The organism is Bradyrhizobium sp. 1, from assembly GCF_023073315.1.
Classification (GTDB): Bacteria; Pseudomonadota; Alphaproteobacteria; order Rhizobiales; family Xanthobacteraceae; genus Bradyrhizobium.
Genome location: NZ_JADPJH010000002.1, coordinates 411,195 through 465,587, shown reverse-complemented (window position 1 = coordinate 465,587; position 54,393 = coordinate 411,195). Strand labels below are relative to the sequence as shown.

The 54,393-nt window shown below is 64.0% G+C and carries 58 protein-coding genes and 1 pseudogene (2 of these 59 running past the window's edge); 24 read left to right on the top strand and 35 right to left on the bottom strand.

From position 1 onward, the window contains the following. Nucleotides 1–1,804 carry the 3' portion of an aldehyde oxidoreductase molybdenum-binding subunit PaoC gene (paoC, locus tag IVB29_RS02080; protein WP_247501722.1) on the top strand. The gene continues 401 nt to the left of window position 1, outside the view, so 1,804 of the gene's 2,205 nt are visible here — the last part of the coding sequence; its start codon lies beyond the left edge, outside the window; its stop codon occupies nucleotides 1,802–1,804. A 17-nt stretch (nucleotides 1,805–1,821) separates the two neighbouring features. On the opposite strand, the gene IVB29_RS02075 is transcribed toward paoC, so the two are convergent. Together IVB29_RS02075 and IVB29_RS02070 are read right to left on the bottom strand one after the other, a co-directional pair. Further along, complete coding sequence (locus tag IVB29_RS02075) at nucleotides 1,822–2,925, bottom strand: DUF2336 domain-containing protein (RefSeq protein ID WP_247501721.1); 1,104 nt, start codon at nucleotides 2,923–2,925, stop codon at nucleotides 1,822–1,824. Nucleotides 2,926–2,988: 63 nt separating this feature from the next. Next, entirely contained in the window at nucleotides 2,989–4,146 is a 1,158-nt protein-coding gene (locus IVB29_RS02070; protein ID WP_247501720.1) for a GGDEF domain-containing protein, read from the bottom strand. A gap of 438 nt (nucleotides 4,147–4,584) precedes the next feature. Between IVB29_RS02070 and IVB29_RS02065 the strand changes: the two genes are divergently transcribed. The 4 genes from IVB29_RS02065 (at nucleotide 4,585) to IVB29_RS02050 (ending at nucleotide 8,763) form a co-directional block, all read left to right on the top strand. Beyond that, on the top strand, nucleotides 4,585–5,154 hold the full coding sequence (locus tag IVB29_RS02065) for a sigma-70 family RNA polymerase sigma factor (RefSeq protein ID WP_164987884.1): 570 nt from the start codon (nucleotides 4,585–4,587) through the stop codon (nucleotides 5,152–5,154). Beyond that, complete coding sequence (locus tag IVB29_RS02060; RefSeq protein WP_247501719.1) at nucleotides 5,151–5,846, top strand: hypothetical protein; 696 nt, start codon at nucleotides 5,151–5,153, stop codon at nucleotides 5,844–5,846. Before IVB29_RS02065 ends, IVB29_RS02060 begins: the two co-directional genes overlap by 4 nt. Before the next feature lie 15 nt (nucleotides 5,847–5,861). Further along, nucleotides 5,862–7,547: a S8 family serine peptidase gene (locus IVB29_RS02055; RefSeq protein ID WP_247501718.1), complete on the top strand. Its 1,686-nt coding sequence runs from the start codon at nucleotides 5,862–5,864 to the stop codon at nucleotides 7,545–7,547. A 484-nt stretch (nucleotides 7,548–8,031) separates the two neighbouring features. Next, nucleotides 8,032–8,763 (top strand): TIGR03809 family protein, encoded by a 732-nt coding sequence (locus tag IVB29_RS02050; RefSeq protein WP_247501717.1) that lies wholly within the window; start codon nucleotides 8,032–8,034, stop codon nucleotides 8,761–8,763. 30 nt (nucleotides 8,764–8,793) lie between these two features. Here the strand turns inward: IVB29_RS02050 and IVB29_RS02045 are convergent, their stop codons facing one another. The 13 genes from IVB29_RS02045 to IVB29_RS01985 form a co-directional block, all read right to left on the bottom strand. Beyond that, nucleotides 8,794–10,164, bottom strand: a complete 1,371-nt coding sequence (locus IVB29_RS02045; protein ID WP_247501716.1) for a TIGR03808 family TAT-translocated repetitive protein — start codon at nucleotides 10,162–10,164, stop codon at nucleotides 8,794–8,796. Between the two features lie 196 nt (nucleotides 10,165–10,360). After that, complete coding sequence (locus tag IVB29_RS02040) at nucleotides 10,361–11,008, bottom strand: pyroglutamyl-peptidase I (protein WP_247501715.1); 648 nt, start codon at nucleotides 11,006–11,008, stop codon at nucleotides 10,361–10,363. Then, nucleotides 11,005–11,994, bottom strand: a complete 990-nt coding sequence (gene meaB, locus IVB29_RS02035; protein ID WP_247501714.1) for a methylmalonyl Co-A mutase-associated GTPase MeaB — start codon at nucleotides 11,992–11,994, stop codon at nucleotides 11,005–11,007. The genes IVB29_RS02040 and meaB overlap by 4 nt, the downstream gene beginning before the upstream one ends. Nucleotides 11,995–12,083: 89 nt before the next feature. Then, nucleotides 12,084–13,070: a tripartite tricarboxylate transporter substrate binding protein gene (locus tag IVB29_RS02030; protein WP_247501713.1), complete on the bottom strand. Its 987-nt coding sequence runs from the start codon at nucleotides 13,068–13,070 to the stop codon at nucleotides 12,084–12,086. Nucleotides 13,071–13,191: 121 nt separating this feature from the next. Continuing rightward, on the bottom strand, nucleotides 13,192–13,968 hold the full coding sequence (locus IVB29_RS02025; RefSeq protein WP_247501785.1) for an RsiV family protein: 777 nt from the start codon (nucleotides 13,966–13,968) through the stop codon (nucleotides 13,192–13,194). 55 nt (nucleotides 13,969–14,023) lie between these two features. Next, nucleotides 14,024–16,180, bottom strand: a complete 2,157-nt coding sequence (gene scpA, locus IVB29_RS02020) for a methylmalonyl-CoA mutase (protein WP_247501784.1) — start codon at nucleotides 16,178–16,180, stop codon at nucleotides 14,024–14,026. 23 nt (nucleotides 16,181–16,203) lie between these two features. Beyond that, nucleotides 16,204–16,668, bottom strand: coding sequence for a GFA family protein (locus tag IVB29_RS02015; RefSeq protein ID WP_247501712.1), 465 nt, complete (start codon nucleotides 16,666–16,668; stop codon nucleotides 16,204–16,206). Next, the gene (locus IVB29_RS02010; protein ID WP_247501711.1) at nucleotides 16,665–18,536 is read right to left on the bottom strand and encodes a methylmalonyl-CoA mutase family protein; all 1,872 of its coding nucleotides are present in this window, start codon (nucleotides 18,534–18,536) and stop codon (nucleotides 16,665–16,667) included. Before IVB29_RS02010 ends, IVB29_RS02015 begins: the two co-directional genes overlap by 4 nt. A gap of 81 nt (nucleotides 18,537–18,617) precedes the next feature. Then, entirely contained in the window at nucleotides 18,618–19,109 is a 492-nt protein-coding gene (folK, locus tag IVB29_RS02005) for a 2-amino-4-hydroxy-6-hydroxymethyldihydropteridine diphosphokinase (protein ID WP_247501710.1), read from the bottom strand. A 1-nt stretch (nucleotide 19,110) separates the two neighbouring features. Further along, entirely contained in the window at nucleotides 19,111–19,479 is a 369-nt protein-coding gene (folB, locus tag IVB29_RS02000; RefSeq protein WP_247501709.1) for a dihydroneopterin aldolase, read from the bottom strand. Further along, nucleotides 19,476–20,348 (bottom strand): dihydropteroate synthase, encoded by an 873-nt coding sequence (gene folP / locus IVB29_RS01995; RefSeq protein ID WP_247501708.1) that lies wholly within the window; start codon nucleotides 20,346–20,348, stop codon nucleotides 19,476–19,478. Before folP ends, folB begins: the two co-directional genes overlap by 4 nt. A gap of 270 nt (nucleotides 20,349–20,618) precedes the next feature. Beyond that, a complete protein-coding gene (locus IVB29_RS01990; protein ID WP_247501707.1) occupies nucleotides 20,619–21,026 on the bottom strand; it encodes a DUF4332 domain-containing protein in 408 nt (135 codons plus the stop codon). Nucleotides 21,027–21,050: 24 nt separating this feature from the next. Then, nucleotides 21,051–21,416 (bottom strand): DUF2267 domain-containing protein, encoded by a 366-nt coding sequence (locus tag IVB29_RS01985; RefSeq protein WP_247501706.1) that lies wholly within the window; start codon nucleotides 21,414–21,416, stop codon nucleotides 21,051–21,053. Nucleotides 21,417–21,763: 347 nt separating this feature from the next. Between IVB29_RS01985 and IVB29_RS01980 the strand changes: the two genes are divergently transcribed. The 3 genes from IVB29_RS01980 (at nucleotide 21,764) to IVB29_RS01970 (ending at nucleotide 26,274) form a co-directional block, all read left to right on the top strand. Further along, the gene (locus IVB29_RS01980; RefSeq protein WP_247501705.1) at nucleotides 21,764–23,383 is read left to right on the top strand and encodes a helicase HerA-like domain-containing protein; all 1,620 of its coding nucleotides are present in this window, start codon (nucleotides 21,764–21,766) and stop codon (nucleotides 23,381–23,383) included. 131 nt (nucleotides 23,384–23,514) lie between these two features. Next, a complete protein-coding gene (locus IVB29_RS01975) occupies nucleotides 23,515–24,843 on the top strand; it encodes a glycosyltransferase family 87 protein (protein ID WP_247501704.1) in 1,329 nt (442 codons plus the stop codon). A gap of 24 nt (nucleotides 24,844–24,867) precedes the next feature. Next, entirely contained in the window at nucleotides 24,868–26,274 is a 1,407-nt protein-coding gene (locus tag IVB29_RS01970; protein WP_247501703.1) for a M20/M25/M40 family metallo-hydrolase, read from the top strand. A gap of 229 nt (nucleotides 26,275–26,503) precedes the next feature. Here IVB29_RS01970 and IVB29_RS01965 read toward each other — a convergent pair whose 3' ends face one another. Next, on the bottom strand, nucleotides 26,504–27,283 hold the full coding sequence (locus IVB29_RS01965) for a class II aldolase/adducin family protein (protein WP_247501702.1): 780 nt from the start codon (nucleotides 27,281–27,283) through the stop codon (nucleotides 26,504–26,506). Between the two features lie 195 nt (nucleotides 27,284–27,478). Beyond that, on the bottom strand, nucleotides 27,479–29,128 hold the full coding sequence (locus tag IVB29_RS01960; protein ID WP_247501701.1) for a glycosyltransferase family 39 protein: 1,650 nt from the start codon (nucleotides 29,126–29,128) through the stop codon (nucleotides 27,479–27,481). A 312-nt stretch (nucleotides 29,129–29,440) separates the two neighbouring features. On the opposite strand from IVB29_RS01960, the gene IVB29_RS01955 reads away from it, so the two are divergent. Continuing rightward, complete coding sequence (locus tag IVB29_RS01955) at nucleotides 29,441–30,295, top strand: DUF308 domain-containing protein (RefSeq protein ID WP_247501700.1); 855 nt, start codon at nucleotides 29,441–29,443, stop codon at nucleotides 30,293–30,295. Nucleotides 30,296–30,463: 168 nt separating this feature from the next. Beyond that, entirely contained in the window at nucleotides 30,464–30,880 is a 417-nt protein-coding gene (locus IVB29_RS01950; RefSeq protein ID WP_247501699.1) for a MucR family transcriptional regulator, read from the top strand. A gap of 9 nt (nucleotides 30,881–30,889) precedes the next feature. Here IVB29_RS01950 and IVB29_RS01945 read toward each other — a convergent pair whose 3' ends face one another. Together IVB29_RS01945 and IVB29_RS01940 are read right to left on the bottom strand one after the other, a co-directional pair. After that, complete coding sequence (locus tag IVB29_RS01945) at nucleotides 30,890–31,318, bottom strand: SufE family protein (protein ID WP_247501698.1); 429 nt, start codon at nucleotides 31,316–31,318, stop codon at nucleotides 30,890–30,892. 68 nt (nucleotides 31,319–31,386) lie between these two features. Beyond that, a complete protein-coding gene (locus tag IVB29_RS01940) occupies nucleotides 31,387–31,806 on the bottom strand; it encodes a DUF5330 domain-containing protein (protein ID WP_247501697.1) in 420 nt (139 codons plus the stop codon). A gap of 408 nt (nucleotides 31,807–32,214) precedes the next feature. Here IVB29_RS01940 and IVB29_RS01935 point away from each other — a divergent pair, with 408 nt between their 5' ends. The 3 genes from IVB29_RS01935 to IVB29_RS01925 are packed head-to-tail and all read left to right on the top strand — an operon-like array spanning nucleotide 32,215 to nucleotide 35,194. After that, nucleotides 32,215–34,095 carry a PAS domain-containing sensor histidine kinase gene (locus IVB29_RS01935; protein WP_247501696.1) on the top strand — a complete coding sequence of 627 codons (1,881 nt, stop codon included), beginning with the start codon at nucleotides 32,215–32,217 and terminating at the stop codon, nucleotides 34,093–34,095. Then, the gene (locus IVB29_RS01930; protein ID WP_247501695.1) at nucleotides 34,088–34,792 is read left to right on the top strand and encodes a peptidoglycan-binding domain-containing protein; all 705 of its coding nucleotides are present in this window, start codon (nucleotides 34,088–34,090) and stop codon (nucleotides 34,790–34,792) included. The genes IVB29_RS01935 and IVB29_RS01930 overlap by 8 nt, the downstream gene beginning before the upstream one ends. Nucleotides 34,793–34,849: 57 nt before the next feature. Continuing rightward, nucleotides 34,850–35,194 carry a DUF1491 family protein gene (locus tag IVB29_RS01925; RefSeq protein WP_247501694.1) on the top strand — a complete coding sequence of 115 codons (345 nt, stop codon included), beginning with the start codon at nucleotides 34,850–34,852 and terminating at the stop codon, nucleotides 35,192–35,194. Nucleotides 35,195–35,314: 120 nt separating this feature from the next. Here IVB29_RS01925 and IVB29_RS01920 read toward each other — a convergent pair whose 3' ends face one another. Next, nucleotides 35,315–36,295: a DUF2336 domain-containing protein gene (locus IVB29_RS01920; protein ID WP_247501693.1), complete on the bottom strand. Its 981-nt coding sequence runs from the start codon at nucleotides 36,293–36,295 to the stop codon at nucleotides 35,315–35,317. A 252-nt stretch (nucleotides 36,296–36,547) separates the two neighbouring features. Here IVB29_RS01920 and IVB29_RS01915 point away from each other — a divergent pair, with 252 nt between their 5' ends. Beyond that, a complete protein-coding gene (locus IVB29_RS01915; protein WP_247501692.1) occupies nucleotides 36,548–36,736 on the top strand; it encodes a hypothetical protein in 189 nt (62 codons plus the stop codon). Nucleotides 36,737–36,751: 15 nt separating this feature from the next. After that, nucleotides 36,752–37,513, top strand: a complete 762-nt coding sequence (locus tag IVB29_RS01910; RefSeq protein WP_247501691.1) for a hypothetical protein — start codon at nucleotides 36,752–36,754, stop codon at nucleotides 37,511–37,513. Between the two features lie 22 nt (nucleotides 37,514–37,535). On the opposite strand, the gene IVB29_RS38375 is transcribed toward IVB29_RS01910, so the two are convergent. The 9 genes from IVB29_RS38375 to IVB29_RS01875 all read right to left on the bottom strand — a co-directional run bounded on the left by IVB29_RS38375 (nucleotide 37,536) and on the right by IVB29_RS01875 (nucleotide 41,548). Beyond that, nucleotides 37,536–37,670 carry a hypothetical protein gene (locus IVB29_RS38375; protein ID WP_256466867.1) on the bottom strand — a complete coding sequence of 45 codons (135 nt, stop codon included), beginning with the start codon at nucleotides 37,668–37,670 and terminating at the stop codon, nucleotides 37,536–37,538. Nucleotide 37,671: 1 nt separating this feature from the next. Beyond that, the gene (locus IVB29_RS01905; RefSeq protein ID WP_247501690.1) at nucleotides 37,672–37,914 is read right to left on the bottom strand and encodes a hypothetical protein; all 243 of its coding nucleotides are present in this window, start codon (nucleotides 37,912–37,914) and stop codon (nucleotides 37,672–37,674) included. Between the two features lie 21 nt (nucleotides 37,915–37,935). Beyond that, nucleotides 37,936–38,091, bottom strand: coding sequence for a hypothetical protein (locus IVB29_RS01900; protein ID WP_247501689.1), 156 nt, complete (start codon nucleotides 38,089–38,091; stop codon nucleotides 37,936–37,938). 253 nt (nucleotides 38,092–38,344) lie between these two features. Beyond that, nucleotides 38,345–38,530 carry a hypothetical protein gene (locus IVB29_RS01895; RefSeq protein ID WP_247501688.1) on the bottom strand — a complete coding sequence of 62 codons (186 nt, stop codon included), beginning with the start codon at nucleotides 38,528–38,530 and terminating at the stop codon, nucleotides 38,345–38,347. A gap of 240 nt (nucleotides 38,531–38,770) precedes the next feature. Continuing rightward, nucleotides 38,771–39,925 carry a helix-turn-helix transcriptional regulator gene (locus tag IVB29_RS01890; protein ID WP_247501687.1) on the bottom strand — a complete coding sequence of 385 codons (1,155 nt, stop codon included), beginning with the start codon at nucleotides 39,923–39,925 and terminating at the stop codon, nucleotides 38,771–38,773. Nucleotides 39,926–40,236: 311 nt separating this feature from the next. Further along, a complete protein-coding gene (locus IVB29_RS38365; protein WP_256466866.1) occupies nucleotides 40,237–40,371 on the bottom strand; it encodes a hypothetical protein in 135 nt (44 codons plus the stop codon). A 32-nt stretch (nucleotides 40,372–40,403) separates the two neighbouring features. Next, entirely contained in the window at nucleotides 40,404–40,700 is a 297-nt protein-coding gene (locus IVB29_RS01885; protein ID WP_247501686.1) for an amino acid synthesis family protein, read from the bottom strand. Next, complete coding sequence (locus IVB29_RS01880) at nucleotides 40,609–41,049, bottom strand: GFA family protein (RefSeq protein ID WP_247501685.1); 441 nt, start codon at nucleotides 41,047–41,049, stop codon at nucleotides 40,609–40,611. The genes IVB29_RS01885 and IVB29_RS01880 overlap by 92 nt, the downstream gene beginning before the upstream one ends. Before the next feature lie 136 nt (nucleotides 41,050–41,185). Then, nucleotides 41,186–41,548: a response regulator gene (locus IVB29_RS01875; RefSeq protein ID WP_247501684.1), complete on the bottom strand. Its 363-nt coding sequence runs from the start codon at nucleotides 41,546–41,548 to the stop codon at nucleotides 41,186–41,188. 122 nt (nucleotides 41,549–41,670) lie between these two features. On the opposite strand from IVB29_RS01875, the gene IVB29_RS01870 reads away from it, so the two are divergent. Next, nucleotides 41,671–42,930, top strand: coding sequence for a GAF domain-containing sensor histidine kinase (locus IVB29_RS01870; RefSeq protein ID WP_247501683.1), 1,260 nt, complete (start codon nucleotides 41,671–41,673; stop codon nucleotides 42,928–42,930). Nucleotides 42,931–43,011: 81 nt separating this feature from the next. Here IVB29_RS01870 and IVB29_RS01865 read toward each other — a convergent pair whose 3' ends face one another. Beyond that, on the bottom strand, nucleotides 43,012–43,974 hold the full coding sequence (locus IVB29_RS01865) for an AraC family transcriptional regulator (RefSeq protein WP_247501682.1): 963 nt from the start codon (nucleotides 43,972–43,974) through the stop codon (nucleotides 43,012–43,014). A gap of 215 nt (nucleotides 43,975–44,189) precedes the next feature. Between IVB29_RS01865 and IVB29_RS01860 the strand changes: the two genes are divergently transcribed. From IVB29_RS01860 to IVB29_RS01850, 3 genes are all read left to right on the top strand, one after another. After that, nucleotides 44,190–44,960, top strand: a complete 771-nt coding sequence (locus tag IVB29_RS01860) for an alpha/beta hydrolase (protein ID WP_247501681.1) — start codon at nucleotides 44,190–44,192, stop codon at nucleotides 44,958–44,960. A 193-nt stretch (nucleotides 44,961–45,153) separates the two neighbouring features. Continuing rightward, complete coding sequence (locus IVB29_RS01855) at nucleotides 45,154–46,029, top strand: alpha/beta hydrolase (protein ID WP_247501680.1); 876 nt, start codon at nucleotides 45,154–45,156, stop codon at nucleotides 46,027–46,029. A gap of 57 nt (nucleotides 46,030–46,086) precedes the next feature. Next, nucleotides 46,087–46,581: a DUF302 domain-containing protein gene (locus tag IVB29_RS01850; RefSeq protein WP_247501679.1), complete on the top strand. Its 495-nt coding sequence runs from the start codon at nucleotides 46,087–46,089 to the stop codon at nucleotides 46,579–46,581. A gap of 139 nt (nucleotides 46,582–46,720) precedes the next feature. On the opposite strand, the gene IVB29_RS01845 is transcribed toward IVB29_RS01850, so the two are convergent. The 5 genes and pseudogenes from IVB29_RS01845 to IVB29_RS01825 form a co-directional block, all read right to left on the bottom strand. Beyond that, nucleotides 46,721–47,800: a Cj0069 family protein gene (locus tag IVB29_RS01845; protein ID WP_247501678.1), complete on the bottom strand. Its 1,080-nt coding sequence runs from the start codon at nucleotides 47,798–47,800 to the stop codon at nucleotides 46,721–46,723. Nucleotides 47,801–47,963: 163 nt separating this feature from the next. Then, nucleotides 47,964–48,365 (bottom strand): arsenate reductase (glutaredoxin), encoded by a 402-nt coding sequence (gene arsC, locus IVB29_RS01840; RefSeq protein WP_247501677.1) that lies wholly within the window; start codon nucleotides 48,363–48,365, stop codon nucleotides 47,964–47,966. Next, nucleotides 48,362–49,063 (bottom strand): MIP/aquaporin family protein, encoded by a 702-nt coding sequence (locus IVB29_RS01835; RefSeq protein ID WP_247501676.1) that lies wholly within the window; start codon nucleotides 49,061–49,063, stop codon nucleotides 48,362–48,364. The genes arsC and IVB29_RS01835 overlap by 4 nt, the downstream gene beginning before the upstream one ends. Beyond that, nucleotides 49,063–49,592 (bottom strand): annotated as a pseudogene (locus tag IVB29_RS01830) (arsenate reductase ArsC). Before IVB29_RS01830 ends, IVB29_RS01835 begins: the two are co-directional and overlap by 1 nt. Then, entirely contained in the window at nucleotides 49,573–49,947 is a 375-nt protein-coding gene (locus IVB29_RS01825; RefSeq protein WP_247501783.1) for a metalloregulator ArsR/SmtB family transcription factor, read from the bottom strand. Before IVB29_RS01825 ends, IVB29_RS01830 begins: the two are co-directional and overlap by 20 nt. A 99-nt stretch (nucleotides 49,948–50,046) precedes the next feature. Here IVB29_RS01825 and IVB29_RS01820 point away from each other — a divergent pair, with 99 nt between their 5' ends. The 5 genes from IVB29_RS01820 to IVB29_RS01800 all read left to right on the top strand — a co-directional run. Next, nucleotides 50,047–50,247, top strand: coding sequence for a GDCCVxC domain-containing (seleno)protein (locus IVB29_RS01820; protein ID WP_247501675.1), 201 nt, complete (start codon nucleotides 50,047–50,049; stop codon nucleotides 50,245–50,247). Nucleotides 50,248–50,327: 80 nt separating this feature from the next. Further along, entirely contained in the window at nucleotides 50,328–50,645 is a 318-nt protein-coding gene (locus tag IVB29_RS01815) for a helix-turn-helix domain-containing protein (RefSeq protein WP_247501674.1), read from the top strand. Nucleotides 50,646–50,694: 49 nt separating this feature from the next. Then, on the top strand, nucleotides 50,695–52,062 hold the full coding sequence (locus tag IVB29_RS01810) for an FAD-dependent oxidoreductase (RefSeq protein WP_247501673.1): 1,368 nt from the start codon (nucleotides 50,695–50,697) through the stop codon (nucleotides 52,060–52,062). Next, nucleotides 52,059–53,279, top strand: a complete 1,221-nt coding sequence (locus IVB29_RS01805; RefSeq protein WP_247501672.1) for an MFS transporter — start codon at nucleotides 52,059–52,061, stop codon at nucleotides 53,277–53,279. Before IVB29_RS01810 ends, IVB29_RS01805 begins: the two co-directional genes overlap by 4 nt. A gap of 28 nt (nucleotides 53,280–53,307) precedes the next feature. After that, a protein-coding gene (locus IVB29_RS01800) for an MFS transporter (RefSeq protein ID WP_247501671.1) crosses the window boundary here: on the top strand, nucleotides 53,308–54,393 show its 5' portion. 93 nt of this gene lie beyond the right edge of the window; the window shows 1,086 of its 1,179 coding nt (coding positions 1–1,086); it begins with the start codon at nucleotides 53,308–53,310; its stop codon lies beyond the right edge, outside the window.

Below are 54,393 nucleotides of genomic sequence, written 5' to 3'. Positions count from 1 at the left end.
CACTGCGGCGAAGGGTTCGTTCGACCTTTCAGCCGGACGGGACGGGGCCGCCAAGCCTCCCGGACGCGGCGACAATCAGGCGGACACGACTGTCGGCGATTTTCCCGGCGCGTTCGCGTCTGCGCCGGTGCAGCTCGATGCGACCTACACCACGCCGGACCAGGCCCATGCGATGATGGAGCCGCACGCGTCGATGGCTTCGTGGGAAGGGGACAAGCTCACGCTCTGGACCTCCAACCAGATGATTGCCTGGACCACCGGGGACGTTGCGAAGACGCTAGGCCTGCCCAAGGAAAACGTTCGCCTGATTTCGCCCTTCATCGGCGGCGGCTTTGGCGGCAAACTATTCCTTCGCGCCGATGCTGTCCTCGCAGCGCTCGGCGCCCGTGCCGCCAACCGTCCGGTCAAGGTCGCCATGCAGCGGCCCCTGATGTTCAACAATACGACGCATCGTCCGGCGACGATCCAGCGCATTCGTATCGGTGCTGGCAGGGACGGCAAGATCACGGCGATCGGACACGAGAGCTGGTCGGGCAATTTGCCGGAGGGCAGGCCGGAGACGGCGGTCAACCAGACCCGTCTGCTCTACGCCGGCGAGAACCGGATGACGGCGCTGCGTCTTGCCATGTTGGATTTGCCCGAGGGCAACGCCATGCGCGCGCCCGGCGAGGCGCCGGGCATGATGGCGCTGGAGATCGCCATGGACGAGATGGCGGAGCGGCTGGGTCTCGACCCCATCGAATTCCGTGCCCGCAACGACACCCAGGTCGATCCCGAACACCCGAACCGTCCGTTCTCGCAGCGGCAACTCGTCGAATGCATGCGGATCGGCGCGGAGCGTTTCGGCTGGAGCAAGCGAAATGCCGAGCCAGGCAAGCAGCGCGACGGCCGTTGGCTCGTGGGCATGGGCGTGGCTGCCGCGTTCCGCAACAATCTGCTGATGAAATCGGGCGCGCGCGTTCGCCTCGACGGGCAGGGGCGCGTGACCGTCGAGACCGACATGACCGACATCGGAACCGGCAGCTATACCATCATCGCCCAGACCGCGGCGGAGATGATGGGCGTGCCGCTGGACAAGGTCGTCGTGCGTCTCGGCGATTCCAGCTTCCCGGTATCCGCAGGCTCCGGCGGGCAGTTCGGCGCGAACAATTCAACCTCGGGCGTCTATGCCGCCTGCGTGAAGCTGCGCGAGGCCGTGGCGCAGAAGCTCGGCTTCAACTCCGCTGAAATAGCCTTCACGGATGGCCAAGTGTCATCGGGCAACCGAAGCGTTCCGCTTGGGCAGGCGGCGTCGGGCGGTGAGCTGTCGGCAGAAGATTCGATCGAGTACGGCGATCTCGCCAAGACCCACCAGCAATCCACGTTCGGCGCGCATTTCGTCGAACTCGGCGTCGACGTGGCGACGGCGGAGATCCGTGTCCGCCGCATGCTGGCCGTCTGTGCCGCGGGCCGCATCCTCAATCCGAAGACGGCACGCAGCCAAGTCATTGGCGCCATGACCATGGGCGTCGGGGCGGCGCTGATGGAAGAGCTGGCGGTGGACAAGCGCAACGGCTTCTTCGTCAATCACGATCTCGCCGGCTACGAGGTTCCGGTGCATGCCGACATCCCGCACCAGGACACGATCTTTCTGGATGAGACGGACCCGATGTCGTCGCCGATGAAGGCAAAGGGAATCGCCGAACTCGGGATATGCGGCGTCGCTGCGGCGCTGGCCAACGCCATCTACAACGCGACCGGCATACGGGTCAGGGACTATCCGATCACGCTCGACAAGCTGCTGGATCACATGCCTGACGCCTGAGGCCGTTCGCGGCGGTCTCAGGCCGCCGGCGTTGCGCCCTGCTGCATGCGGTGGAAGCGCAGCACCTGCTGTGCGGTCGATGAGCGCAGCGCCTCGTAGGTCTCGCGCAGCGTCGGCACGTCGGTCTGCGGGCCGCCTGAGAGCTTTTCGCGCATGGCGATGATCGCGCGCACGCTCGACCATTGCATGCCCGCGACCTTGGCGAGGATCATCACGCCCTCGGTGCGGCTCTCGATCATCATGTTTTCGGCGGTCTCGACCGCGACGCCTGCCAGCGCCGCGAGCCCCGCATTGGTCTCGTCGAACTTGCCGTGTTCGGCGAAGGTGGTGACCTGGAATTCGTTAAGGCGGCCGTCCTCGTGCAGCGATCTCACCAGCGCGCGCGCCATCTCGGTCTGCCGGGTCATGGCAGCGGCGCGGACCCGCTGGGCCACTTCCTGGACCACGCTCGACACTTCGTCTGCGAGTTCCGGATGTGCGGCCTCCAGCTTCCTGCGCACGCTCAAGGAGGCCTTCGCGACCAGCTTCAAATAGTGATGGCGCGGCAAATCGGGCCGCAGGCCGATGCAGGCGGCAAGATCATCGTCGCGTTCGGCGCGCGTGACGAGGTCGGTGAGGCGTCCCTCGGAGAGCCGCGCACCCGGATTGCTGACGGTCGATTGCACCACGTCCTCGTCGCCGCGCGTCACCAGCACGTCGGTCAGCGCTTCCGACAGCACCCGCCGCAGCGAGATCGCCTTCAGATGCGCCTGGCCGCGCGTGCGCGCGATCTCGATCAGGGTCGTCTCGTCCAGCCGCTCCGATTTCGACAGTACGGGACCGGCGACCTCGATCACCTCGTCGAGCGCGAGCGTGCGGATGATCTTTGGCGGTGCGGCCGCGATCGGCGCGAGGCGGTCGGCCAGCAGTGCCCGGGCCGATGTCTCGATCTGCTCGACCAGGCACTGGAACACGTCGTCGAACACGCGGACGTGCTCGTCTGAATAGTCCACCAAATTGCCCACGAAGAGATCGGTGACGCGGCGCAGCGTCTCGACCCGGCGCGAAACGGTCCCGTGCGAGAGCGCAGCCTGCAATTCCTCCAGCAGGTTTTCGGATGGTTTGGCGGATTTCGATCTCATGGCCCTGTCCTGGAGCGTTCGGTCCGGCGGCAGATTCTCACGCACCGGGAGAAAATGGATTGGTCAGCTTGTTGCAACTCGGTTGCGCCCTTGCGCCTTGGCGGAATAGAGCGCGCAGTCGGCGCGCGCGAGAAATGTATCGGCAGTATCGGCGTGGCGGAGCGTCACGACCCCCGCGGAAATCGTCACCCGCATGCCCGGGGAAAATGCGCTCCAGTCGAGATCGGCGACGATGCCGCGCAGCCGCTCCATCATGCGCGAGGCGGCATCGCCTGCGGTGTCCGGCAGCAGCAGCAGAAATTCCTCGCCGCCGTAGCGGCCAAAACAGTCGGACGGGCGAATGTTGGCGAAGATGGTGATGGCAAAGGTGCGCAGCACCTCGTCGCCGACGGGATGGCCGTGGGCGTCGTTGATGCGCTTGAACCAGTCGAGATCGATCAGCGCGATCGCGCAAGGCGCGGACGTCTGCCGCGACTTTTCCATCTCTGCGTCGAGAAGACGCATGATGCAGCGGCGATTGTAGGATCCGGTCAGCTCGTCGAGCTCGGCCAGCTCCTCGATGCGCCGATAGGCATCCTTCAGCTCGATGCTGCGCCGGTACAGGACCTTGCGCAGCGTGGCGCCGAACAGGCCGAGGAAGGCGCACTGGCCGATCACCAGCACGAAGCAGAGCATCGAGGCGGTCCGCTGCAGCTTCGTGGCAACTGGCATGCCGATCGGCAGGTCGGAGCCGAGGAAGACCGCAGCAAGGCAAGCGGTCGCGATCGTCCAGGTGAACATCGCCTGCGCCGACGTCATGCGCAGCGTGCCGAAGGCGAAGATCAGGAACAGCACGCTGATGAAGGCGACGCCGATCGCCGGCACCGACACCAGGAACACGAACTGCAGCGCCATATGCGCCGAGATCTGGAAGACGGTGAGATAGTGATCGGTATGCCGGTCGCCGACGCCGGCCTCCGACATCACGACGAAGATGCCGATGATGGACAGGCCGCCGATCCAGAACAGCGACGGAACGTGCATCGCAACGGTGCCGTCATAGCCGTAGAGCAGCAGGACGAAGGCGCCGAGCGAGTAGCTCGCGACCTGGCCGACATACATCTGCCGGCGCTGCCGGGTCCGGCGCGCTCGTACCTCGGGCGCAGCCGCATCAGGCATGAGAACGAGATCCGCGACCTCAGCGGCATTCCTCTCCGGTAAGGACGTCGCGGCCGTGCTCATTGTCCCGCCAATGGTGGAGCTCAGCCTAAAAATCTACGTGGCAAGCCTTTAGGTTTGGTATCCTTTGAAACCGAATCCAAACGGTGCAGCGCAGTACAGGGTCAAGGCGGCCGGCAGGTGCAATCTGCCGGCAATTAGGCATCGCGGGCGATGCGGTCGAGCCAAAACAGGGCTTGGAGAGACATATGTCGTGCAGGGCTGCTATGGTTCCATGCATGTCAGGCCGCCTGCACTGGGGCGGCGTTGCGCAGGAAAGTGCTTCATTACTATGTTACCGTTCTTGAGCGAAGCGGCCAGCCGCCGCGGGTGGAAAAAGGAAAGTTCGCGTATGTGGGGTAGATCACACAAGCCCCCGTATGACCGCGGTAGGTTGAAGAATTTCGCTCCGCCCGTCGAACCGTCCGCCGCGCCGCCCCGACCAACTTTGCGAGACGGGCATTGAGCGTGACACAGGCGGCTACGGACGAGGTCCTCATCGCCAGGATCGCTCAGGGTGACCGGCTCGCCATGCAGGTGCTGTACGGGCGGCACCATGTCAGGGTTTACAGGTTCGGGCTGAGGCTCGTGCGGGACGAGCAGGCGGCGGAAGACCTCATCAGCGAGGTGTTTCTCGACGTCTGGCGTCAAGCCGGCAAATTCGAAGGCCGATCCGCTGTTTCCACCTGGCTGCTGGCAATCACCCGATTCAAGGCCCTCTCGGCGCTCCGGCGCAGGAAGGATTTTGAGTTGGACGACGACGCCGCGAACGCGATTGAGGATTCGTCCGACAATCCGGAAACGGTGGTGCAGAAGAAGGATACCAGTGAAGCGTTGCGGGAGTGTCTGACGGGCCTCTCGCCGGACCACCGGGAAATCGTCGATCTCGTCTACTACCACGAGAAATCCGTGGAAGAAGTGGCCGAAATCGTTGGCATTCCGGAGAACACTGTGAAGACGCGCTTGTTCTACGCGCGCAAGAAATTGGCCGAACTGCTGAAGGCAGCCGGCATTGAGCGAGGCTGGCCATGATGGCATTGAGCAAGAAGATGCTGGAGCAAGAGCCCAGTGAAATTGAACTGCTGCTGCCCTGGCATGCCGCCGGCACGCTGAGCGCGCGCGACGCCCACCGCGTCGAGGAAGCGCTGGCGAATGATCCGGCGCTCGCGAAGCAATATGCCGCGATCCGCGGCGAGTACGAAGAGACCATCCATCTGAACGAGAGCTTAGGGGCGCCGTCGGCCCGTGCGATGCAGAAGCTGTTCGCCGCGATCGACGCCGAACCGGCGCGTGCAGCCGCTTCGCTGCCGCTCTCGGCCCGCATCGCGACCTTTTTCTCGGGCCTGTCGCCGCGCACGCTGGCCTGGTCGGCGAGCCTGGGTGCCATCGCGCTGCTGCTGCAGGCCGGCATCATCGGCGCTGTGCTGATGAAGACCCAGACCGCGACCTTCCAGACCGCCTCGCTCTCGACCGGCGCCCCGATCACGCGCGAACTCGGTGCATCCGCAGCATCGGCACGTGCGCTGGTGCGTTTCACGCCCGAGGCGCGGGTTGCCGACATCACCGCGTTGCTCGACAGCTACCAGGCGTCGATCATCGGCGATGCCAAGGGCGGCATGTTCCGCCTTCAGTTCGACAAGGCGATGAGCCAGGACGAACTCGCCGCGCTGCTCAGCAGGATGTCGCGCGAGAAGTTCGTCAACCTCGCCGTCGCGGCGCCGTAAGGCGCCTCTAAACCGATGACGCGCAAGTCCGAGAGCAAGTCGCGAGCCGCAGCCTACGCTTCGTCGGTCGGAGCGACGCTGCTGCTGGCCGCCTGTCTGGGTGTCGAGGTTGCGCAGGCGCAGGCGATCATGCGCACGCCCACCATCAGCGTCCCCTCGCGTACGCCGACCATCTCTCCGAGCATCGCTGCGCGGGCGGTGAGCGTCGACCGCGGCCCGCGCACGATCACGACCGCGCGGATCTCTGCGACCCGAATGGGTCCGACGCCGGTGCTGCCCTATGCGCGCTACTCGCCGAACCTCTATCCGGCCTGCACGGCTGCCTACCGCGACGCCGGGGGCGAATGCCTCGCCCGGCCAAATACGGGTGGTGAGGGCACCGGCAAGTCCGGCAAGAAGAGCGTCGGCAAGGGGCGCGGCAACAACACGCCGGTTGCCGTCGACCTGCGCACCATCGCCAACGAATTCGTTGCCGAGATCGACGGCGCGCTGTCGGTGACCGAGGCCGACGCGCTTGCGCGCCGCCACGGCCTCGCGCGCATCGCATCCGAGAATTTCCCGCTGATCGGGGCCACGTTCGGCCTGTTCCGCATCACCGACGGCCGGCCCTCCGAGACGGTGCGGCGCGAATTCGCCACTGACGCCAGCGTGCGCTCGGTCCAGCCGAATTTCCGTTACGTGCTCCAGGATCAGAAATCGGCTGTGCCGACCGAGGGCGATCCGGCACAATACGCACTGGCAAAGCTGCGCCTGCCACAGGCACATACGCTGGCACACGGCGCCAACGTGACGGTTGCCGTGATCGATTCCGGCATCGACGCCAAACATCCCGAGCTCGCCAATTCCATCTCCGACAACTTTGATGCGCTCGGCAGCACCGAGGGACCGCACATCCACGGCACCGGCATCGCCGGCGCCATCGTGGCCCATGCCAAGCTGATGGGCAGCGCGCCCGAGGCGCGCATCATCGCCATCCGCGCTTTCGGCGGCACCACGGGCGGCGCCGAGAGCTCGTCCTACATCATCCTGCGCTCGCTCAACTACGCCGCGGAGCACGGCGCCCAGATCGTCAATATGAGCTTTGCCGGCCCGAAGGATGCCGTGATCGAGCGCGCCATCGCGGCCACCGCCGCGCGCGGGCTGGTGCTGATCGCAGCCGCCGGCAATGCGGGCGCGAAATCGCCGCCGCTTTATCCCGCCGCCAATCCCAACGTCATCGCGGTCAGCGCGACCGACCAGCAGGACAGACTGTTCTCGGCATCCAACCGCGGCAACTACATCGCGCTGGCGGCGCCGGGCGTCGACATCTTCCTGCCGGCGCCGGACGGGAAGTACCAGATGACGTCGGGGACCTCGTTCTCGGCCGCCTATGTCTCCGGCGTCGCGGCGCTGCTGCTCGAGCGCAATTACGCGCTGAAGCCGGAAGCGCTGCGCATGACGCTGGCGAAGACCGCGCGCGACCTCGGCTCACCCGGCCGTGATGATCTGTTCGGCGACGGCGAGGCCGATGCTTTTGCCGCAGTCATGGCTGTTCCCGCCGACAGCGCGACGCCGGTTGCGGCTGTGTCCGGTACAACAAAACGTGAAGATGCGCAGCCACGTCGCGACGAGCCCGGCATCCGCGCGATCGAGCAGCCCTCGCTGTCGAGTGCGGCCGATAAATCCGCGGTTTCTCAGGCGGATAGGCCGGCGACGCGCTAGCGGCTGCGACAACATTGCGCGCCGCGCGATGGTCGAAAAATCGGACGCCGCATTGAACATTCAGCCGGCTGCCACGACCAAATTATGTGGGAGCGGTCATCCCTCCCCATAAGTCATATTAGGCGCGAGCGCCCATCCACCCCAAGCGCCCATATGGCTCGACCCGTCCGGTTGTCCCCCCGGACGGGTCTTTTCTTTTCGGGCATCCGATTCCTCGAAGCGATGTTTCGGATCAGCCTGCGGTTGAGCGGGCGCGGCTGCGCCCATCGCCGACCTCGTTGAGGTCCACCGCAAGCCCGTCATGCTTGTGCGAAGCTTGACTCGGAAATGCCTGAAAACTCCGCACGACTACGGTCTTTCATGACGAACGCCGTGTCGTTGCTGGACAAGTCAAAACTTTTCCACAAAATATTCATGTCGCGTCTAAATTGATTCGTGTGCGTTGCGTCCCCGCGTCCGTATTTCTCTCCTGACGGGCTGGTTCATGACACATCGCCAAAGTGCCGGTCACCGCGACCTTGCGGTGCGCTGGTGCGCTCTCGCCGAGCAGCGGCTGGAACATCTCTCCGAAATGTTCGAGACCGGACGCTGGCGCCGCTATCACTCCGAGATCGCATTCCTCGAGAACATCCAGGAAGCCAAACGCGCCGTCCAGACCTGGCGCGCCATTGCCACCGGCGGGGACGTCGCTGCGGCCGCCGCGAGCGTCACCTCCGCCTTCGGCTGGTCGCCGGCGACCATGCCCCGCGTGTTTCCGCGTGAGCAGGCGCAGGCCGCGCCGGCGCAGACCGTGCAGCCGAAGGCCGTGCACATCGCCGCCGAGACCGCCGTGCCGGTCAGGCTCGATCCCAAGCCGGATGTGCTGGCCGAAGTGACGGAAGCGCCGCTCGCCCCGGCCGCACCGCTTGCGGCGCGCGCTGCGACGGCCTCGTTCACCTCACCTGCCGAGATGCCATCACTCAGGGCCCCCGCCGCGAGGGCACCGTTCATCGCACCTGCCGTGAGGTCGCCAGTCGCCGCGTCTGCCGCGAGGGCGTCACTCGCTGCGCCCGCCGTAAGGCCGCCGCTGGCCACGCCTGCCGCCATGGCAACGCTTCTGCCGCAGTTCGCCCCGCCCGCCGCCGAAATCGTCGCAGCCCCCGAGCGCGTCGTCGAATTCACCTTCAACCTCGACGGGCTGGAAGCGAAGTACCCGCTGCTGCGCAACGCGTTCTGACGTTTGGGAGCTGGACGCGGGGGCCGGTAACTACCGCCGCACCGCATTCCCGCCGATCACCACCTGTGCAAAGCGCTGCGCGCCGTCCGCCGACAGGTCGGACGTCACCGCACGGGCGTGGTCGAGGCCGACCACGGCGCCGCGCGGGGTTTCCGAGATCATGTTGTTGTTGACGAGCGCGGTGCCGGCCCCTGGCACCACGGAGACGCCGATGCCGGCCAGCGCCTTGCGGATCACATTGCCCGTGATCGCGACGTCGCGCAGATATTTGCCCCAGCCGGCGACGATGCCGTAGGACGGCGCGTTCTCGATCACGTTGCCGGTCACGGAGGTGTCGGCCTCGATGTAGATGCCGACGCCGGCGTCGTCATCCGGCGCGGTGCCGATCGGCCGTTTCGGGATCAGATTGCGGATGATGTTGCCCTGGACCACCGCGATGCGGCCGCCTTCGTTGAAATTGCAGACGGAGACGCCGACCGCGGCGCCATCGACCGTGTTGTTGGCGATCACCGCGGCTTCGAATGCGAATTCGGAATAGAGGGCGACCTCGCGGACGTCGCTGACGCTGTTGCCTGATATGTGGATGTTGGAGGCGGAATTGCCGCGCACCGCGGAGTAGTCGCAGTTTCTGATGCGGTTGCCGCGCACGATCACATTGCCGGCGCGGAAGGCGTTGATGGCATTGCCGTACTGGCCCGAGCCGCCCGGCCCGGCCTTGATGTCCTCGATGCGATTATCCGTGACCAGCGTGCCGTCGTCGCCGATCGCGTTGCGCAGGATCTCGATGCCGTTGTCATTGGTGCCGATGATGGTGTTGCGCGACACGCTGAGCCCCTTGGCGTCGAACGAGACCACCGCCGTCACTGCGATGTTGGTGAAAATGTTGCCGGAGATGTCGCCCGAAACCTGCTCGAGCCAGATCCCGCTGCCGCCGGAGTTCGTGATCTCGCATTCGGTGATGCGGACGTCGCGGCCGCCGAGCACATGGATCAGTCCGCGCCGCGTCGGCAGCGGAACGCCGCCGCCGTCGAAAGTGATGCCGGCCAATCCAATCGAGTCGGAACCGTCGCTCTGGATAGCGGATGCCCCGCCGGTGAAGACGAGTTTCGTTGCGCCGCGTACGCCGATCAATTGTGCGCCGTTCGGCAGGCGCAGCAATCCGGTGCGATAGACGCCCGGCGGCAGCGCCAGCGGCATCTGCGTGCGCGCGGCCTCGTCGATCGCGCGCTGGAGCGCACGGGTCTGATCCTCGGCTATACCGGGGCGCACGCCATATTGCGTGGCATCGCGGCCGAGCAGGGACGTCAGCGGCGCCGCGCGCGCGGCGTCGGCCGGCATGGCAAGTGCGCCGGCAATGCCTGCGGTGGAAGCTCCGATGAGATGGCGGCGATTGAGGTCCATGACGCGTCCTCCGGCGGACGCGGGGTCCGCAGCGGATTAGGTAGCGCAGGGCAGTCGGGCTCGTGGGGATTGTTCGCGGTAGGGTTAAATGTTTACCGCACAGACGGTGCCGTAGGGTGGATTAGCGAAGCGTAACCCACCAATGTCTCTGTCAGCGGAAGCAGAAGAGGTGGGTTACGCCTTCGGCTAACCTACCCTACGAAGCGCGCGCCTTCCGCGCCAACTGCACAAGCTCCATCAGCATCGCTTCCCCCGCATCCACCAGCTCATCCAGCGTGATCCGCGGCGCACCTTTGCGGCGCACGGCGCCGCTGCGCGCAAGCAGGGGGATATGGATGAACCCCGCAAGCTGCGGACCACCGGCCCGCACGTTCTCGATCGCGCGCCAGCTCAGGTAGTTGCAGAGATAGGCGCCGGCATCGCGCGAGGAACGCGCATCGATGCCGGTGAGGCGCGCGGCGCGCAGCAGTTTTGCGGTGTGCGGGCCGAACATCATTGCGTCCGCATGGTCTGCGATGCCGCGCTTGCTGGAGCGGGTGTTGGCGGCATCCGGCCACAGCATGGTGACCGCGTTGCGCGCGCGGGTCTCGATGCGCAGGTAAGGCGTGCGGGAAGCGAGGCCGAACATCAGCAGCGCATCCGGCTTCTCCTTTGCGAGCACCTCCGGCAATTGCCGGTCGACCGCGGCATAGGTCACCGGGAAAATGTGGCTCGACAGCGCGACATCGTCGAGCGCGGGGCGTCGCAAATGCGCCAGACGCGCCACCAGCGGCTGCGTCGGATTATAGGGCGCGCCGGGAAACGGCCCGAAGCCGGTGAGGAGAATGCGCAGCTTGTCGCTCATTGCAGCAACTCCAGAATCTTCTCGGCGGCAAGCGCCGGCGTGAGATGGCCTTCGGCGACTTCAGTCTCGATCTTCTTGACCTTCGTACGAACCGACGCCTCACTGCGCAGTCGTGAAAGCATCCGCTGCTCCAGCATCGACCACATCCACTTGACCTGCTGGTCGCGTCGCCGCGCGGCAAAATCGCCGGATGCGTTCATCGCCTTACGGTGATCGAGCACCTTCTGCCACAGCTCGGCGATGCCGGTGCCGGCCAGCGCGGAGTAGGTGACGACAGGCGGATGCCAATGTTCGGACCGCGGCGTCAAAATGTGTAGCGCGCCGCGATAATCGGCGGCGGTGATGTTGGCACGCTTGAGGTTGTCGCCGTCGGCCTTGTTGATGGCGATCATGTCGGCGAGCTCGACGAGGCCCTTCTTGATGCCCTGCAATTCATCGCCGCCACCCGGCAGCATGAGTGCGAGGAAGAAATCGGTCATGTCGCAGACCGCGGTCTCGGATTGGCCGATGCCGACGGTTTCGACCAGCACGACACCGAAGCCGGCCGCCTCGCACAGCAGCATCGCCTCACGCGTTTTCGACGCGACGCCGCCGAGCGTGCCTGACGATGGCGAGGGGCGGATGAAGGCATCGTCTGATGCTGACAACTGCGCCATCCGCGTCTTGTCACCAAGGATCGAGCCGCCGCTGCGCGCCGAGGACGGGTCGACCGCGAGCACCGCGACCTTGTGGCCCTGCTCGATCAGATAGCTGCCGAGCACATCGATGGTCGTGGATTTGCCGACGCCGGGCGATCCGGTGATGCCGACGCGGAACGCCTTGCCGGTGTCGGGCAGCAGCATCTGCACCAGCTCGCGTGCCAGCGCCTGGTGGTCGCCGCGCCGGCTCTCCACCAGCGTGATCGCCCGCGCCAGCGCCGCGCGGCTGCCGGCGCGCAGATCGCGGGCGAGGGATTTGATGTCCAGCGAGGGCTTCTTCTCAGTCATGCCCTGCTTTACAACGCCACGGCGGGGCAGGCGAGGGCCGCCCAGCTAAGGATGTTGCCGCAGCTGGGCGCTCGGGATGAGGTGTCAAATCAGGCCTTCGCAAAACCCGCTGCCTTCATGGCTTGCCCCATCTGGGCGTCGGCCTGGTCCATGAAGGTCGCGAACTGGCCGGCATCGCGCCACACGGTGCCGAAGCCGCGCCTGGTCATGAAATCCCTGAACTCGGGGGAGTCGTAGACCTTCTTCAAGGCCGCGGTCAGCTTGGTGGCGACCTCCGGAGCCAAGCCCTTGGGCGCGCCGATGCCGCGCCATGAGCTGGTGGAATAGTCGATGCCGAGCGTCTCTTTCAGCGTCGGGACGTCGGGGAAGATCGGGTTGCGTGCGAGCGCCATGATTGCGAGGCTGCGCGCCTGGCCGGCCTCGATGGTGGGCCGCGCTTCCGGTACCGAGCAGGTGGTGAGATCGAGGCTGCCCGCGACGAGATCCTGCATGGCCGGTGCTGCGCCATTCGACGCTGACCACGAGACCTGGTTCACCGGCAATCCCATCGCCTGCATCCAGCCGACGAGTGCGAGATGCCAGATGCCGCCTTGTCCCGTGCCCGATGCCTTGAACCTTCCGGGCGCCGCCATCTTGATGGCATCCATGAGCTCCTTCAACGTCTTGTACGGCGATGACGAGGAGACCTGGATGCCCGGCGGGTCTTCGTTCATCAGCGCCAGTGCCGTGAAGTTCCGCGGCGTCAGGTGCGTCAGGGCCTGCCAATGCAGCATCGAGATTTCCACGGTCAGCATGCCGATCGTGTAGCCGTCCGGTGTCGCGGTTGCGATCTCGGCATGGCCGACGACGCCGGACCCGCCGGTGCGGTTGACGACGTTGAATGGCTGGCCCAGCTCCTTCTCCAGGAGCGTCGCGACGACGCGCGCGGTCGCGTCCGTGCCGCCACCCGCACCCCAGGGCACGATCAAGCTCACCGGCCGCGCCGGATAGGCTTGCGCGCGCGCAGGCGTGAGGAGAGCGGAAGTGGCCGCAGCCATAGAAGAGGCCGCGAAAATGCGGCGCGTGATCCCTGACATCAATGATCCCGGCGGCGCCCTCGGGAATCGGGCTCTTGTCGATGCAATATTTTAGGCGGATTTGCGCCGATGTCGCAAGAAGCCGCGCCACTACGTTGTGAGCAAATGGTCCCGTCCAGATTTATTGCTGCTCGTCCGCATCGCCCTTCGGCCGTCCACCGCCGAAAATGCGCGCGCCTTCTGCGGTCAGGAACGGCTTCAACGTCTCCCACGGCACGAATGCGACATATTCGCCCTCGGCGTAGGGGCCGACCGCGTAAGGCGGGTAATGGAAGGTGAGGCCGGAACTCTTGCCGGCTTCGGTTGACGGCGCCAGCGTCACCGCGCCGATCTTGACGAGGCTCGGCTCCACGCTCTTGAACCATTCGTCGGTCGCGGTCTCGCTGGTGTCGCGCTTCTTTTTCTCGGCCCTGAGCGAGACGACCACGGCCTTCACCATCGCCTTCATGGTCGGGCCGCCATCGGCGGTCTCGGTGAAGAACGGCCGGATCGAGATGCGCTTGCTCTCGGCCTTGTCCCAAAGGATCGTGTTCACGTCCGAATTGGGATGGGCGCCATGGGTGTCCATGTAGTCGTTGCGCAGCACGCTGACATAGCGATCGGCGACGACGGAGCGGATTGAATATCTGCGCTCAAAATCCCAGCCGCCGTCCTTGAAGAACTGCGGATCCTCCTTGCGCGAGGCGGCAGCGTCAGCGGCGTTCTTGTCGAGCCACTTCTTGCCCTCGGCAAGGCAATCCGCTGCCAGTGCTGCGTTGGCTTTGATCTTGTCGTCGAGGAAGATGCGGGCGTCGATGCTCTTGGTCTTGATGGCGGCTTCGGGCTTCGGATCGGCCGCGACGGCGGTACTGAACAACGCGCTGCAAGCTGCGACCACAGCGAGCGCGCGCATGAACATTGGCGCGGAAAAAATCACGCAATATCCTTCCTGTCGGAGATTGGTGGCGGCGGAATTACTCCGCCGCCTCGCTATGCCCGAGCCGGGCGTTCAGCTTGCGGATCAGCTCTTCGGCCGCTTCCGCGATCACGGTGCCGGGCGGGAAGATCGCTTCGGCGCCGGCCGCATAAAGCGCATCGTAATCCTGCGGCGGCACCACGCCGCCGATGATGATCATGATGTCGTCGCGGCCCTGCTTCTTCAGCGCGGCCTTCAGTTCAGGCACCGCGGTGAGGTGGGCCGCTGCGAGCGAGGAGACGCCGAGAATGTGCACATCATTTTCGACCGCCTGGCGCGCAGCTTCGTCGGCGGTTGCAAACAGCGGCCCGATGTCGACGTCGAAGCCGATATCTGCGAAGGCGGACGCGATCACCTTCTGGCCGCGGTCGTGGCCGTCCTGGCCGATTTTTGCGACCAGGATGCGCGGGCGGCGGCCTTCGGCCTCCTCGAAGACGTCGATCAGTGTTTGAACCTTCTCGACCTGATTGCCCATGCTGGATGCTTCCCGCTTGTAGACGCCGGTGATGGACTTGATCTCGGCGCGGTGGCGGCCGAACACCTTTTCCATCGCGTCCGAGATTTCGCCGACGGTTGCCTTCGCCCGCGCCGCGTCGATGGCGAGCGCGAGCAGATTGCCGTTGCCTTCGCCGGCCGAGCGCGTGATCGCGGCGAGCGCGGCATCGACGTCCTTCTGGCTGCGCTCGGATTTCAGCCGCGTCAGCTTGTCGATCTGCAAGCGCCGCACATTGGTGTTGTCGACCTTGAGGATGTCGATGGCGGCTTCGTCAGTCGGCTTGTACTTGTTGACGCCGATCACGGCCTGCCTGCCGGCATCGATGCGGGCCTGGGTCTTGGCCGAGGCCTCCTCGATGCGCAGTTTTGGCACGCCGGCCTCGATCGCCTTGGCCATGCCGCCGAGCTCCTCGACCTCCTGGATATGGCCCCAGGCTTTTGCGGCGAGATCGCGCGTGAGGCGCTCGACATAATACGAGCCGCCCCAGGGATCGATGATGCGGGTGGTGCCGCTCTCCTGCTGCAGGAACAGCTGGGTGTTGCGGGCGATGCGCGCCGAGAAATCGGTCGGCAGCGCCAGCGCCTCGTCGAGCGCATTGGTGTGCAGCGACTGGGTGTGGCCCTGGGTGGCCGCCATCGCCTCCACCGTCGTGCGCATCACGTTGTTGAAGACGTCCTGCGCGGTCAGCGACCAGCCCGAGGTCTGGCTGTGCGTGCGCAGCGATAGCGAGCGCGGGTCTTTCGGATTGAACGGCTTCAGCAGCTTCGCCCAGAGCAGGCGCGCGGCGCGCAGCTTGGCGACTTCCATGAAGAAGTTCATGCCGATCGCCCAGAAGAACGACAGCCGCGGCGCGAAGCGGTCGACGTCGAGGCCGGCGGCAAGACCGGCGCGCAGATATTCGACGCCGTCGGCCAGCGTATAGGCCAGCTCAAGGTCCTGCGTCGCGCCGGCCTCCTGCATGTGATAGCCGGAGATCGAGATCGAATTGTATTTCGGCATCTTCGTGGAAGTGTAGGCGAAGATGTCCGAGATGATCCGCATCGAGGGCGCGGGCGGGTAGATGTAGGTGTTGCGCACCATGAACTCTTTCAGAATGTCGTTCTGAATGGTGCCCGAGAGTTTCTCCGGCGGCACACCCTGTTCCTCGGCGGCAGCGACGTAGAGTGCGAGGATCGGCAGCACCGCGCCGTTCATGGTCATCGACACGCTCATCTGGTCGAGCGGGATGCCCGCAAACAGGGTGCGCATGTCGTAGATGGAATCGATGGCCACGCCGGCCATGCCGACGTCGCCGCCGACGCGCGGATGATCCGAGTCATAGCCGCGATGGGTGGCAAGATCGAAGGCGACCGAAAGGCCCTTCTGTCCGGCCGCGAGGTTGCGGCGGTAGAACGCGTTGGAATCCTCCGCCGTGGAGAAGCCGGCATATTGCCTGACGGTCCAGGGCTGGTTGACATACATGGTCGGGTAGGGGCCGCGCAGGAACGGCGCGATGCCGGGATAAGTCTCGAGGAAATCGAGCCCGGCCAGATCCGCCTCGCCATAGGCCGGCTTCACCAGAATGCCCTCGGGTGTCAGCCATGGCTCGGAGCTGCCGGTTGGGGCGCCGGTGGCGCTGCGCTCGAAGGCGACGTTTGCGAAGTCCGGAATGCGGCTCATGGCTTCAACCATATCATAGGCGCTCAATCATGGTCCGGATGCTGATGGCTGACGATGGTCGCCATCTTCTCCGGTCCGTAATTCTGCTGCGTGGTCTGGCTCGGCAGATTGGAGATGCCGACCACCCAGCCGAGGCGCGACTCTGTCCCGTATTGCCGGGTCGGCACCAGCCGGTCGGGGCGGTCGAAGGCGCCGGTCATGATCTCGATCCGGTCGCCGTCGATGCGGCCGAAACTCAAAGGCGTGCCGCAGGCGGCGCAATAGCCGCGGTCGGCGATCGAGGAGGAGCGGAACAACGCCGGCTCTCCCTTGGTCCAGACGAAATCGGTCCGGTTGATATCGGCGAAGGAGGCGAACGGCGCACCGCTCGCCTTCTGGCACATCCGGCAATGGCAGATCGAAATCTTGTTCGGCGCGGCGGTCAGCGCAAAGCGCACCGCGCCGCATTGGCAGCCGCCGGTGAGAACGGGTTTGCTCGCCTCGGTCATGCCTGCTCCATTCGTCGATAGGCGTCCTGCAACGTCGCAAGCGCATCGCCGCCGGCAAAGACAAAACCCGTGACGCCGGCGGCACGCAGCGCCGCCTCGGCATCAGTCGGGCGGCCTGCCAGATAGATATGTCGTGCGCCCGCCGTTTGCAGGGCCTTCGCCGCGGCTTCGGCGTGTTCCGCATAGGCCTTGTCGCTGGAACAAAGACAGGCAAGCCCGGCACCGGAGGCCTTGAAGGCGACGGCCAGCGTGGCCGGATCGGCAAAGCCCTCGCTGTCGACGGCCTCGATACCGCCGGCCTCGAAGAAGCTTTTGGCGAAGGTGGCGCGCGCGGTGAAATCTGCGGCCGTACCGAGATTGGCCAAGAAGACTTTCGGCCGTGCGCCGCGCGCCTTCAGTGCCGCGTCGGATTTGTCGCGCAACGCCTCGAACGGTTCCGCGAGCCGGATCGGCGGCAGCGCGTCAAACTTGTATTTTGGCTCGCCATACGGTGCGAGCGCGATCGGCGTTGCCTTCAGCACCGTCGTCTCGCGCTCATGCAGGTTCGGAAACTCGCTGGCGCCGGTCAGCACGTCGCGGCGCTTTGCGATGTTGGCGTCTCGCGCTTTGCGCGCAGCCGCGACCTTGCTCTGGAACAGGCCTTGCTGAAGGGCGGCAAAAGCGCCGCCGGCCTTCTCGCTCTCCTGGAACAGCGCCCAGGCGGCGTCGCAGAGCTGCGCCGTCAGCGTCTCGATGCCGCCTGCACCCGCGGCGGGATCGCTGACCTTGGCGAGATTGCTTTCTTCCAGCAGCAGGGCTTGTGTGTTGCGCGCCACGCGCCGCGCGAACGGATCGGGCAGCCCGAGCGCCAGCGTATGCGGCAGCACGGTGATCGCATTGGCCCCGGCAAGGCCCGCGGCGAATGTCGCGATGGTCGCGCGCAGCATGTTCACGTAAGGGTCGCGCTGCGTCAGCATGCGCCAGGCGGTATCGGCGGCGACGAAGAGCGGCTTCGGCGTCAGCCCGCACGCGGTCTCGATGCGTGCCCACAACAGCCGCAATGCGCGGAATTTTACCATGGTCAGAAACTGGTCGGCGTCGGCGGAAAGCCGCGCATAGACCATGCCCTGCGCGGCTTCCAACGGAACGCCGGCACCTTCGATCGCGCGCAAATAGGCAACGCCGCAAGCGAGCACGAAGGCAAGCTCCTGCACCTCGGAGCCGCCGGCATCGTGGATCACGCGCCCATCTGCGGACGCGAACGGCCCCTTGAAGCCGAGTGCGGCAAGGCCCTTGATGCCGCCGGTGACGGCGGGAACGATCTCGTCCCAGGTATAAGGGCTGTGGCCCCAAACCGCGCAGGCCGCGAGCGGATCGAGGCCGAAGCGGATGTTGCAGGCGGCGGGATCGATGCTGTTGCTCTTCACATATTCCGCGACATGGATCGCGGCCATCCGCGATTGCGGACCGACCTGGAGTTCGATGCCGATGCCGGCGTCGAGATGAATGTCCTTCAGGATTTTTGCGACGGCATCGGCCGTCGGTTCCAGGCCGAAACCGTAAGCGCCATTGCCACCGGCGAACACCAGCGCGAGTCCGGTCGCGCCATTCTCCAGATCGGTCAGCGCCTGCGCATTCGCGGCCACCGCGTCGGGATGGTCGATCCGCTGCACGATCTGCCAGGGTGCAGTCGCCGGCCGTCCGACCACGGGCGCAACGCCCTTGGCGCGCGGATAGAGCGGATCGATCTTGATGCCGTCATAGGTCTTGCCAACCAGCTTCTCGAACGGCGCGCCCTTCAGCACGCCGTCGACCAGCTTGCGCCAGTCCTCGACGGTCGCCTTGGGGAAATCGGCCGCCAGGGGCAGGTCGTCAATCACGGAGGTCATGCGGCCAGGGGCTCCCGAAAATCTTGTTGTTCGCAGCCGAAATTGCCACGGCCGACCGTCCCTGCAAACGGTTGTTTTTGGTTAACCGGTATCCGGAAGCCGCTCAATGCCTTGCGTCGAGACGCTGGCAAGCCCGTCACGTACACGAATGCCTGATATCACACGGTCCGGCGCGATTTCCGCCAGCGGCACCAGCACGAAGGCCCGCTCGAACAGGCGCGGATGCGGCAGGGTCAGATCGGGCTTCTGAAACGACACATCGTCATAGGCGATCATGTCGAGATCGAGCGTGCGCGGGCCCCATTGCCGCTCTTTGTTGCGCGTGCGGCCGAACTTCTGCTCGACCTTCTGCATCACGAACAGCAGCGCGTGCGGATCGAGGTCGGTCTCGATCTCGACGCAAGCATTGATGAAGGGATCCTGGTCCTCGTCGCCCCAGGGCGGGGTGCTGTAATCCGAGGAGCGCGCGATCATTGCGGCTTGCGCCATGCCGCAGATGTGGGAGATCGCCTTGCGGAATGTCGTGCGGACATCGCCGACATTGCCGCCGAGCGCGATCAGCACGCTCGCCATATCAGGGATGCCGCGCGCGCGTCAGCATGATGCCGACGTCGTCGAAGATCGCCGCGATCGGCGCATGCGGCTTGTGCACGGTGATCTTCACCGCGCGGATGCGCGGGAAGTGCGACAGGATGGCATCGGCCACCGCACCGGCAGCGCGCTCCAAAAGCTTGTAATTGGTGTTCTTGAAGGCCGCCGTCGTGGTCGCCACGACTTCGGCGTAGGACACGGTGTCGGCGAGCTTGTCAGAGCGCGAGGGCTCCGACAGGTCTGTATAGAGTTCGAGATCGATGATAAACCGCTGGCCGACCTCGGTCTCGTGCTCCATCACGCCATGGCGGGCGTGGATCGACAGGCCGGTGACGAAGATCGTATCGGTCATTGCTTGCTCACTGGCTTGCTCTCGATTGCGTTGGCGACCCGCAGGGCCTGCAAGGTCTCGGCGACGTCATGGGTCCGGATGATTTTTGCGCCGCGCTGCGCGGCAATCAGATGCGCGGCGATCGAGCCGGCGAGCCGCCCCGATGGCTCCGACGGCGATACCGAAGCGATGAAGCGTTTTCGCGAGGCACCAACCAGGATCGGCAGGCCGAACATGTCGAGCTCGCCGAGCCGCGCCAGGGCGATCATGCTCTGCTCGGCGGTCTTGCCGAAACCGATGCCGGGATCGAGCACGATTTTCTCGCGCGCGATGCCGGCCTTCGCGGCGATATCCAGCGAGCGCAGGAAGAACGCTTTCATGTCCACGACGATGTCGATGGCGGGATCGGCGCTGTCGCGGTTGTGCATCACGATGATTGGGACAGCTTTCGCGGCGACCAGCCGAGCCATGCCGGCATCGCGTTGCAGGCCCCAGACGTCGTTGGCGATAGCCGCGCCCTGGTCGAGCGCGAAGGCCACCACCTCCGCCTTCATGCTGTCGATCGACACGGGAACGCCGAGCGCCACCACGCCTGCCAGCACCGGCTTCAGCCGCGCAAGCTCGTCCGCCGCCGTAACCGCCTTCGCGCCGGTGTAGGGCCGGGTGGATTCGGCGCCGATGTCGATGATGTCGACGCCAGCCTCGATCATGGCCCGCGCCCGCTTCAGCGCCTGCGCGGGCGCGATGAACTGGCCGCCGTCGGAGAAGGAGTCCGGGGTGATGTTGAGCACGCCCATCACTGCCGGGATCGGTCGTTCCAGCAGTTTCCGCAACGTATCAGCCCCGGCCGAGCCGGCCGGCGGGACGGATGGGGAGGGCGAGGCATTCATGCGGCCCGCTTTAGCGGTCGGGGAGGGGGAGTTCAAGGCGGGAAGGGGGGAATGGTGCTCGAATGAGGCTTGGGTGCGCGTCCCGTTTCGACGCTCTCGTGCCCCGGACGCAGCGCAGCGCTTCTTTAGGGGGGCGCTGCTGAGCCGGGGCTCATGTCACGGGCGAACACTCGCGTAGTATGGGTCCCGGCTCTGCGCAGCAACGCTAAGGGCGTTGCAGCGCGTCCGGGACACGAGACCTATTGTCGAGTTCGCTAGTGAGAGTCCGCCTCAATACGTAATCTTCGGCTGCAGCTTCTTCGCCTTGGCGATGATGTCGCCGACCGACTTCTCCGACGGCAGGATGCGGACGAGCTTCTTCTTTTCGTTGGCGTCCCGCATGCTCTGGGCGAGCCTTGCCGGATTCCGATAGGAGAGCTCGCGCACGGTGGTGACGCCGGCGGCGCGGACGAGGCCGACCTTGGCGCGGCCCATCCCGGGGATGCGCATGTAGTCGGAGACGTTGGCCCATTCGAGCAATTGCTGCTCGCTGATGCCGGTCTTGGCGGAGAGCGCCTTGCGGCCCTTCACCGTCGAGGCCGCATCGAGCAGCGCATCGGTGGTGCGGATTCCCTGTGCCTTCAACTTGTTGGCGGCAAAGGCCGGCAGGCCGTCAATCTCGGAGATCGGATATGTCATGATACTCAATATGAAAAGCGTCGCTCAGGCGAACTGGCTAAGGCCCGGAGTGCCGGCGATGATCTTGCCCATCTGATCCGCTCCGATTTTGTCTCGGCCGTAGCGGAAAAGTTCACGGGCAATGTTCTGAATCTCGGACATGCCAAGGCCCAGGCCCATCAGGCGCGTGCCGACCGCCATCAGGCCGCCGCCCATCAGCCGCGACAGTCCACCGCCGCTCCTGGATGCCTCGATCACCGCTTCCGCACCGGGAATATGATTGATCAGGGCTTCGACGTTCTCGGAAGGACCTTCGTTGCGGAGGAAGCCCAGGATGATGCCGACGGTTTTTTCAGCGACAGCACTATCTACGCTGGCGTTTGTCGCCAGCCGCCCGATCAGCTCGTCCATATGGCCTGCCCCTCAGCCGGTTCACATGCTGGAGTATTGTTTTCGAAAATGATCTTGAGCCGGTGTGATGTGAAATACAAGCGATGAACGCAGCCAACGTTCCGATTCAGTCTCGAACACGCGAAAGGTGTTGCAGCGATGCAAGAGCAGAGATGGAATCAGCAAAAAATTGCCGCGGTGCGAACGCCGCGTTCCTACTTTCGGCTGATGTCGTTCGTTTGCTTCCGGTAATGTCGCATGCTTGAGGCGCGTTGAACGGTTTTAATCGGCGCGACATGCGCTAAACTACGGAACTGGTGCATTTGAGTTTCAATACGCGAAACACCGCAGAGAGATCAGAGAGAATAATGACCGCACAGGACAGCAAGCTCGGCGATACCGACGACAAGATCTTCGTCGGCAAGGGAGACGAGCAGGCATGGCTGACGCTGGCGCTCGCCAATCGCCATGGTCTCGTTACCGGTGCAACCGGAACCGGCAAGACCGTGACGCTGCAAGTCATGGCGGAAGGATTTGCGCGCGCCGGTGTCCCGGTCTTCGCCTCCGACATCAAGGGCGACCTCTCCGGCATCTCCGAGGTCGGAGAAGCCAAAGATTTCATCGTCAAGCGTGCCACGGAGATGGGGCTGACATTCCAGCCCGACCAGTTCTCCACGGTGTTTTGGGACGTTTTCGGCGAGCAGGGGCATCCGGTGCGGGCGACCGTCACCGAGATGGGGCCGCTTCTGCTCGCGCGCATGCTCGACCTGAACGATGTGCAGGAAGGCGTGCTCAATGTCGCCTTCCGCGTCGCCGACGACGCCGGCCTGACCCTCATCGATATGAAGGATCTGCGCGCGCTGCTCGATGCCATCGTGCCGGATGCCGGCAAGAAGGGCGCGGACGCCGAGGAAAGTCCGCTTGCCGACATCAAGAAGGCGGCGCAGGGTTTTGGCAACGTCACCAAGGCCACCGTCGGCACCATCCAGCGCCAGCTTCTGGTGCTGGAGAACCAGGGCGGCACCAAATTCTTCGGCGAGCCGGCGCTGACGCTGAAGGACTTCATGAAGACCGACCGCGACGGCCGCGGCATGGTCAACATCCTTGTTGCCGACAAGCTGCTTCAGAGTCCACGGCTTTACGCGACATTCCTGCTGTGGATGCTGTCAGAGCTGTTCGAGGAGCTGCCTGAAGCGGGCGATCTGCCCAAGCCCAAACTGGTGTTCTTCTTCGACGAGGCGCATCTGTTGTTCAACGACGCGCCGAAGGCGCTGATGGACAAGATCGAGCAGGTGGTGCGCCTGATCCGCTCCAAGGGCGTCGGCGTCTACTTCGTGACGCAGAACCCGGTCGACGTTCCCGACCGCGTGCTCGGGCAATTGGGCAATCGGGTGCAGCATGCGCTGCGCGCCTTCACCCCGCGCGATCAGAAGGCGGTCGCGGCCGCGGCCCAGACCTTCCGCCCCAACCCGAAGCTCGACACCGCCAAGGTGATCATGGAGCTCGGCAAGGGTGAGGCTTTGGTGTCCTTCCTCGAAGGCAACGGCACGCCTGCGATGGTCGAGCGTGTCATGGTCCGGCCGCCATCGGCCCGGATCGGGCCGATCACGCCGGAAGAGCGCAAGGCGATCATGGATGCAAGCCCGGTGAAGGGCAAATACGACACCGCTGTCGATGCAGAGTCCGCCTATGAGATGATCCAGAAGCGCATCGCCGGCACGGCGGCGACGGCGGATGCTCCCGCGGGCGGCGGCGGAGGCATCCTCGGCCAGATCGGCTCGATCGTCGGCACCATCTTCGGCACCAACGTCAAGCGCGGCCGCCTGTCCGCGGGCCAGGTCATCGCGCGTGACGTGACGCGATCGGTGACCAACCAGGTAATCGGAGGAATGGCGGCCAATGTCGGCAAGTCGGTTGCCGGCCAGCTCGGCGGCTCGATCGGCCGCACCCTGGTCCGCGGCGCGCTTGGCGGGTTGCTGCGGAGGTAGGCAAGCCAAGCCCTGTTTGGGGCAATTCGTCTGCCAGGGGCGAGCGCGCGACGGGTACAAATTCGGGTGAGGGGGGTTCTCCAAGCGTCCGTTGGTCTGCTACGTGCTAGATGTTGCCGACTGGATATAATGTGACATCACCGAATCTATCAGACAAACCGGGCGCATTCCGGACCCTCTCGCTGCGTGCGCCGCTCGACCTGCTCTTCGTGCTGTGCTGCCTGATCCTGACCGCTGATGTCCTCGGTCCGGAGATCTTCGGCCACGGCAAGACCAAGGATTATGGGCTCTGGTATTGGGCCGGACAGCAGGTCTTGCAGGGAAGGCCGCTCTATCCGGGCAATCTCAGCGAGTACTTCGAGTTCATCTATCCGCCATTGCCGGCGATCCTGCTGGCGATCCCGAGCTGGTTCGGCAAGATCGCGCTCTACGCCGTCCTGTCGATCCTGAATGTCGTGGCGTGGTGGTACACGGGCATGTTCTCCAATGCCATGACGGGATCGGGCCAAAGGGCCGGCCCGTGGCTGGAAGCTTTACCGGCACTCGTCACCGTGACCTTCGTGTTCGACATGTTCGACCTCGGCCAGCCGAACCTCGTCCTGCTGGCGATGATGCTGTGGGGCTTCTGGTGCTTGCAGCATCAGCGGCCCTGGTTCGCGGGCTTCCTGTTCGCGCTCGCCACCGCCATCAAGGTATTCCCGATCGCGGTGCTGCCTTATCTCATCTGGCGGCGGAAATGGTCGGCCGTGGTCGCGACGGTCGCCTTCACCGGAATCCTTCTTTATATCGTGCCGGCGCCGATCCGCGGCTTCGAGCGCAACGCGGCCGAACTCAAGACCTGGTATCAGGGCATGGTCGGCGCGAGCTCGGAAAAGGGCTTTGGCCAGCGCGACGAGCAGAACTGGTCGTGGGTCAACCAGTCCCTTATCGCCGTGACGCACCGGCTGGTCCGGCCGATCAACTACAATCAGGAAGATCCCAACAAGCCGCCGCGCACGATGAATGTCGTCGACGTCGACTACAACACGGCGAACTTGATCGTGCTGGCGGTGTCGGCGTTGCTCGGGCTCGGCTTCCTCGCGGTGATGCCGCCGCAAAGACGGCGGACGGCGCGCTCGGATGCCGAAGAGCTCGGCATTCTGTTCTGCCTGATGACGGTGGCCTCGCCTTTGGCGCGGCAATACTACTTCATGTGGCTGTACTTCCCGATGACGGTGCTGATGCATCGCGCCGCCTTTGACGAGCGGGCGAATGTGCGCCTGGGAACCTGGCTCGCGCTGGGCGCCGCCGGCATCCTCATGCTGCTGGCGCTGCCGTGGTTTCCCAATGTCATCCAGGCCTGGGGCAATAATCTGATCGCGACCGCCATTCTTGCAGGTAGCCTCGCATGGCACATCCGGCATCCGCCGGTTGCGGCTGGCTCCGAGCCTGCGACAGCGCTAAAACCCGGGACCTCCTAAGACTCGAACGCAGGGAATCCGACCATGGCCAATGCACAGCTTCAATCCGTGCTCGATCACATCGACAAGGATTTTGATAACAGCCTGGAGCGTCTGTTCTCGCTGTTGCGGATCAAGTCGATCTCCGCGGATCCGGCCTTCGCGGCCGACTGCAAGGCGGCGGCCGAGCATCTCGCCAAGGATATCGCGAGCCTGGGCGTCGCAACCGAAGTGCGGCCCACCGCTGGCCATCCGGCGATCGTCGGCAAGACCAAGGGAGACGACAAGGCGGGCGGACGGCCGCATGTGATCTTCTACGGCCATTACGACGTGCAGCCGGTTGATCCGGAAAATCTCTGGAGCCGTCCGCCGTTCGAGCCCGTGGTCACCGACCATGCCGACGGCCGCAAGATCATCGTCGCGCGCGGCGCCGAGGACGACAAAGGCCAGGTGATGACCTTCGTCGAGGCCTGCCGCGCCTGGAAGAAGGTGACGGGCTCGCTGCCGATCGACATCACCTTCCTGATCGAGGGCGAAGAAGAAGTCGGCTCGAAGAACTTTGTCCCGTTCATCGAGGCCAACAAGGACGAGTTCAAGGCCGACTACGTGCTGGTCTGCGACACCGGCATGTGGGACCGCAACACGCCGGCGATCACGACGTCGCTGCGCGGCCTGCTCTATGAAGAGCTGAAGATCACCGCCGCCAATCGCGATCTGCATTCCGGCGTGTTCGGCGGCAGCGCCATGAACCCGATCCGGGTGCTGACCAAGATTCTCGGCGGTCTGTTCGACGACGACAACCGCATCACCATCCCCGGCTTCTACGACGGGGTGCAGGATTTGCCGCCCGATATCCTGGAGCAGTGGAAGAAGCTCAATCTCACGCCGGAGATGTTCTTGAAGCCGATCGGCCTGTCGATCCCGGCCGGCGAAAAGGGCCGGCTGCTGATCGAGCAGGCCTCTTCGCGTCCGACCTGCGACGTCAACGGCATCTGGGGCGGCTATATCGGCGAAGGCTCCAAGACGGTGATCCCGTCGCACGCCTCGGCAAAAGTCTCGTTCCGTCTGGTCGAAGGGCAGGACCCCCAGAAGATCCGCAAGGCCTTTCGCGATTACGTGTCGGCTCGCATTCCCGGCGACTGCAAGGTCGAGTTCGGCGACCATTCGGCCGCGCCTGCCGTTGCGCTCGACTGGAACATGAAGCCGCTTGCGGCGGCCAGCAAGGCGCTGACGGAAGAATGGGGCAAGGAGACCGTGCTGATGGGCTCCGGCGCCTCGATCCCGATCGTCGCCGACTTCAAGCGCACGCTGGGGCTGGACTCGCTGCTGGTCGGCTTCGGCCTCGACGACGACAACATCCACTCGCCGAACGAGAAATACGACCTCCGCAGCTTCCAGAAGGGCATCCGCTCCTGGGCAAGGATCCTCGCCGCGCTGGCGGAGGTGAAGTAAGGGCACGGTGCCGTAGGGTGTGGATTAGCCCGCGGCTGCGCGAAGCGCAGTCAGCTGGCGTAATCCACCAACTTCGTTCCGCATTCTCGGATGCATGGTGGATGACGCTTCGCTAATCCACCCTACGAAGCTCCCCCTCAAATAAAAACGCCGCCCGGAATTGGGCGGCGTTTCATTCCGAAACGTGCAGAGGGTGTTGACGACTACCCTACACGAAATCCCGAAAATCTCAAGACCGGTAGCCCGGAAGCTCGCGGTCGAGCTTGCGGAGCAGCGGCGGCCACACCAGGTTGGTCGCGCGCAGCTCGGCGCGGTCGCGGTTGGCGAGCAGCTCGGTGTTCTTGTCGATCGCGATATCATCCACCGGATAGACCGGGGTGCCCAGCGCGCGGGTGCGAACTTGCATCGAGCAGGCGCGCTCGAGGTGATACATGCGCTCGAAGGCGGAGGCGACCGAGCGGCCGACCGTCATCGTGCCGTGGTTGCGCAAGAGCATGTGGTTGTGGTCGCCGAGATCCTTCTGCAGCCGCGGCCGCTCGTCATGGTCGAGCGCAATGCCTTCATAATCGTGATAGGCGAGGTCGTGGGTGACGAGCTGCGCGGTCTGGTTCAGCGGCAGCAGGCCTTCGGCGCTGCTCGACACCGCGGTGCCGTCGAGGGTGTGGAGATGCAGCACGCAGATCGCGTCCTCGCGCACTTCGTGGATCGCCGAGTGGATGGTGAAGCCGGCCGGGTTGATGCTGTACTCGCTCTCGGAGAGCTGGTTGCCGTGCAAATCGACCTTGACCAAGCTCGACGCCGTGATCTCGTCGAACATCAGCCCGTAGGGATTGATGAGGAAGTGATGGTCGGGGCCCGGCACGCGCGCGGAGATGTGGGTATCGACCAGATCGTCCCAGCCATAGAGCGCGACCAGACGATAGCAGGCGGCGAGATTGACCCGTTGCTGCCACTCGGCCTCCGTCATATCAGACGGCACTTCCTTCAGGCGCGCTTCCGCTGGTGACATGGCAGGTCTCTCCGAAACATCGTTGTTGCGGGGAGGGAGCCTAGTCTCGGTGGAGGTCGGCGGCAAGGCGCCGGGAGCGTGGCAGTTCAGCGTAGCCCGCATGCTTGTCCGCCGTAGCTCGGAGAGCGAAGACGGAAGCGCGAGAAACCCGGATGTCGCTTTCGTTCATCCGGGCTTCGGGCCAGGAGAAAATTATTACGGCGCCGGGATCGAGAGCAGGCTGGAAATGCTGCTGCCGCGGATGTCGTAGACGCGGGCGAATACCACGTCGTCGCGCTTGATCTCGACTAAAACGGGCGCGGTCAGGCCCTTGCAGTAGAACTCGCCGAGCGTCATGGCGAAATCGGCCGCATTGGAATCCCAGCCGATGGTGAAGTCGGGCCCGAGCGCGACCTGCGCCGGACGCTGCGGACCGCACACCGCGACCTTCCATTTGCGGTTGCGCGGCGGCGCTTCCTGGCGCTCGACGAGCTGCTCGCGGAGTTCGTCGGAGGCCTGCTTCAGCGCGAGACCCCAATAGTCCAGCATGAAGCGGTCGTCGGCAGAGCGCACCGTGCCGGCGATGTGGTTGAAATGCGTATATTGATAGGGATGCAGCCGGATCATCTCCGCGAGCGGCAGCGCGAGGCCAAAGCAGAAGGTGGCGAGCACGACCGGCTGCCAGGCGCGATGATTGGCGCGCAGGCGCTCCATGGTCCATGCGAAGGCGACGCCGCCGAGCACCGCCATCGGCGGGATCACGAAGACGAAATGGCGGATGCCGTTGTAGAGCGCCGGACGCTTCACCATCGCGATCGCGAGCGGCAGGGTCGCCGCCAACGTCAGCATCAGGAGGATGGTCTTGCGGCGCGCCGGAACCTCGCTTCGCGGCAGCATGGCGAAGGTGCTGAACACCGCGCCGCCCATCAGCAGCAGCATCACCTCGGACAGCTGAAGCGCGAACAGCGTCGGCAGATAGGACCAGGGCATGTCGGGCACGGACACGATCGCGCCGTCGAACATCTCCTTCCAGGGCTTTTCGAAGAAGTGCGAGAAGTAGGTCAGCGCCTCGAAGGGATTGCCGGGCTCCATGATCGACCACGGCCAGATCAGGCCCATCACGAGATAGCCGAGCGCAAGGCCAGGCAGCAGCACATAGACGACATGGGCGAAGCGGCGGGCTGCTTCGCGGACGCCTTCAGTGCGCAGCTCCTCGAGGAACAGCGGCATGAAGCCGATCACGGCGTAGACCAGCGCGAGCCCGCCGAGGATGCGGCAGCCGAGCGACAGGCCCGCACCCAGACCGACGATCAGGATGGTGCGGGGCGAGGGCTGCGGATACTCCTCCGCGAGCCGGATCAGGCCCAGCATCAGGATGATCATCGCCACCGCGAAGGGCGCATCCTTCGGGTTCATGAACATGTGGCCGTAGAAGATCGGGCAAAGCGCGAGCAGCAGCAGCGCCGCGAGCCCTGCAAGCGGTCCGCCGACGCGGCGGCCGAGCCGCCACGTCACCGAAAGCCCGATCAGGCCGACGATCGCACCGACCAGACGGCGCGTCTCGAACAGCTCTAGCGGGATGACCTTGTGGAGGAGGGCGGCGAACATGTCGAAGCCGCCGCCATACATGTAGAGATTCGCAAAGGAGAGCGCCGCGGTGTCCCTGAAGCCGGAACCGTACATGCGCAGCAACAAGTCGGCATATTCAGCGTGGGTGTAATCGTCCCAGCCGAGCCCGTAGTCGCGGAAGGTCAAGCCTGCGATGACGGCGACCGCAGCCAGCACCAGCATGGCGAGATCGTCGCAAGTCCGTTCGACCGAGCGCCGCAGAGGCGTGTCGATCGCCGAAGTCGTGATGGCTGTCATGGCTATTGGTGACCCGGAATCCCCTCTTGGCCCTGCCGGTGCGCGCGGGCCACTTCCCCGGAATCCCTATAGCGCAGTTCCATTACCAAGTAATTGGGCATTATGGCTAAATTCCTGATGCGACGCAGCAAATCCTTGCAACTGGTGGCACGCTAGCAGTAACGATCCGTAGCTGAAGGGAATGTGAATAAGTCCCTGATTTCCTTCCTCTAAGGAACGCTGCCAACAATTGGCCGTTGGCGTGGAACACAGTATGACGGTATCGTGGCGTAGAGGATGTCGCGCGTGGATGCGCGGCTTGGGGTGAGTTCGATGACCTTGGCATTGTTGATCGCGGGCATCGTCGCCGTCGTGGCGGGCCTTCTTGCGGTCGCTTTTGGCTTTACCGTCAGGGAATTCAGCCTCGGCAGCACCCTCATAATCTCCGGCACGATCGGCGTCTGCTCCGGGATGTTACTGGTCGGCCTGTATTTCGTGTTGCTCGAGCTGAAGGGCCTCGCCCGACGACTGGCCGGCGCATCCTCCGAGGTTCGGGTCAGGCCCGTGCTGCCGGGTCTCGCGACGCCTGGAGCTGCTGTGCCCGAGCCGGCGCTTGCTCCGGTGATGCGGACCGAGCCAATGGCACCGCCCGCCGCGCCGCCGCCATGGCAAGGCGAAGCACCGCTGCGGGAGCGACCGCGGGTCGAGCCGCCGCCAGCGCCGGAGCCGGAAACGCCACCCGCAGATCCGGAAGCGCCGCGCCGGCGCAATTTGCTGTTCGCCTCGACCTCGCGCAAGGAACGCGAACGTGCGGAGGCAAAGGTCACCGACGGTACGCCGCCATCGCAGCCGCACGCAGAGCCTGCCGCCCCGGACACGCCGCCCGCGAGCTTCGACGACGCCTGGCCGAAGCAGGATCGGATGCGCCCCCCTGAGCCGCCCGCCGCAGCGCGCCGCCCGCCGCCGCGCTCGCCATCGACCTTTGCCGAGGCTGCCCCGCCGCCGCGCGCACCCGAGCCGGAACTGGAGGTCGAGCAGGCGCCGGTGACCGTGCTCAAATCCGGAATCGTCGATGGCATGGCCTATTCGCTCTATTCCGACGGCTCGATCGAAGCGCAGATGCCCGAAGGCATGATGCGCTTTGCCTCGATCGACGAGTTGCGCTCGCATCTCGACCAGCGTGGCTAAGCCGGCGCCTCACAAGTAAAGTGCCGCCGCTGTTATCAAATCGTCAGTAATCGACCCATATTCGCCGATCGTCTTATTTCAGCCGAACGTATTGTTGACACGGAATACTTTGGCGTCGTCAATCCGCTGGGACGCAAGGTTTAGGCAAGGTTGAAGGAAGGTCGGGCCATGTCGGATGCCGGGGCCAAGAATTTCATCGAACTGACGGCGAGCATCGTGTCGGCCTATGTCGGCAACAACCCGACGCCGGCCGCCGAGATTTCGAACCTGATCAGCCAGGTGCACGGCGCCCTGGTGCGGGTTGCGTCAGGGCGCGCCGAGACGGCGCCACTCGAACCCGCAAAGCCCGCGGTCTCGCTGAAGAAGTCGATCGCGCCGGACTATCTGGTGTGCCTCGAAGACGGCAAGCGCTTCAAGTCGCTGAAGCGCCATCTGCGCACCCAGTACAGCATGACGCCGGAGCAATATCGCGAGAAGTGGGGTCTGCCCGCCGACTATCCCATGGTCGCGCCGAACTACGCGGTGGCGCGCTCGCAACTGGCAAAGCAGATGGGTCTGGGACAGCAGCAGCGGAAGCGGAAGTAGCGAAGCTTCTTACGATGCCTCCGCGAGCGCCTCTTTCGCGTCGGTCTTGATGCGCTCGACCATCGAGCGCAGGCCGTTGGAGCGCTGCGGGGATAGATGATCGCGAAAACCGAACTCGTTGAACACCGCGATCGCGTCGGTGGCGAGGATCTCCTGCGGCGTGCGGCCGGAATAAAGCGAGAGCACGATCGCGACCAGTCCGCGCACGATATGCGCGTCGCTGTCGCCGCGATATTTCAGGATCGGCGCGCCGCCATCGCGGTCGACCAGCTTCTGGAGCCAGACCTGGCTGACGCAACCATTCACCTTGTTGGCGGCGGAGTGCTCGGCCTCGGGCATCGGTTCCAGGGTGCGGCCGAGCTCGATGACATACCGGTAGCGGTCGTCCCAATCGTCCAGAAGCTCGAAATTGTCCCTGATGTCGTCGATATCAGTCATGCTGGCCCAGTGTTCCCGTTCAGGCCAATATAGGGTCGCGAAGCCGCGAAATCGATAGGGTTTGGAGGCTAATTCGCCGCTACCGGTCCGCGCCATTCCAGCGCGAGGTCGTCCTGGCTCAGCGTGTCGCGCGGCGCCTCGCCCGATGCGGCATCGCCTTCGCCGGCCAGTTCGATCGAGCCGGTGTGGTCGGGCGCCTTCTTGTCGGGCTTCTCGAGCTGCTCTTTCTTCTCGTTGATGATCTGGTAGATCTTGCGCGCGCCGTCCTGGGCGCGCTGGCCGATGATGGTCGCGGCCTGTCCGCCGACTTCGCAGGCCGCCGGCTGGCGCTTGCAGAACTGGGTCATGTCGGAGACGGCCGCGGTCGCAGCCTGCACCGCATCGGCAGCACCGATCTGCGGCAGCTTCTCCGATTCGGGTGTCTTGTCCCGCGGCAGGAGCACCAGCACCAGCCCGAGCCAGAATGTGATGCGGAGCAGAAAGCGCATCTTATCGACCTGTACGTTAGATCCCGCCGCGGCGATCTCCGCGAGGTGTCGGACCTAGCAACTCTCGATAAATCGCAAGTGATTGCCTTCCGCTTAATTCGCGGAGAATTTACGCAAAAATTGTCGCAAGTCGCAGTCTCGTAAATTTTCGATTGACGCCCATGCCCGTAATTCCGCCGGGTTCACATATCCACCAATTCGAAACCATGAGATGGAAGGTGAAACCCTGTGTTCACCATCCTCGCTGAAGACGTCGTCAAATCGTCTAAAAAGCTTCGCGACGACACGGTGTCCGGCCGCACGCGGCATCGCCTTAGCACTCGTTTAAGGTCGCTCTGACACGGTGGCTCAACGATAAGGAGGCGTTCCGGCGCGTCTTCTCGACGAGTGAGCCGAAGCGCGAGACCCGTGACAGTTTTGAGTATCATCCGCGATTGTCTCGATGCGCTGCTGCATCCCTCCGCGCGTTACGATGCGCTGACGCGTGCACGCCATCGTGCCTTCATGGCGCCGCGGCTGCTGGGCAGCCTGGCGGCTTTTGCCGCATTCCCCGTTTATCTCGCCATGCGTGGCGCGCCGAGTGCGGTCGAGGTCGCAGCCTTCGCCTGGCTGATCGCACCCATCATGCTGTCCTGGTTCCTGTCGCGCACCGGACGCTACGAAGGCGCGCATGTGCTGTCGTCGCTGGCGCTCGCCGGATTGATCATGGCGGTTGCGATCACGACCGGCGGCATCGAATCATTCGCCGCGGTCTGGCTGGTCGTGGTTCCCCTCGAAGCTGCGTTGTCGGCCTCGCGCCGCGTCGCGGCCTTTGCCTCGCTGCTCGCGCTCTCCTGCGCCGGAATGCTGATCCTGGTCAGCCAGCTCGGCTGGCTGCCGGTGCAAGAGCCGGGCGCCGCGCAGCGCGGCGTGCTGATGGCATTCGGCGTCGCCTCGGCCACTCTTTATGCCGCGGGGCTCGCTTTCGGCGCGGAATCGCTTGCCCGCACCAGCGTTGCGCTACTGTCGCGCGAGGAGGAGCGTTATCGCCTGCTCGCGCGCAACATGAGCGACGTCATCTCGCGGCATCAGCGCAACGGCGCGGTTCAGTTCATCTCGCCGGCCGCCGAAGCCATGGTTGGCATATCAGTGACGCAGTTGCATGGCCACGGCCTGTTCGACCGCGTCCATGTCGCCGATCGTCCGGCCTATCTCACGGCTTTGTCGGATGCCGCGCGCGGCGACGTGCGCAGCGTCGAGTTCCGGTTGCGGCGCGAGCCTGCCGGTTCCGAGCGCAGCCAGGTCGATTTCATCTGGGTCGAGATGCGCTGCCGGCCGCTCGACCAGGATCCGGGCCGCCGGAATCTTGACAGTGATGCCACGCGCGAGGCCGAAGTCGTCGGCGTGATGCGCGACATCACCGATCGCAAGCTGTCCGAACAGACGCTCGATCAGGCGCGCAGCGCGGCGGAAGCGGCCGATGCCGCCAAGACGCGCTTCCTCGCCACCATGAGCCACGAGCTGCGCACGCCGCTCAATGCCATCATCGGCTTCTCCGAGATGATCGCGCAGGAGCAGACTTTGATGCTGGGTGCGGCCCAGCGCAGGGAATACGCCCAGCTCATCAATGATTCCGGCCAGCATCTGCTGTCGGTCGTCAATGGCATCCTCGACATGTCGAAGATGGAATCGGGCAATTTCGAGATTGCGTCGGAACCGTTCGCGCCGCGCGCCTCGCTGATGCATTGCTGCAATCTGCTGGCGCTGAAGGCGCGTGAGAACGGCATCGACCTCATCACCGACGCGCCGCAGGATTTGCCTGTGATGACCGGCGATCCCAGGGCCTTCAAGCAGATCGTGCTCAATCTCGTCGCCAACGCCATCAAGTTCACCGAGCGTGGCGGCCAGGTTTCGGTGACCGCCGCGGTGACGGGCTCGCAACTCACGCTGCGCATCAGCGACACCGGCGTCGGCATTGCGCCGGACGATCTCAAGCGCATCGGTGCGCCGTTCTTCCAATGCGGCAAGACTTATCAGCGCCGTCACGAAGGAACCGGTCTCGGCCTTTCGATCGTGAAGAGCCTCGTGGCGTTGCATATCGGTGAAATGACGGTACAAAGCAAACTCGGCGAGGGCACTGCCGTCACCGTCAAGCTGCCGCTCGTCTACACGCCGCCGCAAGTCAAGCCGGCCGAGAGCAAGATCGCGACGCTGACGCCGGTGCTGCGCCAGGAACTACATAACGAACTTCAGGACCACGCTCACGATCAACTTCACGACCAACCTGCTCCGGTGAAGAAAAGTGCCTAAGAAGTCTGCCAAGGGCGAAGCCGCTCCGCGCCGTCGTGGCGCCAAGGCCGCGGTTGTCGATGTCGAGACCGAGCGCAACCTTGTGATGCGCGTGCTGCTGCACAGCCCCAAGGACACGCTGGCCGGCCTGGTCGCCGTCGCCGCCATCAGCGCGATCGTTGCCAACGCACTGTTCCTTCAGACCGGCCGGCATCCGGCGCCGATGTTCGGCACCGTGATCAATCTTCCCGCGCCGTCGTCGGTGCCGCTGTCCAATCCCTTGCCGCGTCCGCGCCCCGTCGGCGCCGATACCTCGCCGCTCGAGCCGAAGGCGACCGAGTTTCGCGTCGAGCCGAAACCTGCCGAGAGGGCCCTGGAAAAACCGGTCGAGGCGACCGCATCGACGCCACGTTCGGGCAGCGATCCCATGACCAATCTGGTCAAGCATACGGCGTCGGTGCCGCAATCCGTTGCCGTCGCGCGTCCGCCGGCGCCGATCCCGGTGCAGCAGAGCCCGGCCGCGCGGCGCATCGCCGGCGTGCAACGCGCGCTGTCCGAATACGGCTACGGCAATTTGAAGATCACGGGCACGATGGGCGGAGAGACCCAGTCCGCGATCCAGAAGTTCGAGCGCGAGCACAAGATGCAGGTCACCGGCCAGGTGTCCGACCGCCTGCTGCGCGAGCTCGGCGCCGCAATCGGCCATCCCGTCGAATAAGTTGTCGCACAAAGCTGAAGGCTGGTGCTGATTGCAGCACTGGCCTATCGTGCGCTCATGCGTTTGAAATCAAACATCTGGGTCTCAGCCTACCTGCGCCGGTGCCAGACCGAGGGCGTGTTCGGCGCGGTGCGTCGTCGCGGTGCCGAGGAGGCGGGCGCGGTGTTCGTGAAAGTGTCGCTGCTCGACGGCAATGCGATGCTCTACGTGCCGGCGCCGCAGACCTCCTATGATGACGGGCGTCCTGTCGATCGCTTCTTCGTCCCGCTTGCGCCGCAGCCGATGCCGGAACCTGCTGTCGAAGAGCGGCTGACCAAGGAAGTCCGCTTCGATCCCGATGCCTGGATCGTCGAGACCGAAGACCGCGCCGGGCGGCATTTCCTGGAATTGGCGAAGATCTAACTCCGTCATTGCGTGCCAACGGGTCCGCGCGAAGCGCGGCCCGATGACAGGCTCCGCGAAGCAATCCAGAATCTTTCCGCGGAGGAATTCTGGATTGCTTCGTCGCACGGGCTCCTCGCGCTAGCGATCCGATGATCCGTCGGTGCCCGTCCGTACCGGAGGCGCTGAGCCCGGCTGCACCGTGGGCCGCGATTGGCCGGATGTGCCCGCACGCGCGCGCTGGCGTTCGCTGTCATGCAGCGACGGCTGATATTTTGCGCGCGTGACCGCGAGCGTTGAGCCGCGCCAGGCCGCCAGCATCACCAGCGCGGAGCGGTCGCCGAGGCGATCGTAGAGCCGCGACAGCCGGTACACGTTGTTCACGGAGTTGCCGATCTCCGGCTTGAAGAACAAGAGGATGCGCTGGAAGTTCGGGCTTGGCATGTCGAGCGCGCGCGCTGCGACCGCGAGCGCTTCGCCGCCGGCATCGTCGACGATCTGAGCTGCGACGCGCGAGGGCAGGATCAGGCTGTCGCCGAGCTCGTAGGTGAAATTCTCGATGTCGCCCGCGATCGCCGCCATCTCCAGGATCTGGATCGCGCGCTTGGCGTGCATCGTCGGAATCTGCGGTGCGGCCTTCAACGGCGTCTGTGCGAGGTTGTGCAGGATCATCGCACGCTGCGTCGCGTCGGCGCGGAAGAACATGTCGTGGATCTCGGCCGCTTCCTTCGGCTGCATCGCCATGCTGGCGGCCATGCGCTGCTGGGCCTCGGTCGGTGGGCGCACCGGGGAGGGCGCCTGCGGGCTTGCGGGAATTTCGCGGGCGAGCGGAACCCTGCGGCCTTCCTGGGCCGCGACCAGTCCGAGTTTCTGCAGCACGGGAACGGGCGTCTGCGGATAGATCGCGAGCTTCGCCTTGACGGACGAACGCGTCGCATCGTCGACCTGGTCGATCAGCCGCGTCGCGAGCGCGATGAACTGGCGCTGCTCGTCGTCGCTGTGGGTGGGTGCCTGGACATAGAGGTCGGTCAGCACGCGCAGCAGCGTCGGCCGAACATCGACGCCTTCGCGACGGGAGAGGGACATCAGCCCGTCGAATCCGGGAAACAGCGATTTGGTCATGGAGAGATACGCGACCTGAAAAGATACTCGGCCCAAGCCTAGCGCAGGGTCCTTTAAAGGCTCGTTAAGGAAAACGAGGCGTGAAGCCGGCCCGGCAATTTAGGGGCTTATCGTGCCGCGACGGGACGCCTTGGCCGGCCCGTGCGGTTACGGTCCAAAGCCGATGTTTACACCCCGTTAACCATAAACTGATCCTAATGCCCCTCATGTTGCAGGGGCGCATTTCATCGCGCGGCAATTGAGAGAGCTGACATGGGGACCATCATCGAATTCCCGGCCGGTCGCCGGGTAGGCTCGTCGGGGGACGTCACGCCGCGCGCGGACATGGGGACGATTCTGATCCTTCCCGTGATCCGCATCGAGCGCGAGGCGGACGAAACCAGCGGCGATCACGGGCCGGAAGCGGGCACTGCGCCGGGGCGCCGTCGTCGTCGCCGCTGACGTCAGGTTTCTGCAATGCCGGGCACCATCCGCCATATCCGGCCTTTCGGTACGGCCATCCTGCTCGCAGCTGTGGGCGCGAGCCTTGCCGCCTGTAGCGGCGGCGATTTCGGCCGCACCCGCGAGAGCATGCGCAGCGATGACATGCATAGCTGGCTCGGCTCCGAGGTCACCGGCAGCCTCGGCCTGAAGCCATCGCAATTCCAGCTCACCGACGAGGAGCGCCAGCTGCGCGACCTCGCTTATCCCCTGATCGAGCCGCCGCTGTCGCGCCCCGCATGGAAGAGCGTGTTCGGCGACTACAAGGCCTTGCCGTCACCCTGGCAGCAGAAGGTCGTGTTCGACCGCACCATGTATGGCCGCACGCTGATCGACGAGCCGCACCGCTCGCATTCCTCGCGCTATGCGCAGATGATCGAGGACGTGCGCAACGACATCACCCGTTTCGAGCCGTTCTTCGCTTCCGCCATTCGCGTCATCGATCTCGACAAGAAGCGCAATGCCAGCATGGCGCGCGTCTCCGCCCTCTCGCCGAAGGAGAAGGAAGATGCGGTCGCGCGCATGCAGGAGAACTCGCTGATCATCCAGTGGGTGCAGCAATGCCTGGAGCAGCGCGTCTCGTCCTATCGCTGGGGGCTGGAGCGCCTGGTGATCCAGGCGCCCGACGGCATGGCCGCCGATGCCGATCGCCTGATCGGCGAGCTCGCCGCCCAGACCACCAACCCGCCGGTCGCAGCACAGCCGCCTTACGGCCGCGCGGTCATCTCGAAGGGCTGAGCGTCCGCGTCGTCGTAAGCCGCTAATCGCACAAGGGCGATATCGTCGTCGCCTGCACCGGAAGCGGCGCCTCGCTCGCCGAGGCACGTCGCCAGATCATTGCGGCGACGACGTGCACGATGAGAAATGCGGCCGCGACGGCCACAAGCCAGCGCATTTCACTCCGCTCGACCGACCGGACGGTCAATCTTGCTCGAGCCGCCCTGTTCGCAACGACCATTCCGTTCTCCTGGATCCTGTTTGAGTTCGTATGTGAACAAGTGCTCGTACTGATGTAGAACGAGGTTTGCCTGGCGTCGTCGCGAAGCGTGCAGCGCCGACATGATGAAGGCGAAGAGGCCTTGCGTTTTCGCTTTGGCGGCCTGAGGGGCCGCGCTGGAAATGGTCGAGATGATGCTCATCAGTGCCTCGGGATCGTACGGTTAGAAAAATCCGACGCTGAGATCCAACCCATAGGTGAGCGACAGCAGCCACACGAATAGAACGGCTGCGCAGAACAGCGCGAACTGCTTGAGAACGCCTGTGCTGAGCAGGCGGACAAACGAGTTTGCGAGGGCGGCAGCGGCGAAAGCTCGCATCACGACCTCCGGAAGTCGGCTAATGACCAGGCTCTAGCAAGCGTCGTGCTTCGTGTACGAGCTCGCGCTGTCGTTCCTGGCGCCGGCGGGCTTCCTCGATCTCCCAGAACGCCCAGATGAAACACGCTCCCAGGCAGGTTGAAATCAGAATGAGCAAGAACGCTTGATCGCTCGCGGTTTGAATCATGAAATGTCCAATGCAAATAAAGACTGAAACGATGCAAAGTGCGCGCCAACACAATCATATCTACGGCTAGGGAATGTTCACCGCCGGCAGCGGACCGGTCGGATGAATCAGGACGTCGGAGGGTTGCTTCTGCACGTATGCGGCCAGCACGATCAGTGCGACCAGAAAAACGTAAGGCGCGAGGCGCCAGGTCCCGGACTGGCTCGAGTCACCTGACGTCGCGAGATGGCGCATCCCACTTGCTGCGGACATTGACGGATCTCCTGACGTCTCGCTGCTGAACCTCGACGGTCAGCATGGATGCGAGACTTTGCTCTGTTGAGCGTGGAGAAAATCAGTCATCCCGTATTGCAGCATCATCGGAACCAATGACGCGCACATGTCGTTGCGTGAATTTCTTGTGTCAGTCTGTTTCCATGCGCGTTGCCGCGCAGACGAGCGCAGACGAGCGCAGGCGCGTGGCGACGATTCAGGCGCAGGCTGGCGGATGAATCAGCTGACTGCCTGCTGCGCGGGCAGCAGCGGCGGCGTCGAGCTTTGCAGCAAGCGAAGCAGGTCGGCTTGCCTCGTCGTATTCGTCTTGGAGAAAATGCGCTGCAGGTGGGAGCGCACCGTCGGCTCCCCGATGCCGAGCATGTCCGCCGTCTCCTTCGCACCCAAGCCCTGCGCCAGCGTCATCAGCACGCGAAGCTCGCCGCCGGTCAGCTTGTAGAGCCTGGCAAAAGCCTCGCCGGGCATCATCGGCACCTCGGCGGGGTCTTTCATGAAGATTGCGACCGATGCGGCAAACGGTGCGAGAATTCCGCTGCGCTGGCCGCGATCGACCGGAAGCAGCGTTGCGATATAGCCGGCACCGTCGACATCGGGGATCGCGAGCGAATGTCCGCTCAAATCCGCATCGTCGCGGGAGGCCTCGTCGATGGCCTTGGACAGCGCGGCGCGTGCGGCGGCATCGGTCGGAAAAACCCGGTTGCCGACGACGCGAACGGCGTTGCCGGTCTTGATTTGTCGCTCGGCCGTTTCGTTCATGTAGACGACCCGGCCGTCGCGGGCCGTCAGGAAAACGCCGACCGAGAGCATGTCGAATGTCCGCTCCAGCATGTCCGACCGCAGCGTCCTGAGATCGAGCGCATCGGAGATGGTGAGCGTGCGGCAGACATGGGGGGACAGCAGCTTGAACAAATTGATATCGAGCTGCTGGTAGCGCGGAGCTTTTTCAGTTCGGGAAGCGTGCATGGAGGCCATGCGGCCACCGGTTCGCAAGGCCGGAAACCAGATGATGTCCTGCAATCCGTGCGGCTGGAGAATGTCCCGGTAGAACCGGCTGTCCAGCAACTCGTCGAGATCGTTCATTGACAGTGCGCTGACATGGCCGACGTCGGCGACGATGTCCGCTGCCGCCATCGGCGTCTTGGCGTAGTTCTCGCCGAGCTTCTCCAGGAATGCCTGCTCGTACCCGAACACGAACAGCTGGTCGTTCTGGACATGCCGCATGTCGTGAACGCAGATGCCGCCGGCGGTGCTCTCGCAGAGATCCGCGATCTTCCGGCAGGTGGCCGCCCAAAGCTGCGGATTCAGTGCGCAGTCGTAGACGGCACCGATCGTGTCGGACAAGGCTTGGGCAGTGACGCCATCCAGACCGATCATTACGACCTCATTCCATTATTCTTGTTTATTTTTTAGGCATTCTATCGAACTAATATACACTACATCAAATTTGGCCGATTTACGAGCATCATTTTTGCGCTGCAATAACGATGCGCTGCTGCTGGTGGGCCGATTCTTCGCTACCGTTTGCCATTGACGCGTTGCTTCCGGAATTTTGGGACAAAGTCTTTCAGCGCGTCGGCTGGCGGCCTGAAGCGCGCTAAGCAGGCCCGACCTCACGCCTGACTTTCACTCGATCTCGCGCACCACGATATCGGGATTGCATTGGTCGAGCCGCTGGCGCCATCCGGCTAGTGCGGCAGCATATGCGCGATCGCAAACAGCGTTGCCTGGCGTTGTTGCGGATTGCTGAGTTCGCCCGCGAGCTTCAGCGCTGACGTAACATCGCCCTCTTTGGCCGAATAAACCGCGATACCTCGCAGCATAGCCGTTCGCGCGAATGTCTCCTGGGTGCTGCTCATCGACGCAAGCAGCGCACGGGCATGCCGTGGCCGCCGGCTTCGTGCCAGACCGCGCCGTGCTCGAGCTCGCCGTCCTCGCCGACGATGATGCCCTTGCCATAGGCTTCGACGAGCGCCGCGCCGCCGAGCTGCGCGATCAGCCGCGTTGCAAGCTCGCGCCTGAATGGCGGTCGCTGGAGAGGGCGATGCGCTTGTTGGCGGTCATGTTGCAGAGCTCTCGTCAGCCGGGATGAAGCGGAGTGTGCCGGCCCGGCGCGTCGGCTTGCCGGTGTCGTTGGTGTGATTGATGCCATCCATGACGGGCACGTCGGCGAAATCGAACGGGCTGACCCCGTCGAGGCAAGCCACGTTGACGGCATAGAGGGTGGTGTCGGATCGCCGCTGATGATGTGTGTAGATTCCGCAAGTCGAACAGAAGAAGTGCTGCGCCGATCCCGTGTGGAAGCGGTAGCTCGTGAGCGCATCCTCGCCTTGCAGGAATTTGATCCCGCCCATTTCCGCCATGGTGACGACGGCGCCTCGCATGCGGCAGTAGGAGCAGGTGCAGCGGCGGATCGAATTGAAGCCGTCGCTGAGCGTCACCTCGAAGCGCACCGCGCCGCAATGGCACTGTCCGGCCCGAACGTTTACCTCGTCCGCCATGTAGCCTGTGTCTCCTGTCTGGATCGCTTCCGCCGACGAGCCATCAAGATCCGCGCGGACGGGCCTGTCTTTTGATGATGGCCTTGTTTAGCTGCTTTGCCCGACCTGTCAAAGGACGTTGCGGAAGCCTGGCTCTCTAGCCGAACAACGCCTCGAGGTGATATCCGAGTTCGTTTTGCAAGTAAGGTTTGGACAAGAAGCGCGTACCCGGCGGCATGTGGTCGGCCATGGGTTTGACCTGACCCGATGTCACCAAAAGAGCGATCGGTGGCCATCGATCCCTGATGACCGCGACCAGCCGAAGCCCGTCCATCGATCCCGGCATCTGGATATCAGTGAATACAGCGTCAATCTCGTTCGGCCGCTCGAGCAGCTCGATGGCTGCGTCGGCGTCGGCGGCTTCAATCGCCTCGAAACCCAGATCCCTGACCATATCGGCGGCGCCCGCGCGGATCAGGAAATCATCTTCCACGACCAAGACGATGTGCTTGCTGTTCACAATGCGGTACTTGAACCTCTGACCAACGGATCATAACAATCATCGACTTGATTGGTTCCTGCGAACATTGTTCCAGCTACGACGTTATGACACGGAAGTCAGGAGTTTCGGCGGGGCTTGCCATGACGAGCGATCTTAAGGCGGATGTCGATGCTGTCCAGCAAATCGACGGAGTCCCCAAAATTCTGGATTCTGTGGGCCGTATCACCGGCATGGGCTTCGTTGCAATCGCACGGGTCACGACGACCCATTGGGTTTGCTGTGCGGTGCGGGACAACATCAATTTTGGCTTGACCGAAGGCGGTGAGCTTCGCGTCGAAACGACGATCTGCAGCGAGATCAGGGAGCACGGCGAAGTCGTCGTCATCAATGACGTTCAAACCGACGGTGCCTACTGCAATCACCCGACGCCTGCGCAGTACGGCTTTCGAAGCTACATCTCAGCGCCCATCAAGCTTGCCAACGGTACGATCTGGGGCACGCTCTGTGCCATCGATCCCGAACCGCGAGATTTGAATCGTCCCGAAGTCATCAACACATTCGAACTGTTCGGTGAGTTGATTGCCGCGCAGCTGGAGATCAGCACGCGGTTCGAGAAGAGCCAATCTGCTCTGTCTGTCAGCGAGGCCAGTCTGCGCACGAGCGAGCATGGTCGCTTGTCGGCCGAACAAAGCCTCAGGGCCAGCCAGGCCGATCTGATCGACGAGAGGAAAACTGCCGAATTGCGCGAACAGTTCATCGGTGTGCTGGGCCATGATCTGCGCAATCCATTGGCCTCGGTCGAGGCCGGTCTGCGCATCCTCACGAAGAATCTCGACAATGGTCGAGCTCCCGCCATCATCACCGAAATCCAGAAGCCGGTTCTGCGGATGGCCGGTCTCGTCGACAACATCATGGATTTCGCCCGGGGGCGTCTGGGCGGCGGTTTGACGATCAAACGTGACGCTCAACAGCCGCTTGCTCCGGTTCTCGAGCAGGTGGTGAACGAGATCAGGCTGGTCTGGCCCGCGCGAGAGATCGACACGGTGATCGAGATCGAAGAACCAGTCCGCTGCGATCGAGGCAAACTGGGGCAGCTTTTCTCCAACCTGCTGGGCAACGCCATCACGTATGGTGATGCGGCCAGGCCGATCCTGGTAACTGCAAGAACGGCCGGCGTTGAATTCACGCTGTCTGTGACGAACTACGGCACGCCGATCTCTGAGAGGGCGATGCAGAACCTGTTTCAGCCGTACACACGCGGCGATCGGCCCAGTCAGCAGGGTCTGGGTCTTGGCCTCTATATCGCCTCGGAAATTGCGCGTGCCCACGATGGCACCCTGGACGCCGTGTCCACGCCGGAAAAGACGATCTTCACATTCAAGATGCCCTTGCAGCGCTAGACCGGGTTCGACGCCGCTCTGCCGGATCTCTTTCACGCGGCGGATTTATCTAAAACGTCACGAACTTCAGCTGCGCCAAGGTCAATCGGCGACTTCTGCTTCGTGAGCATCCCCTTGCCTTTCGCCGCCGTCAGAGCGTCGAGCTGCTCGGTACCGGCCGGGCGACAGGCCGTGATGTCGATTGAATAGTTTCGAAAACGCCGCCGCAGTCTCGTAACCGGCCCGGCTGGCAATCCGTGCGATGGGCTCATCGCTGGTTTCCAGCAGGAACGCCGCTTCCGCCATCCGGCGTTCGATCACATAACGATGCATGGACTGGCCGACGAGCTTGGTAAAGCGCGCCGAAAATACCGAGCGGCCAAGCCCCACGCGGTTGCCAAGGTCGCTCAGGCTCCAGGGCCGCTCCGGGTTTTCGTGAATTAGCTTGAGCGCCGGCCCGATATGCGGGTCGGATATGGCCCCGAGCCAGCCGCCTTGTCCGGGACTGAGAGACGCGATCCAGCTTCGGAGCACCTCGACAAAGAGAACTTCCGTCAGTCGTGAAAGCGCGACGCTTTGGCCAGGACGCTCGAGCGCGGACTCGGTGATCATGCGGCGCAGGATTGCTTCAAGCCAACCACCGTCCGCCGTCGGCTTCAGCAGAAGCACGGGCGGAAGTAGCTCCAGCAAGCTGCCAAGCATCGGCCGGGACACCGTGAAATTGCCGCAAAGCATGGTCGAGAGCGGCTTTGCAAGTCTGCCGTGGCGAATGAAGCCAAGACGCGGCGACGATCGATCAATATCCGCAATCCGCAAAGGCTTGGCCCGGCGATCCGAATAAAGCACATGGGGCTCGCCGCGTGTGATCACGACGAAATCGCCCTCGGTCATCTGGACTTCCTGTCCCTGCTCGAGCGCGAGGGTCGCGGAGCCTTGGCTGAGATAGTGAAACAGCGCGTAAGGGCGCGCCGGCAGCTCCAGATTCCAGGGATGGCCGAGCTCGAAGTGGAAGAGCAGCGTCCCTCCGAGACGAACGCGATCGAGCACCTGGGCGAGGATATCCATGCCGCCGAGGTTAGACCGGTGGACGATCGGACACAACATCCGGACGATTGATGCCTACTGTCCGGGATGCCTGCGGACTACCTCATCCCGCGGCGGGCCGACGTCATGTGCGGCGATCATTCGTCAACGGCGGATGGAAGAACCGCGACCTCACTGGAAACGCCCGTCCATTCCCCCGGACATTATTCCGTCCAACATACCAACAGGAACATTCAATGCGAAATATCCTCTTCTCAGCCGCCGCCGCACTTCTTGCCGGAACGACATTGGTCGGCTCCGCCCATTCCGCCGAACTACCGCAGGGAGCAGCCCACAACATCGTGCTCGTCCACGGCGCTTTCGTGGACCAGACGAGCTGGCAGCCCGTCGCCGGCATTCTCACGAAGAAAGGCTACAAGGTCACGCTCGTCGAAAATCCGCTCACCTCCCTTGCCGCCGATGTCGACGCCACCAAGCAGGCGCTCGCAAAGCAGGCCGGCAGGACCGTTCTGGTCGGCCATTCATGGGGCGGCGTGGTGATCACGCAAGCCGGCAACGATCCCAAGGTTTCGGCGCTGGTCTATGTCTCCGCCTTCGCGCCGGACGTCGGTCAATCCCTGGAGGCGCTGTCAAAGGCCGGCCCACCGACCGAAGGCGGCAATGCGATCCATCCCGACGCGAAGGGCAATCTGTACATCGATCCCAAGGTGTTTCCGTCGGCCGTCGCGGCTGACCTTCCTCCTGAGATCGCTGAGCACCTCGCCAACTCGCAGCTTCCGCTGAGTGTCGCCGCGTTCAAGGCGCCGGTCGACATCGCAGCCTGGCGTGACAAGCCGACGTTCGATGTCATCACCACGAAGGACAAGGTCATCGCGCCCGAGGCCCAGAAGTTTTTCGCAGCCAGGATGAAGGCTCAGGTGACGGAAGTCGCCGGCAGCCATGCCTCGCTCGTGGTCCATGCGAAGGAAGTCGCCGAGGTCATCGAAAAGGCAGCGCTCGTGAAGTGAGGGTACCGCTCCCGGCGCGAAAGCGCCGGGAGCGCGCACGCTCGCTCAGAGGAATGCAGAACGCATCGGACCGCGATCGCAAACCAGCCAAAGCCGCCGAAGCGCCAGCGACATCTCGAAGCAACGTCCCCGGTCGCTGCGCCACACCGGTCTCCCCACTCGATCATTTTACGCCAAGCATCCGGAGGATGACATGACTCAACTCGACATCGCGGGCCAGGACGCCGCCACGCTCGAAGCCGCGCCCACCCGTTACATCGGAGGCGTCGGAATACGCTTCGCCTATCGCCGCCTCGGCCCCGCGATCGGAACGCCGCTGGTTCTCCTGCAGCACTTCTCGGGCAACATCGATGGATGGGATCCCGCCGTCGTCAACGCTCTCGCCACCGATCGCCCAGTCATCGCGTTCGACAACGTCGGTGTCGGTCGCTCGACCGGAAAAACGCCTGACAATATCGCAGCGATGGCGAAAGATGCGGTGGACTTCATCGATCTGCTCGGCTTTTCCAAAGTCGACTTGCTGGGCTTTTCTCTCGGCGGCTGCGTCGCCCAACAGATCGCCGCCGAGCACGAACGGCTGGTCCGCAAGCTCATTCTCGTCGGCACCGCGCCGAAGGGCGGAGAGGAACATCTGTTAGCGGTTCTGCAGCAAGCGTTTTCCCAAGCCGATGCGCCGGACCCCCGCCTGCCGCTGTTCTTCACAAACTCGTCCGCCAGCCGGTCGTCGGGCCTGGCATTCCTGAAGCGGACGAAGGTGCGGAAGAGCGATCGGGACACCGATAACGGCAGCGCAGTGACCGATCCGCAGGCCAAGGCGTTGATCACCTGGTGCGCCACGCCTGATCCCGAGCACGCCATTCTGCACGCCATCCGTCAGCCCACGCTTGTGGTCAGCGGTAGCCACGACACCATGCTGCCCGCAAACAACGCTTACGCAATGTCTAGGGAGCTCAGCAACGCCCAGCTGGTCCTCTATCCGGATTCGGGGCACGGCGCCTTGTTTCAGCACCACGAAACGTTCGTCAGTCACGTCCGGACCTTCCTGGATACACAGCCGGCGGCTGCGTGACACCCGCTTCGACGCGATCAGGCGCACTTATCCATGAGAGTTGTTACGGAGGACAAAATGACAATCGCCAAAGTCGAGGTAGAGCGTTTCAGTCTCACGAGCTTGAAACCATTCGACACTGTTGTGGCCGCGTTCAAGTCGGCGGTCGGGCAACCCGACATGCTGGACTTTTTCAAGGAGACGAGGGCGACAAATTCCTTCCTGGATTTGGAGCGCGTTGTACAAGGCGGCCTCGGCCGAACGGACCTTATGCTCTTCGCGGAGTTCGACTTGGGCGACATTCTGCGTCGTGAAACTGGATCCAGGACGCCCAAGATCATACGGTTCGTGGTCGGCAATCCACTCATCATGAAAGAAATGGTCAAGCACGTGCCCGATGCTGGATCTTATGCTCCAGTCACAGTGCTCATCGATGAGCGTCGCGATGGCGTGCACGTCTCTTATGACAAGATGGAGAGCTTTCTGCGACATTATGGCAGTTCGGAGGCCCTTGCCGTCGCCCGAAATCTCGACGCGAAAATCACAACCTTGCTGCGCGAATGCGCGGGCTAAAACGTCCTGACGACGTTTTCGTCCGATGGACGTGAGTAACTCATACCAATCGCGGAACGCGACAGGCGTTGTCATGACGCAAGCCAGGCGTTGGAAGCGTCTGCTCCCGCCGTCAGGAAAGAGCCGCTGGAGCGAGTTCCTATCTGGTGAAAGTGCCGTCTTTCGATTGTAGCAGCCGAAGCTTCACCGTCCGCGCGATCGCCGCCGGGGCTTCGTCGGGGATCGCGAAGCAGGAACTGGCGTTGATTTCGCACAAGACGTACGTGTCGGCGCCGGCCGCGTCTTTCGGGCCGTAGAGGAAGTCCGCGTCCCAGATGACGGGCAGCGACGCCTCATCGATACCCAGTATCTCCATCATGCCCGGCGTCCATTCCTCCTCCATCGACCTTCGCAGCGACTGGAGTTGCGGCACATCGGGACCGTGCATGATCCGCAGGCCCGGTTGAGCCTCAGGGGCATCAGGGCCTTCCGGCGGCGGCGGGATCAAGGCCTTGATCCGCTGCTGTCCAAAGCCCGCGACCCTGGTTCCGCTCATGTAGCAGCGGATCATGCCGTCGGGCAGGCGGGGTTGAAAAATCTGGTCGATGATGCAGCCGCCCCAGCCGAAATACGGTTCACATCGCGCGATGAAGGCTTCGAGCGGCACGTCTTCGGGCATGCTGCCGCGTTGCGCGTGGAGCACCCGAACGATGGAGTCCGTGTTTGGCAGCGCCTCGACCTTCCAGACGCCCTGACCTCCGTTGCCGCGATTTTGCTTCAGCACGCGCGGGCCGTTCGTTTGAAGGCGTGACGGAAATTCGGCGAGGAACGCCGCAGCGGTGTCATAGCGATGGGTATCCGTACCCCAGCCCAGATGACGAGTTCGGTACAGCACCTCCTTGACGCCCATCTTCAGGATGATGTTGGGATGCGCGCTCACCCATGGTCCCTGTGCCGCAATTTCGCGAAGCAGGGGATCGAGCTCGGCGCGCGTCTTGCCCTGATGGATCGGATCGACCCACACGAGCACGCCGTCGGCGGCGAGCAATTGATCGCGCGCGGCGTCGGCGAAGGCTTCGTCGTAGATCACCGGCCGGGCTTCGATGCCGACAGCGGCGAGTGCCTCGAAGACGCGGACGAAGCGGCTGTTCTGCGCCGTCGCGTCGCGGCGTGCGGCAGCGTCCCCGCGTGAAAGGATGGCGATCGAATATTGGCGAGAAGGGTTTCGTTCGGTGTCCATGCGCAAGCTCCACGAGTGGCGTGCTGCGCAGAGCTTGGACCGAAGTCTCACGGGGAGTCTGCTTCGTCCCCGTGCCGGCCACTTTACGTGAGATCGCCCTGACGTTTCAAGGCTGTATTTGACACTGTCCATGTGTCGGTCTGAAGCCGGACGATGTGAAAGCCTATCGTGCTTCGACCACCTCGCCGTCCTCCTTCACAAACCGGCCGACGGGATTGTCCAGGAGATCGACGACGGCCTCGGAGGGCCGGCACAGTCGCGTGCCTTTTGCGGTCACCACGATCGGACGGTTGATGAGAATGGGATGCGCCATCATGAAGTCGAGCAGTTCGTCGTCCGTCCATCTGGGGTCGGCGAGGCCGAGCTCCTTGTAAGGCGTGCCTTTCTCGCGCAGCACTGCGCGGACCGAAAGTCCCATCGCGCCAATCAATTGCTTCAGCGTCTCACGTGACGGCGGCGTCTTGATGTATTCGATCACGATGGGCTCGACGCCGCTCTGCCGGATCATGGCGAGCGTGTTGCGCGAGGTTCCGCAGTCGGGATTGTGATAGATCGTGACGCTCATGATCGGGTCTCCACAACGGCAATCGGGCTCCGTCCAGCGGCGCGCCCGAGCAGCCAATTCATCAGCAGCATGCCGGCGACCGCCCCGCAGAGTTCTGCGAGAATGAACCCGGGAAGGTCAGACGGCCGAATGCCGGAAAAACTGTTCGTCAGCGAACGCGCGATGGCCACCGCCGGATTTGCAAACGACGTCGATGCGGTGAACCAATACGCGGCGGTGATGTAGAGGCCGACCAGCCAGGGAACGGCTGCGCGCTGGAAGCGGATGCCGGCGAGGATGGTGGCGACCAGTCCGAAGGCGGCCACCGCTTCCGCGAACCACTGCGCTCCGCCGGTCCGGACCTTCATCGACAGGTCGATCAACGGAAGCGCAAACATCAGATGCGCGACCATCGTTCCGATGGCGCCACCGGCGATCTGCGCGAGAATGTAAAGCCCAGCCTCACTCACCGGCAACTCGCGCCTGCCGGTGAACACCAGCGTGACTGCCGGATTGAAATGCGCGCCGGAGATCGGACCGAGTACGGTGATCAGGACAACGAGAATGGCTCCGGTTGGCAAGGTATTGCACAGAAGCGCAAGCGCGACGTCCTTGGTCAGCGTTTCGGCCATGATGCCGGAGCCGACCACGGTGGCGACGAGAATGCCGGTGCCGAGCGCTTCGGCCACGAGGCGCCGCGAGAGGTCGAAACTATCCATCAGCCGGCCTTCGGCGCTGGACGAGTTGCGCCTTCGGAGCGGCCGATTTCGCGCAACTTGGTGCCAAGCGAGAGCTTGTCGATGCTCCGCAGGGGGAGGCTTACGAAGGTCCCGATCCGATTCTTGAGATAGCGGAACGCGGCGTTGAACGCCGCCTGCCTTTCCATTTCTGTGCCTTCCACCGCGGCGGGGTCCTCAATGCCCCAGTGCGCGGTCATCGGCTGTCCCGGCCAAAGAGGGCAGGCCTCACCTGCGGCGTTGTCACAGACGGTGAAGACGAAATCCATCACTGGCGCATCGAGGGGAGGGGCGACTCCATCCAACTCTTGGAGCGCATTCCGTCGATTGGGTAGTCCATGGTTTCGAGCGTGCGCAACGCCAGCGGGTGCACCGCGCCTTTTGGCGCGCTGCCCGCCGAAAAGGACTGAAAGCGGCCGGCGCCGTCCTTCCGGAGGATCGACTCTGCGAGAATCGACCGCGCCGAGTTGCCGGTACACAGGAACAAGACGTTAAACATGCGATCGGGCACGGCTTCGCTCCTTTCGTTTTGGCGAGCGGCAGCTTTGGAGGCTGTCGACGACCGGCTCGCAAACCTCCGGTCGCCCGCCGCAGCAATCCCGAAGCAGGAAGACCGCGATGTCCCGGAATTCGGCGAGGTTGGCGCGGTAGACGATCGAACGGCTGCGCCGCTCGGATGTCACCAAACGCGCGCGCGTCAGGATCGACAGATGGGCCGAAAGCGTATTCGACGGGACTTCCAACAGCCGTGCGAGGTCGCCGGCTGCCAGGCCATCGGGCTCGTGCTTGACCAGCGTCCGGAAGGCCTCCAGGCGGGTCAATTGGGAGAGGGCGGCGAGCGCAAGGATAGCTTCTTCAGTTTCCATACATCCAGATTTATCGAAATCACGGCGGAGCGTCAATTGAGTTTGCCCGACCGGCCGCGTTTGGAATGTGCCATGTCTTACGATCGAGGAGGGCCGGCGATGCAAATGCAATCGGTTATTTCGTATCCAGTCTGTCGTCACGCGTCAGCCGAAATCATGCCGACTGACGCCTGTCAGTTCTTCTACGATTGCAAGGGATGCGGCACTCGGCTCAAGCCCAAGAGCGGCGATTGCTGCCTCTACTGTTCGTACGGATCGGTTCCCCGTCCACCGATCCAGCAGAACGGAAGGTGCTGCTGAGATCAGCTTGAGGGGACCATAATTCCAATATTCTAGAAATACGGTTGACGGCGGGGGCGAACTGGTGCACTGTACCCGCTATGAAGATCGACGACGCAGCAGGACGCTTGGAAGCCTTGGGTAACCGCACGAGGCTTCAGATTTACCGCGCACTGGTCCGGGCTGGACAGCCAGGCATGTCCGTCGGCCGCCTACAGGAAAAGCTGAAGATTCCCGCATCGACGCTGTCCCATCACATCAAGTCTCTGGTCGCGGTCGGACTCATCAGTCAGGTCCGCGAATCCACCACCCTGGTCTGCCATGCAAACTACGACTCGATGCGCGGCCTGGTGGATTTCCTGGTGTCGGAGTGCTGTGCGGATGAAGCCGAATGCAAGGATGCCAAGACGGCGGCCTGATTTTTTTGGCTAACTTGTTCGATGATTCTAGAATGACGGGAGTAGTGGAATGAGCGACGGAAAAACGGTTGCCGTCATCGGGGCGGGGCCGGTCGGCCTCGCAGCGGCCGCGCATGTGCTCGAACGCGGCATGTCACCCATCGTTCTGGAGGCCGGCTCCGAGGCGGGACATGCGGTTCGCCAGTGGAGCCACGTCCAGCTGTTCTCGCCATGGGAGTACAATGTCGACAAGGCCGCCGCGCGCCTGCTCGCGCCGACGGGGTGGAATTCGCCGGATCCTCAGTCCTATCCGACCGGCGGCGAGCTGCTCGATCGATATTTGATGCCGCTTGCGACGCGAACGCCGTTGCGCGAGGTGATCCGGACGTCCAGCCGCGTCGCGGCCATCAGCCGTGTCGGCTTCGACAAGGCGAAAACCAAGGGCCGGGAGCAGGCGCCTTTCGAAATCCGCTACCAGAACGGCAAGGGGCCCGAGGTTCTGCGTGCAGATGCCGTGATCGATACGTCGGGCACATGGTTCTCCCCCAATCCGGCCGGCGGCAACGGTTTGCCCACCATCGGTGAGCCCGAGTGCGGCGACCGTATCGCCTATGGCATGCCGGATGTGCGGGGCGCCGGCCGCTCCCGGTATGCTGGCAAGGCGGTTGCCGTCCTGGGCGCGGGCCACTCCGCGGTTGGTACGCTCATTGATCTCGTGCATCTCGCCGACGAGGTGCCCGGCACCCAACCGGTCTGGCTATTGCGTGGTGCCGACCCCGCAAAAGCGTTTGGCGGCGGCCGCAACGATAAACTCGCTGCTCGTGGTGAGCTTGGCAGCGCCTTCGCTGCGCTTGTTGCCTCCGGGAAGATCAAGGTCGAAACTGAATTCGGCGTCACGCACCTGTCGGACTCCGATGGCCGCCTCAAGATCGCGGCAGGGTCCTGTTGCGGTGGGCGAAATGTGGTCGTGGACGAGCTGATCGTGTCGACAGGTTTCCGTCCCGACCTCTCGTTCCTGTCTGAGTTGCGTTTGCGGCTCGATCCCGCCATCGAAGCACCGGTCGCCCTGGCGCCGCTGATTGATCCCAACGAGCATAGCTGCGGCACCGTACGCCCGCACGGCGCGCGCGAGCTCGCGCATGATGAAGCAGGTTTCTACATGGCCGGCATGAAGTCGTACGGCCGCGCTCCGACCTTCCTCATGATGACGGGTTATGAGCAGGTACGCTCGATTGCCGCGGATCTCGCCGGTGACAAGGAAGCCGCGGCGAGGGTGGAGCTTGTACTGCCGGAGACCGGCGTGTGCACGCGCGGCGGTGTCGAAACAGCCAGCGCAACAGGTTGCTGCGGCGGTCCGGCGAAGGAGGAGGCGTCAGCCTGCTGTGCCGCCGATGAATCGGCAAAGAAGGCTGGCGCTGCGGGGTGCGGCTGTTCATGACGGAGGTCCCTGCGGGGCAGGCCCGAGGTCCGCTCGCCACCGTGCTCGCGCTCGGCACTTCGCAAACCGTTGCGTGGGCGTCGAGCTACTATCTTCCAGCCATCCTGGCCGCGCCGATTGCGCGCGATCTCGGTCTTGCGCCGACTTACGTTTTCGGCGCGCTATCGGGAGCGCTCGTCCTCTCTGGTTTGCTCGGCCCGCGTGTGGGGCATGCCATCGATACGTTCGGGGGGCGCAGCCTGCTAGCCATATCGAACCTCGTGTTCGTGGCAGGCTTGCTCCTGCTGTCCGTCGCTCATGGCGTGGCAGTGCTGGCCGCGGCCTGGGCGTTGCTCGGGATCGGCATGGGCATGGGTCTTTATGAGGCGGCCTTCGCGACGCTTGCGCGCATCTATGGCACCCATGCGCGGCGAACCATCACCGGCATCACCCTGATCGCCGGCTTCGCCAGCACGCTCGGCTGGCCGCTCACGACCTGGCTGGATTCCGAGTACGGCTGGCGTGTGGCCTGTCAGGTCTGGGCGGCGATCCATCTTGCTCTCGCGTTGCCACTCAATCTCTCGCTGCCGCGCGCCGTCCCATTGGACCAGCAGCCGCGACCGGGCACGAGCGTGAGCCGGCAATCCGGACGTCAGAGCGAGACCTTCGCGATGGTGCTGCTGGCCTACATGTTCGCGGCAGCAAGCTTCGTCAGCTCGGGAATCTCGGCCATCCTGCCGACCATGCTGGTTGCGTTCGGCGCGACGCCGCCTCAGGCCTTGCTCGCGGGCGCGTTGGTTGGGCCTGCGCAGGTCGGCGCGCGCCTTCTGGAAGCAGGATGGCTCACCCGGTTTCATCCGCTGCTCTCGGCGAGGCTGGCCATGCTGATGAATCCGATCGGTGTCGTTGCACTCGTCGCGGGCGGACCATTGCTCGCGACGACCTTCACGGTGCTGTATGGAGCAGGCAACGGCATCATCACCATTGCCCGCGGGACGCTCCCCTTGGCGCTGTTTGGGCCGGCTGGATTCGGCAAGCGCGTCGGTATGATCTCGCTGCCTTCCAGACTGACCGGTGCCGCCGCGCCGCTCGCACTGGGCCTGATGGTGGAGCACATCGGCAGCGGCGCGCTGTGGCTCAGCGCGCTGGTCTCGGTCTCGGCCTTCTTTGCGCTTCTGCTGCTTCGCACGGAGCAGACAACATCGAAGCCGCTTCAGGTGGGAGAACAAAATTCGTAAGCTCGGCGGCCGATCCCTGATTGCGGTGATGTGCCTCGGCCAGGTCGGCAACCTCCTGCCGCATGTCACCTTGTCCGCAAACCTGGCGCAGCATTTGATGCCGGAATGGGGACTCTCCGCCGCCGAAGGTGGCTTGATGGCAAGCGGGTATGCGTTCGGCTACATGCTCGCCGTGCCCGTGCTGACGACGTTGACCGACCGCATCGATGCGCGGCTCGTCTTGCTCTGGGGTTCGATCGTCAGCGGGCTGGCGACCGTAGCATTCGGAATCTTCGCGCAAGGGTTTTGGTCTGCGACCGCGATCTGGGCCCTTGCAGGGCTTGGATTTGCCGGCGCCTACATGCCGGGCCTGAAAGCGCTGACGGACCGGCTTCCCGCCGGCGATACCTCACGGGCCGTCACGATGTACACGTCAAGCTTTTCTGTCGGCGTCGGCCTCTCGTTCCTGGTGGCGCAGGTGATCGCTGACCGCTGGGGATGGCGAACCGCTTTCCTCGTCACCGGCTTCGGTCCCATCGCAATGGTCGTTGCATGTCTTCTGATGCAGGAGCATCGGCCCGCGCCGAAGGCGGGGCGTCTCCTCAACTTCGCGCCCGTCTTCGCCAATCGCGAGGCGCTCGGATACATCCTCGGCTACGGTGCCCACTGCTTCGAGCTCTACGGCATCCGCACCTGGCTGGTCGGGTTCTGGACCTTCGTTGTCGCGCATCAGGGCGCGCCGTCGTGGCTGAGCCCAGTGGTGCTGAGCTTCTGCTTTGCGGTGATCTCGATGCCGGCAAGCATTCTCGGCAACGAGGCCGCGCTGAAATTCGGCCGCCATCGGGCGATCACGATTGTGATGATCACATCCGCCTGCGTCGCGCTGGTCATCGGGCTCAACGCCACGGCCCCGGCATGGGTGCTCGCGCTGCTGCTGCTCGTCTATGGCCTGACTGTCCCGGCCGATTCAGGTGCGTTGACCGCTGGCATGTCGGCCGCCGCTGTATCCGAACATCGCGGCGCGACACTGGCTTTGCATTCGACGATCGGTTTCGGCCTGTCGGCACTCGGCGCGTGGGGGACCGGCGCTGCGCTCGACATGGCCGGCGGCCCGCAGAGCGCGACCGGCTGGCTG

Coding starts and splice junctions, on each gene's coding strand:
- IVB29_RS02075 (WP_247501721.1), bottom strand. CDS start 2,925: ATGAGATCGAAATCCGCCAAACCATCCGAAAACCTGCTGGAGGAATTG.
- IVB29_RS02070 (WP_247501720.1), bottom strand. CDS start 4,146: ATGAGCACGGCCGCGACGTCCTTACCGGAGAGGAATGCCGCTGAGGTC.
- IVB29_RS02060 (WP_247501719.1), top strand. CDS start 5,151: ATGATGGCATTGAGCAAGAAGATGCTGGAGCAAGAGCCCAGTGAAATT.
- IVB29_RS02055 (WP_247501718.1), top strand. CDS start 5,862: ATGACGCGCAAGTCCGAGAGCAAGTCGCGAGCCGCAGCCTACGCTTCG.
- IVB29_RS02050 (WP_247501717.1), top strand. CDS start 8,032: ATGACACATCGCCAAAGTGCCGGTCACCGCGACCTTGCGGTGCGCTGG.
- IVB29_RS02045 (WP_247501716.1), bottom strand. CDS start 10,164: ATGGACCTCAATCGCCGCCATCTCATCGGAGCTTCCACCGCAGGCATT.
- IVB29_RS02040 (WP_247501715.1), bottom strand. CDS start 11,008: ATGAGCGACAAGCTGCGCATTCTCCTCACCGGCTTCGGGCCGTTTCCC.
- meaB (WP_247501714.1), bottom strand. CDS start 11,994: ATGACTGAGAAGAAGCCCTCGCTGGACATCAAATCCCTCGCCCGCGAT.
- IVB29_RS02030 (WP_247501713.1), bottom strand. CDS start 13,070: ATGTCAGGGATCACGCGCCGCATTTTCGCGGCCTCTTCTATGGCTGCG.
- IVB29_RS02025 (WP_247501785.1), bottom strand. CDS start 13,968: ATGTTCATGCGCGCGCTCGCTGTGGTCGCAGCTTGCAGCGCGTTGTTC.
- scpA (WP_247501784.1), bottom strand. CDS start 16,180: ATGAGCCGCATTCCGGACTTCGCAAACGTCGCCTTCGAGCGCAGCGCC.
- IVB29_RS02015 (WP_247501712.1), bottom strand. CDS start 16,668: ATGACCGAGGCGAGCAAACCCGTTCTCACCGGCGGCTGCCAATGCGGC.
- IVB29_RS02010 (WP_247501711.1), bottom strand. CDS start 18,536: ATGACCTCCGTGATTGACGACCTGCCCCTGGCGGCCGATTTCCCCAAG.
- folK (WP_247501710.1), bottom strand. CDS start 19,109: ATGGCGAGCGTGCTGATCGCGCTCGGCGGCAATGTCGGCGATGTCCGC.
- folB (WP_247501709.1), bottom strand. CDS start 19,479: ATGACCGATACGATCTTCGTCACCGGCCTGTCGATCCACGCCCGCCAT.
- folP (WP_247501708.1), bottom strand. CDS start 20,348: ATGAATGCCTCGCCCTCCCCATCCGTCCCGCCGGCCGGCTCGGCCGGG.
- IVB29_RS01990 (WP_247501707.1), bottom strand. CDS start 21,026: ATGACATATCCGATCTCCGAGATTGACGGCCTGCCGGCCTTTGCCGCC.
- IVB29_RS01985 (WP_247501706.1), bottom strand. CDS start 21,416: ATGGACGAGCTGATCGGGCGGCTGGCGACAAACGCCAGCGTAGATAGT.
- IVB29_RS01980 (WP_247501705.1), top strand. CDS start 21,764: ATGACCGCACAGGACAGCAAGCTCGGCGATACCGACGACAAGATCTTC.
- IVB29_RS01970 (WP_247501703.1), top strand. CDS start 24,868: ATGGCCAATGCACAGCTTCAATCCGTGCTCGATCACATCGACAAGGAT.
- IVB29_RS01965 (WP_247501702.1), bottom strand. CDS start 27,283: ATGTCACCAGCGGAAGCGCGCCTGAAGGAAGTGCCGTCTGATATGACG.
- IVB29_RS01960 (WP_247501701.1), bottom strand. CDS start 29,128: ATGACAGCCATCACGACTTCGGCGATCGACACGCCTCTGCGGCGCTCG.
- IVB29_RS01955 (WP_247501700.1), top strand. CDS start 29,441: ATGACCTTGGCATTGTTGATCGCGGGCATCGTCGCCGTCGTGGCGGGC.
- IVB29_RS01950 (WP_247501699.1), top strand. CDS start 30,464: ATGTCGGATGCCGGGGCCAAGAATTTCATCGAACTGACGGCGAGCATC.
- IVB29_RS01945 (WP_247501698.1), bottom strand. CDS start 31,318: ATGACTGATATCGACGACATCAGGGACAATTTCGAGCTTCTGGACGAT.
- IVB29_RS01940 (WP_247501697.1), bottom strand. CDS start 31,806: ATGCGCTTTCTGCTCCGCATCACATTCTGGCTCGGGCTGGTGCTGGTG.
- IVB29_RS01925 (WP_247501694.1), top strand. CDS start 34,850: ATGCGTTTGAAATCAAACATCTGGGTCTCAGCCTACCTGCGCCGGTGC.
- IVB29_RS01920 (WP_247501693.1), bottom strand. CDS start 36,295: ATGACCAAATCGCTGTTTCCCGGATTCGACGGGCTGATGTCCCTCTCC.
- IVB29_RS01915 (WP_247501692.1), top strand. CDS start 36,548: ATGGGGACCATCATCGAATTCCCGGCCGGTCGCCGGGTAGGCTCGTCG.
- IVB29_RS01910 (WP_247501691.1), top strand. CDS start 36,752: ATGCCGGGCACCATCCGCCATATCCGGCCTTTCGGTACGGCCATCCTG.
- IVB29_RS38375 (WP_256466867.1), bottom strand. CDS start 37,670: ATGCGCTGGCTTGTGGCCGTCGCGGCCGCATTTCTCATCGTGCACGTC.
- IVB29_RS01905 (WP_247501690.1), bottom strand. CDS start 37,914: ATGAGCATCATCTCGACCATTTCCAGCGCGGCCCCTCAGGCCGCCAAA.
- IVB29_RS01900 (WP_247501689.1), bottom strand. CDS start 38,091: ATGCGAGCTTTCGCCGCTGCCGCCCTCGCAAACTCGTTTGTCCGCCTG.
- IVB29_RS01895 (WP_247501688.1), bottom strand. CDS start 38,530: ATGTCCGCAGCAAGTGGGATGCGCCATCTCGCGACGTCAGGTGACTCG.
- IVB29_RS01890 (WP_247501687.1), bottom strand. CDS start 39,925: ATGATCGGTCTGGATGGCGTCACTGCCCAAGCCTTGTCCGACACGATC.
- IVB29_RS38365 (WP_256466866.1), bottom strand. CDS start 40,371: ATGCTGCGAGGTATCGCGGTTTATTCGGCCAAAGAGGGCGATGTTACG.
- IVB29_RS01885 (WP_247501686.1), bottom strand. CDS start 40,700: ATGGCATCAATCACACCAACGACACCGGCAAGCCGACGCGCCGGGCCG.
- IVB29_RS01880 (WP_247501685.1), bottom strand. CDS start 41,049: ATGGCGGACGAGGTAAACGTTCGGGCCGGACAGTGCCATTGCGGCGCG.
- IVB29_RS01870 (WP_247501683.1), top strand. CDS start 41,671: ATGACGAGCGATCTTAAGGCGGATGTCGATGCTGTCCAGCAAATCGAC.
- IVB29_RS01865 (WP_247501682.1), bottom strand. CDS start 43,974: ATGGATATCCTCGCCCAGGTGCTCGATCGCGTTCGTCTCGGAGGGACG.
- IVB29_RS01860 (WP_247501681.1), top strand. CDS start 44,190: ATGCGAAATATCCTCTTCTCAGCCGCCGCCGCACTTCTTGCCGGAACG.
- IVB29_RS01855 (WP_247501680.1), top strand. CDS start 45,154: ATGACTCAACTCGACATCGCGGGCCAGGACGCCGCCACGCTCGAAGCC.
- IVB29_RS01850 (WP_247501679.1), top strand. CDS start 46,087: ATGACAATCGCCAAAGTCGAGGTAGAGCGTTTCAGTCTCACGAGCTTG.
- IVB29_RS01845 (WP_247501678.1), bottom strand. CDS start 47,800: ATGGACACCGAACGAAACCCTTCTCGCCAATATTCGATCGCCATCCTT.
- arsC (WP_247501677.1), bottom strand. CDS start 48,365: ATGAGCGTCACGATCTATCACAATCCCGACTGCGGAACCTCGCGCAAC.
- IVB29_RS01835 (WP_247501676.1), bottom strand. CDS start 49,063: ATGGATAGTTTCGACCTCTCGCGGCGCCTCGTGGCCGAAGCGCTCGGC.
- IVB29_RS01825 (WP_247501783.1), bottom strand. CDS start 49,947: ATGGAAACTGAAGAAGCTATCCTTGCGCTCGCCGCCCTCTCCCAATTG.
- IVB29_RS01820 (WP_247501675.1), top strand. CDS start 50,047: ATGCAAATGCAATCGGTTATTTCGTATCCAGTCTGTCGTCACGCGTCA.
- IVB29_RS01815 (WP_247501674.1), top strand. CDS start 50,328: ATGAAGATCGACGACGCAGCAGGACGCTTGGAAGCCTTGGGTAACCGC.
- IVB29_RS01810 (WP_247501673.1), top strand. CDS start 50,695: ATGAGCGACGGAAAAACGGTTGCCGTCATCGGGGCGGGGCCGGTCGGC.
- IVB29_RS01805 (WP_247501672.1), top strand. CDS start 52,059: ATGACGGAGGTCCCTGCGGGGCAGGCCCGAGGTCCGCTCGCCACCGTG.